Consider the following 56,858-nt stretch of genomic DNA (forward strand, 5'->3'; position numbering starts at 1 on the left):
TTCTTACTTGACCATATTACGAAATTAACAACCTCGCAGTTGTTCACTTTCCAAGTCAGTCTCAAGGGCTATCTTCTTTTTCAAGAAGAAGCATTGTTTTAAACCATGTAGAATGATGTGTAGCTGTAAAAATTTTTGAAATTACCGATTCGTTCGAGATATGATCGATCCTGAATCTCTTCTGTCGGATCGATTAACTCAATCAAAATTGTCTTTACTAATCTTTACATTTTGTGTTTCCAAGAGCACCTCTACTCTTGAAAACCTCTCTATCGCAGTATATATGTTGTAAAAGATCTATCGCGTTTCCCACACCCGATCCTCTTATCTGGTCTGCAATTACTCGCAAACGAAAAAAAGAAGCAAGTCAGTTGAGCGCTTGTTGCTGTCTCATTTCTGAAACAGCAGTATGGACCAAAGTATAAATCACTTCTACCTAGTCAAATAGAATTTATAAAAATTCTTCCGATTTCTAAAATTCTTCTTAAACATTTTTTCAATATTATGTCTCGTTCATTCAGGATTCAGCGTTTGGTTAAAAAAAGAAAATCAAAAGGTAGAAATTAATTTTTTGAGTGAACAGAACATTTGCAAAAAACAAATTGCGAACTCGAAAAGGAAATCTTCCGTATTGGACATAATCCTACTGAAAAGGTCTTTTGTGGACGGAGGACCGCCCTTCCCTCTCCAGAAAAAGGCCCCGTTGACGTTCATATCACTTTTCCACTCGGGCGCTCGGACCAGAAAGGCCGCGTAGTAGAAGAGAAGTGGACGGAACACCATCCCTCCCCCTTTCACTGAAGAATCAAAAACCAACAAGAGGAAAAATCCTTGTTTGCGAAAACGAGAGCTCCATCCTGTCAGAATCGATGCAACTCAAGAGATCCCTCAATCTATTTGATTCCATATCCCTTATGTTTAGTTCAATGGTTGGGCCCGGAATATTTATAACGACAGGATATATTCTTCATACGGTCCCGAACCCGAATCTCGTCCTCCTCGCTTGGATCTTAGGGGGATTTCTCGCGGTGGCCGGAGCGATGTCCTACGCAAAATCCGCCTCACTCTTTCCCTACGCAGGAGGAGACTACGTCTATCTCAAGGAAGCATATTCTCCGATCGTTGCCTTTGCAAGCGGATGGCTTTCTCTTTCGATCAATTTTTCAGCATCGATCTCGCTTTCTGCATTAGCATTCTCTAAATCGTTTTTTTCGCTCATCAATCCGTCCTGGGATATCTATTTTTTCGAAATTCCTTTTTTCGGACTTACCATTTCCATCGGGACGGCCCAGATGCTCGCTATGGGGGCAATCCTACTCTTTACCATTATTAATTTTTTCGGAATTTCAACGGCTTCGAGAATTCAAAATCTTTTCACCGGAGTAAAAATATTAGGACTGATCGCCTTTGTCATCTTAGGATTTACGATCGGAAACTATGAGGTTTCCCGCTTTCAATCCTTCGATTTTTTTCCTTCTAGCCTAAGCGGAATGGAACTCCTTCTCGCAGGAGTGATTCCCGTGACATATTCTTATCTTGGATGGAATATGATCACTTACGTTGCGGAAGAAGTAAAAGACCCGGATCGGAACATCTACAAAGCGGTTCTTTATTCCTGTGCGTTAGTCACCGTTCTCTACATTCTTATGAATTTTCTTTTCTTGAGTTCGGGATCCATCCATGAACTTTCGGGCGATAAAATCGGGATCACGGCTTCTTCCGCGCTTTTCGGGCCCAAGGCTACGATTTTTATCACGGCTTTTATCTGTTGGGCGTTCTTAGGATCCATCTCCGCTTACATCATCGGAGGCTCTAGAATTTATTTTGCGATGGCAAGAGACGGTTTCTTTTTTCCGAGCATGGCAAAACTCCATCCGAAACACAAAAGCCCTTATACCTCTTTAGCCTTTCAGTGCGCCTATGCTTGTTTGTTCTGTTTTGTAAAGGAGATCGAAAGTCTTCTTTATCTCATAACTTGCTCCACGCTTCTTCTTGCGACGATCACCGCATATACGCCGATCCTTTTTGAAAAAAGACATTATAAATTGAAGTTTAGAATTCCAGGATATCCTTATACGACCTATCTCTATATATTTTCGAATATCGTGATCATTGCAACTTTGGTATGGAACAAACCTACGGAAGCGTTCTGGGGAATCAGTTTTACTCTTCTTTCAGTGCCGATGTATTATTATTTTAAGCTGACGAAGAATTCCTCACTTCCAATTGCAGCTCCTCTCGATACAGATTCTCCGGAAATCCTGGCAACAAGTCTGCTTCCCGAAAACGAACCCGTTCCGGTTGCAAGCGGGGAACCGTAAAGAAACTTGTTTCGCCTCAAAGCAAAACAAAGGCTCAAGCTCCATTCTTATTTAGGAATCTCCTCGATTCTACTTTTGACATCCAGAATCATTCTTCCCGTTCTTTCTTTGCTCTTTTCGATCCCGGAAGAATTTCCTCTTTCCTTGGGAAGAATCGGAATTTTTCTCGGGGTCTTGGCTTTTTTTTCCGGATCCGGACTTGGAAATTATTCCTTTGTCCAGAATTCGAAATACGCCGAGTTGCACGTCATCCTCTTGCTCGCAGGATTAGCGCTCCAAGTTCCCGGAATCAGCCTAAGCCATTCGACCATCTTGGCGGCATTGGCATCTTGGGTCGGCCTTCCTCTGCTCATCGCGGGTTGGCTCTACGGAAGAAAAATTCGAACAAGAAGATAAATCCGCAACACCTTTCCAAAAATTCTAAATTTAGAAGGAATCGCTTTCACGACGTCCTTAACCCGGACTTTTAAATTCAACGTTAGGCGTCTTTTGAGTTTCTACAAAAGTAGACTCCAAAAAAACTTAGGTTTCTTTTTTCAAAATCTTTGGTTCATAAGAATTCTCTATTTTTTGAATATACTATTCTGTGGTTCCAAAAAAAGAGCTTGGATTTTTCTATCTCCGATTGAGCCCGCAAACACTTTCATCATATAGAACAAAGAGCTCTCTGAAATTACGAATCGATTTTCAATTCCAAAAGATTTCTCTCTAAAAACCCTTGGGAGGATTCCACTCTTAGATTTTTCTCTTCGCAAAAGGATTAAAATCCATTGCCAAAAAAGAAAGAAGAAGAATATTCGCATCAGCTTGAAGGAGGTTTTATGGACTTCAAACTTTCCGAAGATGAACAAATGTTCATCAATTTATTTTCCGATTTCTGTAAAAAAGAAATCGAACCCTATGCCGAAGAAGCGGATCAAAAAAAGGAAATTCCAAGATCCCATTTTCATAAACTTGCACAGATCGGCTATATCGGTTTACCGCACAAAGAAGAATACGGAGGTCAAAACGCCGGAACGTTTCGTTCTTTGCTCTCCATGCAAACCTTGGGCAAGGCCTGCGGCTCCACTTTCTTTTCAGTGGGTGCTTCCGGAGGACTTTTCGGATTGCCAATCCACCATTTTGGAAAGGAAGAACAAAAGAAAAAATATTTACCCGAGATCAATTCGGGAACCAAGATCGGATCTCTTGGTATCACGGAACCGGATTCCGGCTCAGACGTCTCTGCGATTAAGACGGTCGCGAAAGAAATTTCCAAAGGACTCTATCATCTTTCCGGTCAGAAGACTTATATCACGAATTCTCCGATCGCGGATGATTGTTTGGTTCTTTCAAGAGTTCAAGACCTTAACGGAAAAGAAAAAGGTCTGACTCATTTTTTTGTCGATCTCAACGCAAAAGGAGTTCAGAGATCGAAACCAATGGAAAAGCTCGGATTAAAAGCATCCCAAACGGGTGCGCTTTTTTTTGAAGATGTTGAAGTGTCTTCCGAAGACATCTTAGGAACTCTCGGAAAAGGGTTTCGACAAACAATGCAAACTTTCAACATGGAGCGTCTTTCACTCGCGGCATGGTCCATTGGACTCATGGAAGTTTGTTTGGAAGAATCGAAATCCTTTGCTTCCACAAGGAGAAGTTTCGGAAAAACGATCTCACAACACCAGTCGGTAGGAAATCTCCTCGCGGAAATTTACACAAAGTTGGAGGCGTCCCGTTGGTTTACTTACAACGTCGCCTGGGAAATGGAAGAAGCAGAAAAATCGGGAAAAGGAAATATGCATCTTTCCGGAAAATGCGCTTCTTGCAAATTGTTTGCGACAACCTCCGCAAGAGAAGTCACCAACCTCGCCGTTCAGATTCACGGGGGCGCAGGTTTTATGGAAGAATACAAAGTCGCAAGACTCTATCGAGACGTTCGCTTAGGAGAAATCGGCGGAGGGACGAGCGAAATCCAGAAATTGATCATTGCAGGAAGCATTCTGAAAGGCTAATATTTTGCTCTGCCGACTTGCATCTTCTTTTTGATTCAGCTCTTTTTGAACTTCAAAAGGAGCTCCTGCCTCGAGAACCAGAACGAGAACATGCATAAAGCATACTTTAAGAATATTCTAAAAATTGAATTTACCACGTCAACGAACCAATCGGAGCCCGTTCGAAAAAATCCAGATGGGCCCCTTGCGGACTTTCGTTTCCCGAAGGTTTTTCGCTGTTACGATTCTTTTTTCAGAAGATTCCAACGAATTGCGGCAAGAATCTGCGAAACAGATCAGAATCCCGTCCTCGTAAAAATTCTCCGCAATTCTAACGATGCGAAACTCGAAAAAAAAACTCGAATTCTAATTTGGATTCGTTTCAGGGGCTGAAATCATCTCTTTGAGATAGGAATGAATCTCAGGGTCGTTATCTTGTATGAGTTGCCAAAACGAAAACCCCCGAATTTCAAATTTTTTAAGAAGATTCATCTTTGTCTGGAAGGATCTTCGATTCATATAAAAAGCGACCCGATCACAACCGCCCAACGTGTACCAAAGCGATGGATCATCATAAACATGCCCTTCGTGTCGATAAAGATACGGCCTCAAATAAACCCAATCGCCGTGTTTTTTCGATTCTTTATAAATTTTCAAAACATCCGTGGGTTCTTCTTCTCGAGGATTCCAATTCTTTTTGATAAACTGAGCTCTCGAATAAAAGACGGCTTTGGAAGGGATGTCGCAATTCAAAGACCAATCGTATCCGTAAGTAGGAATGGCCATGTAGAGCTTTTCTTTAGGAATTCGTTTTGTAGAATATTCTAATATTCTTTCAATCCACCATGATGGAGCTTGTGGTCCAGGCCCAGGGAAAGCGTTTTTTCTCGGATGGAGTTCGTACGCCATGATCTTGACTTTATCAGCCACCTTTCCCAGAAATTCGTAATCGTGGGTCAACTGTCCCCGATAGGCCTCATAAAAGTCGACTGGGATCGGTTTTTTCACACCCTTACAGACGTATTCTGATTTTTCATCCGCAGATGTTTTTGGATGAATTGCGACGGATAAAAGTTTATTCTTCTTTTTTAATTCTCCGGAAAGTAAGGTTAAGAATGTTTCAAAACTTTCCTTTTTCTCACAAGTCATACCTTCGTAGTCGATATCGATTCCGTCGTAATCATAAGTTTCGATTTCTTTTAGAATTTGTTCGATATGATAATCTCGAATTTTTGAGTTCCCATTCAACCCGATCGCATCTGAAACTTTCTCAAAGTCATTTTCCCACCGAAAGATTGTGGGAATTATTTTTGTCCTTGGTGAAATCTTCTTGAGGGCCCAAATATAGAACTCCTGCGCCTTCGGATTCCAAACGGACTTGATATTTCCGGTATTGCTCCTTCCACCTTCCAGAGTATAAAGAAAAGGATGAATCTCGTCATACATACGAATATTTTCAGTCATCGCAATGATATCGGAAGACCAGGTGGATGCTATAAATTCTTTACCTCCTTTTTTCACTTCTTCCGAATCCCGGTTTAGCAAAAGTTGCAATCTCGGATGGAAATAAATTTCTTTCCAATTTTGCCAGACTACGACTGCGGAGATCAAAACGATCGAAAGTAGGATAAGAAGGACCGGTTTTGTTTTAGAGCGTTTTATTGAGTTCATTCGAAGTTTTTTTCTGTCATCAAATAAGATCACTTTCCTATGGGAAAGTGAAAGAATCCTTCCTCCGATCGATTTTGATTCTTTTCAACGCCAAGGCCGTTTTTTTCCTATTGACCTCATCTCCAATTTCGGCTTTCTTTGTGGGGAAAACAGATGCCATTTTCAATTCGCATTAATTTTTTGATTCTTCTTTTATTCTTTTCCTGTCTTTCCGATTGTAATATCTCCAAGACGGATGATGCCCCAAAAGCAAAGAACGGAATTTTAGATCTGACAAAATGGAATTGGGACGAGCGCCGGATCACAGAACTTTCCGGTGAATGGAAGTTTTATTGGAATCAAGTAATTCCTGAAAATCAGGATCACCCCGATTCGAAAACAAAAAGTCGATTTCTTCTCAACAAAGCGCCTTCGGTTTGGAATGGGATCGACTTCTTCGGCGAAACCGTCGAAAGTTACGGCTTTGCCACATACAAGTTGAGGATTTTGATTCCGAAAGGAGGCGCCAACTTCGCGCTATCCATTCCGGACGAAGGAACGGCTTACAATCTTTATGCGAACGGAGAACTGATCGCTCACGCTGGAAAGTTCGGCGTTACAAAAGAGACTGCTTCGGCAAAATACGATCCGCAAATCGCTCCCCTTCCGCACTCGGATACAATTGACTTAACGCTTCATATTTCGAATTTTCAAAATCGTTGGGGAGGTTATTGGTATCCCATCCGAATCGGAAAATTAGAGGAAGTATACAAGGAAAAACAGATCAAGAACGGGATCGAGTTTGCAGTTTGTATTTCGGCGGCGATCATGGCGGTCTACAATCTTTTATTTTATCTTTTTCGAAGAACGGATCCGACTCCCCTCCTTTTTGCGATTCATTGTACTCTGATTTTTATTCGAGCTCTGACAACCGGGGAGCGATTCGGACATCAAATGTTCCCTGAGCTCTCTTGGGAATTGTTAAACAGACTGGAATACATTTCGGTTTATTTATCTGCTCCCGTCTTATACTCATTTCTTTATCGCTTTTCACCGACTCAATTTTGGGAAAAATACGGTTCCTACCTTTGTTTTCCCCTCTATGCCGTATCAGCGGCGGCACTACTCCTTCCGAATCAAATCTACACCCTTACCTTGATCCCGACTCAGATATATTGTTTTTTAACCGTTATTCCCTGTTGGATGATTCTTCTCATCTACGGAATCGTAAAAAAATACGAGGGGGTATGGATTCTTTTTATAGGTTATATCGGAGTGATGTATTGTACTATAAATGATATCGTCGTTACGAACAGCTCCTTCAATTCGGTCTATCTAATTCCTTACGGTCAACTTTTTCTGATCGCCTCGCATTCTATTCTAATTTCGAGAAGATTCTCCACTTCGCTTAACAAATCGGAGAATCTTTCACACCAGATGAAAACCTTGGTTTCTTCCACGAGAGAAATCATGTCTTCTTCATCGTTCGCATCCGCGACCAAGACTGCTCTCGAAATTCTTTCCAAAAACGTTCGAAAAAATCAGAAACTTTTCATCTATCTTCCGGAGCAGAATTCCTCCAACTGGAAACAATATTCTATCGATACGGAAAACGATCTGCGAGTGAGCGAGGTCTCTGGGTTTCTCTCACACGATACTGCGGAAGTGAATTTATCCTCCTTATCCTTTCCTTCGTTGTTAAACGACAGGCTTCTGCTTCCCGTACAAAGCAATCGGACGAACTTTGTAATTTTAGATCTTCCGACTCAGGGATTTCTCAATTTAGATTCGGAAATGGATTGGGTTCAAGGAATCGCCTACGCTTTGGCTCTTTCGATTCAAAACTTATTACGACAGGACCGCGACAAATTGGCGGTGATCGGCGAACTTTCCGCCGAGATCGCACATGATATAGGTCATCACGTGATGCTGATTCAGAAAATTCTTAGAAATATGGATCGAAATACAAATGAAGCTCCGCATATTAGTATCGCTCAGGCCAAGAAAGAAACGGAGGCTCTCGCCAATTTATCTCTTGATATATTAGAATTTTCTAAAAAAAGAATCATATTAGATTTAAAAACGATAGACATCGAAGAATATTTCCACGGTGTCAAAGAAGATCTCGAACTTTTTTTCGGAGGCACAGGGATCGTTCTGACTTTCGAAATTCTTACAAGCGGAAAAGTAAAACTGGATCCCCTTCGTATTCGGAGGTTGGTTCTAAACATAGCAAAAAACGCGGCAGACGCCATCGGTGAAAAAGGAAATTTTTCGGTGAAAATCGAAAGAGAATCCGAAATGTTGTATATCGTTTTTAAGGACGACGGTCCCGGATTGAGCGAAGATCTCAAAAGGGCGTTTTATGGCTCGATGATAGAAACGAAAAAACCTCAGGGAACCGGCCTTGGACTTTCCATCGTTAGAAAAATCGCCATCGCTCACGGTGGCGAAGTTTTATTGGATTCGTCCCCCGGAAAAGGGAGTAGGTTTACTCTCCTACTCCCTTGCTGATAAAACCCGCTTCGCTTATCAATCCGCAAAAAGATAAGGAAAATTCATTACAAATTTATGAATTAGTCGCAGATAGTAACGGTTCCGATATTTTCAGCGGTTGTTGGATTTCCAAAACCGAAGTCAACCTTCGTCGCCCAACCTTTTGAATCGTAAGTATAGGTATTCGCTCCGTCTGCGGAAGTTGCCGGAATTGAACTTCCCGCTGAAAACGTATAAACCAAATTCTGACCGCTGGAATTCGATTTAGGAAATCCGTTTGCGTCGTAATTCGAATAGGTGACGGTCGGGGCTGTAACCGATGTTAGCTGATGCGAACTGTTGTAAGTAAATGTGTTCGTCGTCGCACCTTCGACTCTGCTTAGCAGACCTCTCTGAACGTGTTGATTTGAAAACGGAGGCGGGTCCACGACTCCGAGTTTAGCCGCAACGGCCGAAGAATAAGTCCTAACCACCGTGTTTCCTCCGCCGACCGGGACACAGGTGTAAACTTTACCCACGACAGCACAATTGTAAGTCGTAGTTTGCGCGCCGTTCCCGTCCTTTACGATTACCTGTTGAGGAAGGCTAAAACAATTTCCACCCGCGAGAGCGATTAAACCCGTCAAGAGCGCGGTATCGTCCGACTCCTCTTTTTTACAATCGCTTATAAAAAGTAGAAAAAGCGCCAAACTCATACTTATAAGAATTTTTTTCATCTTTGTGACTCCGAATACGTTTGAGAATCGAATGAAGATTCCGATTTCAACGATAACACTTGAGATGAATTTCCGAAACTTCGGAAACTACTTAGAAAAAAAGATTTTATCCGTAGTTATTGCTAAAACTAAAAAATAAATTAATAAAATGTAATGCCGATAAAGAGGGTCATATCGAGAATTAGGCGATTAAAACAAACCTGAAGACTTTAATTGGATGAGGATCCTTCCCAGTTCTATGATATTCTCCGTTTCAAGTTTTTTAAATATGGAAGCCCTATGTGTTTCCACCGTTCGAACACTTAATTCTAATTGATCCGCTATCTCACGATTTAACTTTCCATCCGCCAATAAATTCAAGATTTCCCTTTCGCGTTTGGTAAGTCGCTTAACAATACTGCCAAGTTCCTCCTTAACTTCCGATTCAGGTCTGAAATTTTTGACTTCCTCGGGAAAAACCTTACCTCCTGCAAGAACTGTTTTTAAGGCGTTGAGGATCGACGGTGTCGATTCGCTCTTTAGAAGATATCCGTCGGCGCCCAGGGCAAAAGCCTTTTGAAGATATGCCCAGTCCCGGTGCATCGTCAAAAAAACTATCTTAAGTTCTGGAAATTTCGATTTGATACTTTCGATTTCTTGAATTCCGTTTTCATCTTGTAGAGAAACGTCGCTTAACAAAAGATCGGTTCTAAAAAAGCCCATCTTACGAATCCCTTCTTTCAGAGAACTTGCCGATCCTGCGAACGTCAAATCGGGATCGGATTCGATCTCCGACTGCAATCCGGAACGAACTACAGGATGATCGTCCACAAGAAAGACTGAATATTTTTTCGTCGGCGTCATTCTAACAAATGTAATGTGGAGTATTTTCTATGTAAAATAATTTCTAACAAAATCTTTGTTAGGTTACTTGCTTAAAATTTCGGCGTCCGCTTTCAAGAGTGAAAAGGATCGTTTTTTCCGATTGATAAACTTTTAAAATCGATCGTCTTGTAAAAAATTTAACATTTTGCGACTCCCATTCTCAACCATTGAGATTCTATCGCCGTTCGGGTGCGGATTTTTTAGAAATCTTATCTTTCATTTGTCAAAACTCAAACAATACCGAAATTGTAGAAGAGGAGTATCCTTTTCTATAAAAGCACAAACAAAAGAGAATCATCATATATGGTTCGAAGCCCGGCAATTCCATTCTTCGATTTTGATCCTGATCGCAAAAAGGAGAACCATGATACGGAGAGAATAGCGGTTCGAAGGAAAGAATCGTAGATCAGATTCTTCTTATAAAAATAGATTTGAATTTCTTTAACATTGTTTCCAGAGGGAATACATTTTCTCCCTCTGGAAACGGAGGCGATCTTTCGGCCGTTCTTAAATTAAAAAGAATAGGAACCTGTCGATGAAAGGGAATTTTTTTTTTCGAAATGGTAACCCCTAAGGATTTTTATTCAATTCTTCTTTTAAAAATTCGGAAGCCGTTACTATCTTTGCAAAGAGATATCCGAGCGCGGATAAAAAAGCTTCGTGCACTTGCTGCGCCGGAATCGAATTCGATTCAAATTTTAAAGATCTGGTCGCAGAGGCGTCCGAAATCACCACGATGTCTTTGAATCCAAGATCATAAGCGGCGCGAACCGTAGAATCAACCACCATGTGAGTCATCATTCCAAAAACGACAAGGCGTGTTACATTTTTTGAATGTAATTCTTTGAGAAGATCCGTGTTATGAAACGGATTGACCGAATTTTTAACGATTTGAGTTTCACCGGCGACGGGCGTGTGACTGGAATGAAATTCGACTCCCGGAGTTCCCGGAAAAAAGAAGGTAGCTCCTTTCCTAGTGGAAATGTGTTGAATGTGAAAAACCGGGTATCTTTTCTCCCGAAAATATTCGAGTATGCTTCCCCCTTTTAAAGCAGCTTGGGTCGCTCCTTCTAATTCAAATTTTCCGCCCGGGAAAAAATCGTTTTGAACATCCAAGATAAGAAGCGCAGTCGTCCCCGAAGACGAAGGAATCTGCGTTCCTCCTTTCAGCTGCATGGAACAGTTCAAAACGCAAAGAACAAAGATGATAAAGAAATTCTTTTTGTATTTTTTCATAAAACCCTCTTAAAAATTCTTAGACAAACTTTGGAGGACGTTCAGATTATACACCGATATTTCAATTACCATAAATGATATTTTTAGATATTTAAAATCACTATTTATGATTGATAAAAATATTAGAATTCATCCTCGATTAAAATGACCGTTTTAGGAGATTAAAAAATGGATATTCCATCCTTAAAAATTTTTAGAGAAGTCGTGAGGGAGGGTAGTTTTACTCGCGCCGCAGAAAATTTGCATTTTGTTCAGTCCAATGTCACTGCGAGAATTCAAGTTTTAGAAAGAGAACTCAAAACAATTCTTTTTCAAAGATCCAAGAACGGAGTCTCCTTGACGGCAAAAGGAAAAATTCTCAACGATTATTGTGAAAGAATTTTAGACCTTACGGAAGAAGCGGAAAGAGCGATTTTCGAAAAGGGACTTCCAGAGGGACCGTTGGAGATCGGCTCCGGACAAACGACCGCTGCGGTAAGACTTCCCGCGATTCTTTCCAGGTATCATAATAAATTTCCCAAAGTGCGGCTTTCTTTAAAACAGGGAAACTCGGATGAGTTGGCAAGAGCCGTCTTAGAAAAAAAATTGGACGGAGCCTTTGTCTACGAAGGATTTTCCAATTCTCAGTTTATAGAGATACCCGCCTTTGCGGAAAATCTCGTTCTTATCGCGCCGAGTTCCGTGAAAAAAAACGAGATTCTTTCCTCTTGGAAACAATTATCGATTCTTACGTTCAAGGCAGGATGTGTTTTTCGGAACAGACTGGATCAATGGATTCAAGAACAATCTCTTCCGCCCGGGAAGAGGATGGAGTTCGAATCCTTAGATACGATTCTTTCTTGTGTAATTTCGGGAATGGGGATTTCACTTTTGCCGGAGTCTTATCTCAACGAAAAAAAACAAAAGAGATTTTTAACCATTCTTCCTTTAGCTTCTAAGTTAAGAAGAATCCGAACCGTTTTTATTCGAAATAGAGAGAGAAAGCCGGGAAATTCGTTAAACGAATTTGTGAAAATGTTTGAGAAATGAAAAGCGCGAGGTTTGTGTTAAACCGAAATCCCTTTTTTCTTTAAGATATCAAGAGCCGTCTGACGTAGGATTGGATGAATTTGAAATTCAGACGGATCGGGAAAGCTGGAAGAAGAATCTTCGGCTTGCAGGGGATCGACCGGTGTCGTTTTAAATTTGTCGGCTCCGATCCACTGGCTCAGCGCCCACATCATTCTTTGAAAAATCTCGTCGATTCGTTTTTGATAACCGGCTTTTTTATAATATCCGTACGCAAGAAGGGGCATTTTCTTTTCGTACATGAAATGATCGCCGAGGCGAATAAGACCGTCTTTGTATTCAGCTTTTATAAAAAGATCTCTCGCTTTCCGAATGTCACCTTCGTTAAAAGCTCGGTTTCCTTCTCGAATTGTCTCAGCCCTTTCTCTGGAATCCATATTCAAAGAATCGGGTAATTTTTTATTTTTCGCAAGTGAAAAACAAGAAATTTTAAATAGAACGAAGACCCGGCACCCCTTCCCGGATTGATATTTTACTCTAAAGAGTTTTTTTGAAACGTACTCACGCATTCGGTGGTAGCACGAAGCTTCTCAGTCGCGGTTTGACGAAGGGCGCATAAACACGCACACAGCGCTGGAAGCACGAAGCTCTCAGTCGCGGTTTGTCGAAGAGCGCATAAACACGCACGCAGCGGTGGTAGCACGAAGCTTCTCAGTCGCGGTTTGACGAAGGGCGCATAAACACGCACACAGCGCTGGAAGCATGAAGCTTCTCAGTCGCGGTTTGTCGAAGAGCGCATAAACACGCTGCCCAATTGAGAAAAGCCTCTCCCTGATTGATCCTTTCTTTTTTTCTTTCAACCCTTCTTTGGAGAAACTCAATGATCTCGCTCAAAACTCCTCATTCTATCAAATGAAAAGACCTTAACACTTTCAAAAGAAGCAACATTAGATTCGTCCCCAAAGAGAAGAGCAAACGGGAAAACCAAGACCCGGGTCGAAGTTCCGTCCACTTTTTGTTTCAGAAATGCATTCTTTTTTTTGAACTCCCGAAAAAGACTGACATCTAAAAGAAAAAGAATTTTTAAATCTTATCCAAAGAGGCATTCCATGACTAAACTCAAAGTAGGTTCCAAAGCCCCTAATTTTACGGGGTTCAACGAAAAAGGCGAAAAAGTAAAACTTCCCGATTTAACGGGACCGAAAGGAACGGTTTTCTATTTTTATCCCAAGGATCAGACGCCCGGTTGTACTACGGAAGCCTGCGATTTTCGAGATAATTTTTTGAGAATCCAAAAGACAGGATTTAACGTAGTCGGAGTTTCGAAAGATACCGTAAAATCACATCAGAAATTCATTGAAAAGCAGGAGCTAAACTTCACCCTGATCTCGGACGAGGATGGAAAGATCTGCGAAGCCTTTGATGTCTGGCATCTTAAAAAATTTATGGGAAGGGAATCGATGGGAATCGTTCGTACCACTTTCCTCATAGGGGCCGACGGAAAAATCCTAAAAATTTATCCGAAGGTCAGCGTAAAAGGACACGTAGATGAAATCCTCTCCGATATCAAAGCTCTGGAGAAAAAATGAAACTGGATAAGAATAAAATCCAAATCTCGATCGGAAAAAATCCTTCCAAATCTTTCTATAAATTACAGGTCCTCTTTAAGGATCATTTTCCCGAGAACCTAAAAACGAAGTTTTCCCTCCAGACGGCTTCAGGAATTTTTACGGGTGATTATGGACAAACATTCTCCGATGAAGCCGAAAAAATTCTCTACCTAGGACTCGGAGATTCTTCCAAAGTAAAAACAAGAAGTGTCGCACAACTTTTCTTTTCTTTCGGAGAAAAACTCAAAAAATGGGACGGGGTCGGACTGGAAATTCATCTCCCGAAAATTCTTACAACCGCGCTTCCGGCGGACAACCTCGTCTATCAAATCGTAAATTCTCTGGAACAGGGTGCTTTTGCTATTAACGTTCTTTCGAAGGAATTTCGTGAGAATTCAAAAAAGACCGGAAACGTTTCCTTTATCCTCCAAGACGCGGCAAAAGCGAAAGATGCCGAAAAAGGGCTGAAACGAGGAAAAGTAGTCAGTCGTTATATCAACGGAACCCGTCATATCGCTCACCTTCCTGCGAATCATTTTACTCCGGAGGAATTTGTCTCTCGTTCCAGGGAGATCGCAAAAGACAATGGGCTTAAGATCACGATCTTTGACGAACCTCAACTCAAAAAAGAAAAGATGGGAGGCATTCTCGCGGTTTGCGAAGGCTCGGATAAAAAAGCGAAGATGATCATTTTGGAATATACTCCTGCAAAACCGACCACTAAGAAAAAACTCGCGATCATTGGCAAAGGCCTCACATTCGATTCCGGCGGGATCAGCATAAAACCCGCGCAAGACATGCATGAAATGAAATACGATATGTGCGGAGCAGCAGCCGCCATTCATGCAATCGGAGCGATCGCAGAACTTGGATTAGGCGTTCCAGTCATCGCCGCAATCGGAGTCGCCGAGAACATGCCGGACGCGGCCGCTCTAAAACCGGGAGACGTTTATACGGCCTACAACGGAATCACCGTGGAAGTCCAAAACACGGACGCGGAAGGCCGTTTGGTTTTGGGAGACGTTCTTTCCTACGTTGGAAAAAAATTCAAACCGGACTACATGTTGGATTTAGCGACCCTAACCGGGGCGATCATCATTTCTCTCGGACACGAAGCCGCAGGGGTCATGAGTAATTCGGAACCGCTTACTGCACTTCTCAAAGAAGCCTCTCAAACCTCGGACGAAAGAATCTGGGAAATGCCTCTCTGGGAAGAATACGCCGAAGAACTCAAAAGCGACATCGCAGACATTCGAAACGTCGCAGGAAGAGCCGGAGGTTCTTTATCTGCCGCAAAATTTTTAGAGAGATTTGTGGAGTCCGGTATTGCTTGGGCTCATATCGACATTGCAGGAGCCGCTTGGAGAAAAAAAGGTTCGGGGACTCAGATCGGAAATGGGCCGACTGGCTTCGGAGTCCGATTGCTCGTCGACCTAGCCGAAAAGATAGGAAAGAAAAAATAGACAAAACGATTCGGGAAATCTCAGCGTTTCCCGAATCTCCTCAACAAATGGGCAACGTGATTGCGGCAAGAACAACCGTTTCCGGTTTGTTCGAAATTGTATGATCCGTAACGTTCTTAATACCGAAACTTCCTCCGTGTTTTCGCGCTACGATGTCCACAAGAGTCAAACCCAAACCTGAAAAAACCCCTTCCGTCTTCACGCTTTCATCCAAGAATTTTGCCAAACGATAAAACGGTTGTTTGACAAGATCTTCCTGATCGGCGGAGATTCCCGATAAGTATTTAGAATCGAAATTGTTTTTTACGTAAAGATTGAACAAACCCGACTTGGAAGAAAAATAAACGTCCACTTCGCCTCCCTTATCGGAATACTTCAAAGCGTTCACCAAAAGTTCGTAAAAAATCAAAAGAAAAGAATCCAGATCAACCATCGCCGAATCTTGATAGTGATGGTGATTTATCTTCGGCATTCGAAAGTTGAGTCCCTTCTTTTCCAGGTATTCTTTTTCATTCCAAGAGAATTTTTGAAATTCTTCCGTGAGTTTTTCTATCAGTTGGGAAACAGTAACCCTTTTAAGATGAGGAGCGACTTCCCTATGCAAGAGAGTCAGACTTTCCTCGAGTCGATTGATGTTCTTTTCGATAAAGTCGCTGTTTTCAGTCAACATATCGATAAGCTCTGAAGATATTACATAATTAGAATCTACTTTTTCGGCCGAAGTGCGAATCATCTTTACCAAACTGATGAGAGTTCCGATTCCACCTCCGCTCAGGAGGGCGTATTTGATATTGTTCAAAGTAGTTCTAGAAAGTTCGATCATAGAATCCAGATCGGCGACTCTCGAACGTTTGTAAGAAACCCATCCCAATTGTTCTTTCAAACGATTCGTCGACTCTTCCTCGAAAAGTTGAATCACTCTTCTCCTTTTTAGTTCATCGGAGACTTCCATGAGCAGATTTTTATAATGTCCGGCGTTGATCGGCTTAAGGATGTAATCAAAGACGCCCAAGTTCATAGTTTCTATGATCGTATGGGGTTCCGAATGTGCGGTCATAACGACAAATAAAGAATCGGGAGATTTCTCCTTCATCTTAGAAATAAATTCTTTTCCGTCCATCACAGGCATTTCCAAATCCACAAAAAAAACGTCCGGTTTAAACTCTTCCACTTTTGCAAGAGCTTGTTTTCCGTCCTTGGCTTCGCAGTATTCTAAGCCGATTTTTTTGGACATGTGAATCATCGTATCTCGAAGGAGATCGTCGTCTTCGAGAATCATAACCCGGGGATAAAAATCTACCGTTGCCTCTTTATTCAAACTCGAACTCCTTAGAAAATATAAAGTGATTCCATTTTAGGAATGTAGGAAATTTCCGACACAACTTGTTAATTAAGACGAATCGAATTAGTTAGAAGCCAACGAAAAAAAAGGAAATATCCTTTTATTTAGAACAATTCGTCATTTATGAGGAATGAACTTCATCGTTTTCGGTGGTTCTTTTTTAGAATAGAATCAAGAAGGAATCGAAAGCATTTGCAAAGAAATTGAAGAAAACGTGAGAACGTTGAGAAAGAGAAAATCGCAAAGAAAAAACCTCCTTCCGAGAAGAATTTTGACAAAGAGCGTAAGAATTCTCCCATTAGAGAAACGTTTTTCGGGAAACTTTACATTTTTCGCGTACGATAAGAATTCTATCGGTTGTCTTTTCTTTTTAGAACGAACCAAATCTGTAGGATTTGGAAAGGAGTTTTTCTAAATGATTTCTAAATTCTTCCCAAAACGGAATGAACAAAACGGATTCAAAGTTTCGAATTCGGAGTGAACAACGTCTCAAAAATAAAAATTTTCATTCTAAAATAATTCAAAATTATGAATAGAGCGTTCTTTTAAAGTTCCAATACACCTTTGATAAAAAAGATGTATTGGATAATTCTTATATACTCGCGAGGGCCCTGTTTGCGAGTTCATATCCACCCGTCTGCGCGGGATGAAAACCGGGTTTTAAATAGAGGAAGAATGCCTTCGCCGTTTCTATTCCTAAAATTCTTCCGAAAGGAAGAGAAGCGTTGAGATCCCGGAAGTATTTTTTAAATCCTATTTTCGGATCCGTGATGATAAACCAATGCTGAAAGAAAGCCACGTATCCCCAAAATATCCAAGTCGCCACAAAGAATCCGAAAATTCTTAAAAGATAACTTTTCGAGACCGTTTGAAGAACGTCATAGGCAACCGATTTATGTTCGATCTCCTCGCAAGCGTGCCAGAGAAGAAGCTCCCTCATCTCTCCATAGGCGTGTTCGTGAAACCCATGATGAAGAGTGATCTCCCCCATCGTCGCCGTGTAATGTTCCATTCCCGCAGTCACCGAAAGTTTTAATTTTTTTCCAAAGAAGAATTCAAAAAAAGGAAGCATCACCCGAAACGCACTCCACTCAAAAAAACGAACAAATCGACCGATTGGTTTTCCTTGTTTCGAAAGGACTTCCAATACTTTTTCGTGCTCCTTTCCATGTTGCACTTCTTGTCCGATAAAGGCCTTGATGGAAGTCTGCAATTGTGGATCGTTTACCTGATCTGAAAACGCTTTGACGCTTTTTATAAAAAATCGCTCCCCTTCCGGAAAAAGAATGTGATAGGAATTGATGATATGAGTGATAAAAGAGTTTCCCGCGAAATAATGATCCGGTAGATCTCCCATGTTTTCAAAGTCCATCTTCCGGACTGTGGGCTGATTTGCATCGATCGGTTTTAGATTCCTTTTTTTCAGTTTTGTTTCTGTGATCATTTTTTCATTCCTTCCTACATGCTTCTTCATTTGTAGCGATCACCATAAAGCATTCTAAGACGAAGGACGCGCCGATCTTGAAAAAGCTCCGGTCGATTTCGAAATCAGTTGAGAAAATTGGGATTCTTATCGTGATTTTGGACGGAACTCCACCCTCTTCGCTTTTGTTGGTCGACTTTTGATTTTCCAGGAAAATACGACTTTTCTTTCAAAAAGTAGGAACTCACACGTTTTCGGATCTTTTCAAAAAGTAGGAACTCACACGTTTTCGGATCTTTTCAAAAGTAGGAACTCACACTTTTAAGAATTCTTCTGCGAACCTAAGACCAACGCGGAAATACCGGATTCTAAAATTTGAAAAAAATCGATCTGAAAAACCGCAAAGTCCGGGGAAGAATTCAAAACCTTCGCAACGATCGGAGCCGGTTCTGCGTGATGCCAGAGGCCGACGATCAAAGCATGAAGATGCGTGAGAAACGTCAGAGCCTCTTCCTGTCTTTTCCATTTCAAAACCCGGCAGAGTTCAGGAACAATCTCAAGGACGTGTTTTCGAACCGAGGCCTTCAATTGAAGAGCGCTTTCAAAGGCGACGTTCTTTTCCAAAAGCGCCGAACCGATCGCCATCAAACGAACCACCCTCTGATTTTCCCTCAAGGATTCGGTGATCCAAGAAGAAAGAACGGCGGCGCTCATACCCGGTTTTTTGGAACGGAGAAACCTTTGAAAAGCTTCGAACCAGATCTCGTAATCCAGTCTATGAATTTCCAGAAAAAGTTCTTCCTTGGTTTTGAAATAGAGATACAAGGTTCCCTTGGCGACTCCCGCCCTTTTCGCAATCTGGTCCATGGAAATCTTTTCGAAAGAGGATTTGTTAAATAACGAAATCGCAGCCCGGATCAAAAGTTCTTTTTTGACTTTTTTGTCGTCGTCTTTTACTGCTCGGATTTTCATAAGTTTTCTTTTGACAAAAGAAGAATGTTTTGATTCTTCCGCTTCTTCTTATTCCAACAATCAATACGCCCCCACAAAAACAATCTCCTTTTCTTCTTCAAAGGCTACCTATTCTTAATTGACAATGACTTCAAGTCACTAAATTATGACTCAAAGTCATTTAAAAATGACCACAAGTCATCAAAAAGGATAAGTTAAGAATGAAAAGAAAAACCGTATTGATCACAGGAAGCTCTTCTGGAATCGGAAAGGCCGCGGCAAAACACTTTCAAACCAAAGGTTGGAACGTTATCGCTACGATGAGAAATCCCGAAAAGGAAATGGATCTCCAAAACCTTCCGAATCTCATTTGTCTTCCTCTGGATGTAACAAAACCGGAAACGATTCAAAAAACGATTCAGGAAGGAATCAAACACTTCGGCGAAATCGACGTCCTTGTAAATAACGCGGGTTACGGACTCGTGGGCCCTTTTGAAGGCGCAAGCAAAGAACAAATCCAGAGACAGTTTGATACGAACGTTTTCGGAGCGATGGATGTGGTTCGAAACATTCTCCCTCATTTTCGAAAGAATAAAAAGGGAAACATTATCAACGTAGCGTCGATGGGAGGAAGAATCACCTTCCCTCTTTACAGCCTCTATCATTCTACTAAATGGGCTCTGGAAGGTTTTACGGAATCCCTTCAATACGAATTGATCCCTTTTGGAATCCGGGTCAAACTCATAGAACCGGGGGCGATCGCGACGGATTTTATCGGTCGTTCTTCGGATTCGACAACGGAAAAAGCTCCCGCAGAATACAAACCGTTTGCGGAAACGGTTTTCGGAAATATGGAAAAAGCTATGATGACGAGTTCTTCGGAAGCGGTCGCAAAGGTGATCTACAAAGCCGCAAACGATTCTTCCAGACGTCTTCGTTACGTGGTGGGAATGGACGCGAAATTCCTTTTAGGATTGCGTAAATTTCTTTCCGATGGAGTTTTATTCGGAATTATGAAAACTGCTTTGTTGAGATCCACGCGGAAAGTAGCTTAATCGAATCTTAGGAGTTCTTATGTCCGGAAATCGAATTCAAAAAATATCTTTCGTTTCTTTGATTCTTCTTTTAGGATTCGCGTCTCTGGTTCTTTTGCAGACCGCCTGTCTGAGTTCTTTCGGAGGAAACCCCGAAGGAAAAAGAATGGAGAGAATAAAAACTTCCAAGATGTATAAGGAAGGTAAGTTTGAAAACGAGCCCTTCGTTCCGATGATCGTCTCGGGCTCTTATTCCAGTATGATCTGGAGACAACTCTTCGGAAGTGAACAAAGAACTCCTCCTTCTCCGATTCCGGTAGTTCATCCGAATCCGAAAAGTTTCTCGGAGATTCCGAAGACCGGACTCAGAGCGATTTGGTTTGGGCACGCGTCCGTTTTAATCGAGATCGACGGAATTCGAATTTTTACGGATCCGGTTTTTTCAGAAAAAGTTTCTCCATTTTCGAGCATTGGTCCGGAACGATTCTTCCCTCCTCCGATCGTTCTGGAGGAACTTCCCAAGATCGATGCGGTCGTCATTTCTCACGATCACTACGATCATCTGGATATGAATACCGCAAAGTTTCTCTCTTCGAAAGGGACGAAGTATTTTGTTCCCTTGGGAGTCGGGGCTCATTTGGAACGTTGGGGGATTCCGGAAAATCAAATCGTAGAATTGGATTGGTGGGAGAAAGATAAAATCGGCGAAGTTGAAATCGTCTGCACGCCCGCCGTTCACTATTCTGGAAGAGGAATCTTAAACGGTAAGTCCACTCTCTGGTCTTCTTGGAGTGTCATCGGTCCTAAGAATCGTTTTTTTCACAGCGGCGACACCGGATATTCTTCTCATTTTTTAGAAATTGGAAAACGACTCGGTCCATTTGATCTCAGTTCGATCAAGATCGGAGCTTACGACATCACTTGGGAAGGGATTCATATGAATCCGGAAAAGGCAGTGCAGGCAAATATGGATCTGAACTCAAAAAGGATGCTTCCGGTTCATTGGGGAACTTTTAATTTGGCGATTCACGATTGGGAGGAACCGATCCGGAGGACTCTGGAAGCCGCCCGATTCCTAAAGGTCGACCTCGTCACCCCGAAACCCGGAGAAATTGTGGACGGAAGAACGTCCTTTTCTTCGGATCCCTGGTGGGAAAGGGTAAGATAAAATTTCTTAGTTCCGAAAGTTTCTGGGTTCGATGCTCCGGGGGCACCACATTTTCGGATCTTTTTCAAAAGTAGGAACTCACACATTCTCGGATCTTTTTCAAAAGTAGGAACTCACACATTTTCCGATCTTTTTAAGATCGAATTCTGTCTCTCAAAACCATTTCCAAACCGCAAAGAATTCCTTGACCTCTGGTGCACTGCCAAAAAAATGGCCATAGATTGTGCAATGCACAAATTTGAATCTACGGAGGCATCCCATGAATTTTCGCAAGATGACCCGATTTCGTTTTCGATATCTCCTTTGGTTGCTCTTACCTTTGAGTTTCCAACTCGTTCTCGCGCCGCTCGCGGGAGCGCTGGGTCAAAAAAAGACCCTCCTCGATGAAGAAACCGTCGAGATCAAAGCCATTCAAGCGTACATCCTGGAGGTCCGACCTTCCCTTTCTCAGGAATCTCTTCAAAAACTCTCTCAGGTCATTCTTCAAGAATCCCGCCGGTTGGAACTGGAATCCTGCACCTTCCGTTGTTCTGACACGGACAAAGTGAGCCTTCTGATCGGACTCATTCATCTTGAATCCGAATTTAAGGCGACAGCTCGTTCCCCGAAAGGCGCCAGAGGTTTTATGCAAATCATGCCGACCACCGCAACCTGGCTTTCCAAGAAGGAAGGCTGGAAAACTTCTTCGGAAGACCTTCAGAAGCCCGAAGTGAACATTCACCTGGGAGTTTCCTACTTAAACGATCTTTTAGAACTCAGAAAAGGAGACACCGAAAAAGCGCTCCTCTCCTACAACGCAGGACCGGGAGCCGTCGATCGTTGGGGTGGAGTTCCGGAATACAACGAGATCATACTTTCCAACCAAGCTCGTTATTTAGAATTGAGAGAAGAGGTCGCAAACGCTCTTCGCTAAAACCAAAATCCTTGGGAGTTATTATAAGAATTCTCTCAAGGAACCCAATCTGATTTATTAAAATACTTATCTTCCAACTCGCGAAGAACCCCGGAGCGAGTGAGTTCCGAAATGAAAAAATCAAAATTACGAACAAAAACAGGATCGGCGATCGGAAAGGCGGCGCTGATATCTTCCCTCTGAACCTGCTCTAAAAGTGGGCGAAAATTGGAAGCGATCGATTTTTCTTTGAGAAGAATTCCCTTGATATAAAAAGAATCCGCCACAAGACAATTTGCGGTTCCGTTCTTCACGGCTTCCCAGGCGGAAGGAGTGTCTCCGTAGGTAAAGATACGGTTGTTCTTAAAATTCTTGAGAAGGTATTCGTGACGATTGGAAAAAGAACGTACTGCAAAAGTGATTCCGCTTAAGTCTTGTAAGTCGAGAATGTTTCGGAAACTCTGAGTCGTAATGATACTTCCCTCCGGTGGAGGAGGAAGCGCTGTCTTTCGAATCAAGGCCGCAGGTGTAGAAAACAGATAAGCGGAGCTAAATCGAACTTTTTGAGACCTTTCCAAATTGCTTGAGATTCCGGATAACGCGATGTCCGCATCTTTTTTTTTGATCGCTTCCGCGTATTCGGCGAACTCCGGATAAGAAATAAATTTGAATTTTACGCCGAGAAAATCCGCATACATTTTTCCCAATTCATAATCAAAACCGGGAAAACCCTCCTTTGCGTTGGGAACATAAAACGGTTCATCCGCCTGGTTTCCGGCGACTTTCAATTCTCCCTTTTCTAAAATTTCCTTCAACCTCGAAGAATTATAAAACTTGAATATATTTTCTTCCGCATGAATGGAATTCACCGGTATTCGATTCCAAAGAGAAAACGATCCCAGAAAAACCCAAAATAAGATGCGTTTTATTAGAATTTTCCGAAACATTTTAAACTCCTCCTCTTTCCAAAGAAATCCACCGCTCCATTGGAGTTTTCTTTACAGGAGTTCCTACAAAGAGGTTTACGATAGAAAACCATCTCCTCAAAACCCTATATGAAATTTTCCCGGTAAAAAATCCAAAATTTATTTTCCTCTTTATCCACAAAACATGGCGTTTTTTTAAAATCGTGCTCCATCTCAGTCTTGTTGGGATTTCTACCACGGTGTTTTTTCTATAAAATTTTTGATAAAGAGTTTCAAGTCTAAATCCGTTTTTTTATTTTCAGAAAATTCTTTTCGGATCACTCTTTACTCTTTCTAAGAAATATTTTTTTAGAATTTTCAGGTTGAATCGATCTCCGAAGTTTTCTTTTGATCTCGAGCTAACCTAATCCTCGTTCAATTCCTTTATATTTTTATAATATTCTAAACATTCAGGATTACTCAAGGCTTCTTTATTCGTAACGGGCTCGCCTTGTACAGTTCTTTTTACCGCGATCTCCACTTTCTTCATATTGATCGTATAGGGAATATCGGGAACCGGAACGATCTTCGAAGGAACGTGCCTCGGGGAAACCTTGTCTCGAATTTCTTTCCTTAGGGTTTGAACCAAAGAATCTTCCAAAGTTTTTCCGGACGCCATCTTGAGAAATAAAACGATTCTTACGTCTTCTTTCCAATCCTGACCGATGATCACCGAATCGGCGATTTCGGGAAAGGTCTCAATCAAACTGTAAAGATCCGCAGTTCCGATTCTTACACCGCCCGGATTGAGAGTCGCATCCGAACGTCCGTAGACGACAAGACCTCCGTTCTTTTTTAACTCTGCAAAATCTCCGTGACACCAAACGCCGGGGAAAGTTTCAAAATAGGCCGACTTATATTTTTTTCCCTCCGGGTCTTTCCAAAAAGTAAGAGGCATCGAAGGGAACGGTTGTTTACAGACAAGTTCTCCTTTTTCTTCGATCACCGACTTTCCGGATTCATCCCAGATTTCCACATCCATTCCAAGACCTCTGCACTGAATTTCACCCGCGCGAACAGGAAGAATCGGATTGCCTAACGCAAAACATCCGTTGAGATCGGTTCCCCCCGAGATGGAGGAAAGTTGAAGATCCGACTTCCAATTTTGATAGACGTATCGAAATCCGGAAGAAGTCAGAGGAGACCCCGTGGAAAGAACGGCCCTCATCGAAGAAAGATCCAAACCCTTCGGTTGAAATCCCGACTTCTCCAACGTAAGAATGTATTTCGCTCCGACTCCGAAGACGTTGACTTTTTCTTCGGCGGCGACCTGAAAGAGAATCTCCGGACTCGGATGAAACGGATTACCGTCGAACAAAACGACCGTAGCTCCGACCGATAAAGAACTCACGAGCCAGTTCCACATCATCCAACCGCAGGTCGTATAATAAAAGATCCTTTCTCCTTCTTTGAGATCGGTATGAAGAACGAGTTCCTTCCAGTGATTGAGAAGAACTCCCGCGCCTTGCACCATACATTTCGGAAGACCGGTCGTTCCGGAAGAATACATGATATAAACCGGATGATCCATTCCAACCTGAAAAAACTCCGGTTCCGCTCCGAAATTCTCCTGGAGAATACTTTCTAAAAATTGAATATTCTTCTTCGGATAATTTTCCGGCAGGTCGGTCCGAGTTTGATTCTTAAAATGAAGAAATCCGTTTTTATAATCGGAGACGATCACGGCTTCCAAGGAAGGAATCGAGGAAAGAATCTGGGTCAGATTCTCCGTAAGAGAAAGATCCTTTCCCTTAAAGGAATAACGGTCCGTCGTAAATAGGATCTTCGGTTCGATTTGTCCAAAACGATCGAGCACCCCTTTCGCTCCGAAATCGGGGGAACAAGAACTCCAAATTGCTCCGATCGAAGTGGCGGCGAGCATAGCAATCACGGTTTCGGGGACGTTCGGCATGAGCCCGACCACTCGATCTCCGGGATGAACTCCTCTTTTTTTTAGATCTTTGGCGAGAGCTCCCACATAACTCCGCAATTCCGCATAACTGAGTTCTCTTCTGGAACCGTCCTCTCCTCTGTAGATCAGAGCCGGAAAGGAATCCTTTCTTCGAAGAAGATTCTCCGCAAAGTTGAGTTTGGCTCCGGGAAAAAAAAGGGAATCGGTAAAATTCTCGCCTTTTTTGTAAGCGATCTCATAGGTTTTTGAATGAACGAAGCTGGAAAAGTTCCAGATACTTTCCCAAAAAGCTCCTACATCCTCCACGGACCAGGAACGGAGCTCTTCAAAGTTGGCAAACGAGAGCCCTTTTTTTTCTTTTAGAAATTTTTGATAACGGATTAAATTGGAGGATTCGATTTGTTGAGAGGAAGGCGCCCATAGCTCTTGATGCATGAAAAATCTCTATTTTTATTTTTTGGACTCTATTACATTTTTTTCGAAAGGCCGGGTCAACATGAATTTTGATTGAGGAACAAGGACGCTTCTGTAGGTTTAGAAAAAAATAAATCCGAGAAATAGTCCATTGAACTCATTCGAACATATACACACGGCCGAAATCATTCTCATTGCCTCCGGGATTCTTTACACACTTCACGGCCTGATTCACCAATTGATCGTGGGAGCCGCCGTCGGATTCTTCCAATTTCCGGATGAAAGACAGTCTCGTTTGATTCTCATGATGTGGATTACGACCGGGGCGTTTATGAGTTTTTTGGGATTTCTTCCTTCGATTTTAATCTTATTCTACGGTCCACAACCTGCGGTAGTCGCCACCTTGATTACGGAAAACATCGCGATCGGCTTTCTTACCCTGCACATCTTTTTATCTGGTTACAAGACTCACACACAACCGGTGAAGATCGGATTCTTCTTTAGCCTTGGTTTTACGGTCATCCTCGCAGGATATCTTTTCTCTTTGAGATTCTAAACCGGAGAATAGGATCTCTCGTCCAGGAAAGCCTCATTTTTTTTCGGAAAGGAGAAGAATCAAATTTCGTTCCGAGGAAATGCATCTTCGGGTGGAAGCCTCACACGCCCCTGCTTTCAATCGCAAAAAAAATCTGTCGTAAAAACGCCTCCCTAAAACTCGCTCGGGCGCGCCTCTCATCGCATAACCTGACCCACAAGGTGAAAGGAACTGTAACAAGAATCGACCAACAAAGAAAGGTTTTTGTAGGAGTTCCTAGCCGGGAATTTTTACTTGCAAAATTAGAATTTTGTGATAGAGGAAAATCTGCCGTGGTTTTTTCCACCACCCTCCCCTCCACCCGAAATTTGGGTGGGGCCCGCGACTTTCACGGAGGACGTCGGAGTTCCGACAGATTCTCCTTGAGGTTCCAAATTCGCGGGTAAGGATATGCTACGAATGATTTCCCAACTCCGTTGGGAACCAACGGCAACGCTCCGCTGCCTTTTGGCAACATCGTCCCTTACGGGGACGATGTTGGCTCAAAATAGGCTAGGTTTTCCGGGCCTTCGTGGATCACGATTCGATCGACTTTACCGCCCGCAGCATGAACGCTTTCCTTGAGATAGTGATAAAACCATCGGGCGATATTTTCGGAAGTCGGATTGATCTTTTTGAATTCTTCCAAATCGTTGATGAGAATATGATCGAGCTCTCCGACGAGCTCTTTGAGCTTCTGTTTCGAGGTAAGAAAATCAAAACTGATCCCGTCTTCGCCGATGTTCTTTTTTCCAGAGAGAAAGAGTTCCACCTTCCAGGAATGACCGTGGATCGGTTCGTCGGAACCGTCCGGGAAATACCGGTAAAGGTAATGAGAGGATTCAAATCTTTCCTCGATACGAATGTAAAATCTTCCGGTTTCTTCAAAAAACATAGCTCTTGACTTTCTTTCCCAGGTCTATATATTGGAAGCTACTGCACTGGAGAGATGGTTTCGTGAAAGAAACGGGATTTCCAGCCGGTGAATGCACCGTTTAGCAGGAGCAAAATGCTTCGCGAAAATAGTTTCCCTGCGAGTATTTTAGTGATAGGAGATATACAATGACAGAAGTGGTCAAGCCAAGATTTTATAAGGAAATGACAGTGGGTGAAGCCATGTCCGTACACCCGGAAGCGGGGCTCGTTTTTTCAAGCTATCATTTAGGGGGATGTTCCCACTGCTCCATCAACGAACTCGAAACCATCGAACAGGTTTGTATGGGATACGGTGTGGAAGTGGAAGTTCTTGTGGAAAGCCTGAACAACCTCCTCGAAGATTCGGAAGATTAAGATTTTTCCTCCCGGAGATTTTCTCCGGGAATTACTTCTCCTCGTTTTCCAAGTTTTCTTCTCCAGAATTTGTCTTTTTTTTCTCGTTCATTCTTCCCTTTTCCTCAATCCGTTCCACTTTGAATTTCTACGCTTCCGTTCTGGAAACGACTCTTTTCGGAAGGATCGATACCAACACTGATTCGTTCTCTTGAAATCGACGAGAAGTTGCACTTTTTATAATATTCTTTCCTTTCTATAGTTCGCGCTTCGGCTTTGAATTTTGATGAGTGACAGAAATCTATATTCCCGATAGATAAGAATTTAAGTTTTTGATTCTACCTTGAAATTCTATTTTCACTTCCTCCTATGATCACTCAAATTCACTTTTTCAAACGATGGTTCCAATTTCAAAGAATACTCTGGGTTCTCCTGTTTTCGATTTCTTTTTCCACAATCGAAGCTTTTACGATAGAAGTTTTTGTCCCTCTCTGCAACGGAACGCAACTCGCCTGCGGAAAAGGGAAGGCCGGCGATCCTCGTTCCTTGGAAGGAAATTTATATTGGGGAGGCGCTTTCGGAGCGGAAACTTTTTTAAAAAAGGCGTCCGGATTTCGAGTGTTGGAAAGAAAAGACGGAATTTCTTCTTCTCCGATCCTAAGAGATTTAGTGTTAGAAAGGACTCCGAAAAAAGGAGAAACGAAAGTGGTTCTTATCTTACACGCCTATGCGGGAGATAAAATCGACGACGCGTTAGTCGACTTCTTAAACGCTGCGGGCAACTCGAATTCAAATACGGATTTAGTTGTTTGGGCGGGGCACGATCGTCTGATGGATCGATTTCCGCCTGAAATCAAAAGGCTCAAAGCGGCTTCTTCCAAACCCGCCGTTGTGCTCGCCTGTGAAAGTGAAAAGTATTTCGGTCCGGTCCTTCGCTCTTTGTATGTTCCTCAGGTTGCGATGACAAGAACCTTTATGGCCCCGGAAGCTTATCTTTTAGAAGCGTTAGCCGGCACCGTTGCAAAGTCTGGTCTCAAAGATAAAAAGGCGATTCGATCCTCTCTTGTCGCGGCTTATGCGAAGTACCAGAGAATTTCCTCACGCGCCTCCGGAACCGTTTTCTCAAAGGTGGATTAGAGTGAGAATTTTTCGGATGGAATGTAGTAATAACGGGTTCCCGCTTTTCTAAAATAGTTTCGAATCCGACTCTCCTTTCCGAAGATATCCGAATTTTCCAGAGGTTTTAGTCCTTTTCGGAATGTTCCTTCGTTTAGCTGAACAATTTCGCCTAACGCATCAAATCGATAAAATTCCAGGCCGTCTTCCCGTTTGAGCGCGAGGAGGTTCATCGTCAAAAAACTTTCGGTTCGATATTCTTCATCCGAAAGTCCGTAAACGGAAGAGCTCGGAAAAATTCTATGGACAAAACCCTTGTATTCCACCGAATTTTTTCTTCGGTCCAGATCCTTGAGAATCGTATAAGAAGAATGATCCGTAATGAAGTAGATCGTCCCACAACGAAAGGTGATATATTGTTTTCCCTTTTGATTTGTGGAAGAAGGGAGAACAACCCCCGAAGAAATCATATCTCCGGGCGAATAATGATTTCCTGCGATTTTTTCGAGACGGTTCTTAAGTGTTTCGTCTAAGAACTCCACCGAATCCGACCGTTTCATCTTTCCGAGTTGATGAAAGATTCGATCGAATTCGTTTTTTTCGTAACCTTTGTTTTTTACAAAAGTATCCAATTGTTTTTTTAAGGATTTGAGTCGGATCTGAAAGTAAGGAGAATCGTTTTTTCCCGCGATTTGAAACATCTCGTCCCAAAGAGTTTCCAATTCCCGGATCTCGTCCTTTTGGTCGAAGGTCTTCTTTTCGACTTCTTCCAAAATAGTTTCGAACTTATGTTTTAGATCAAAGAAGAATCGAGAGTCTTTAACGGGATCCATAGGAGTATCTTTATTATCGGACGATTCACTGATTTTTCGAGACTTAGAAATTTTCAAAATTCTCGACTGAAGTTCGAGCCTGTCTTAAAATACTTCGTAAAGTTTCGATCGCAATTTCTTTATGAACCGGAACTATCGTAGTCAGGGTGCCAACTTCGGTAGCTTTTATGAATTTTATGTGACTTCCCTTTTGAGAGACTTCTCGAAATCCGGCGGCTTCTAATTTTTTTTTTGACTTCCCGAAATGAGAGCGATCTAAGCGACACTCACTTCGGCCTGAAATTTTTTGATTTCCGGAAGAATCGTAGCAATCGGTGATTTAAAATGTAATTCCATCGCTTCTTTCAAATTGACCGATGCTTCTTCCTCAGCTTCTCCTTGGCTTGCAATATCCACTTCGAGGCACTGAGCAACGAATAAACCTTCTTCTTGCCAAACGCTTGCTGTAAAGGATTGTTTCATATCACTAAAATAGAAACTGATTTGGGAAAATTGTCCAATCTTTTTCCCTTGCGATCCATATCTCCCGACGTGACAACGCAAGGGGACCCTCTCAATAGAGAAAAAATCAGTTTGCGTGTTTGCGACTTTTGATCGAAAGAATAATTCCCACCGCCGTCATGGACATGATTAAGTGTGATCCTCCGTAACTCATAAACGACAAAGGAATTCCGGTCACAGGCATAAGGCCGATCACGATTCCGATGTTGATCGCCATGTGATAGAAAAGAAGCGCAACGATCCCCGAGGCAAGCAAGGATCCGAAACGGTCCTTACTTTCGTAACTGATCTGAAGACCACGTAACGGAATCGAAAATAAAAAGAATAACAAGAATACGGACCCTAAAAATCCGGTCTGTTCCGCCCAAGAGGCAAAGATAAAATCGGTGCTCGCTTCCGGAACGTGCGGAATTCTTCCTTCCGTCATCTCGGCGTTCATCAATCCTTTTCCAAAAAATCTTCCGGAACCGACCGCGGGTTTGGACGCGCGCAGTTGATAACCGGCGCCTTGTTTGAATTCTTCAGGATTTAAGAATGCGGTCAATCGTACGACCTGGTTTTCCCGGAAAGGGACGGTCTTCATCACGACGACCGCAGAAATCAGACTGATCCCCAAGATCCCGAGTGGAATATAATATTGTCTTAATGTTCGACTTCCTCTCGCGATTCGGATTCCCACCATCACAAGACTCGCCAGTAGAAAGATTCCTCCAAAGGTTAATAGCAATTTCTGATTAGAAAAAATCTTAAAGAAAAATCCACCTTCCAACTCAACGACCTGATCCACCGCTTCCCGAAGCGCGTTTAACGTCTTCGGCGTGAGGTTCGCGGCTTTCAGATCTTTTCCGTCGAGCGCGAGCCAGATCTTTCCTCCGAGTCGGTTGACCACCGATAAAAGATCGGTCTTTCCCGTTCTCTGCAAGAAGTCGGTGATATCGTTGATAAGAGTCAGCCTGGAATATTCCACGAACATAGGAATCATCAGAGTGATTCCTCCTAACGTCAAAAGAGATCCTATGTGAAGGATGTCCGCTCCACCGAGAAAGAGCATCGTAAAAAGAATCGGCAAAAAGGAAACCGCGGTTCCAAAGTCAGGTTGCAGAAGAATGAAGATCATAGGAACGATTACGATCACGAACGGAATCGAAAGAACCGCAATATTCTTCATATCCTTTTCTTTCAGAACCATAAACTGTCCCAGAAGGATCACCGTGGATAACTTCGCGAACTCGGAAGCCTGGATCCCGATTGGACCTATTTTCAACCAAGAGCGCGCCCCCCTTCCCGAAGGCAAGTGACCGATCCCGGGAATCAAAGTGATCATCAAAAGAAAAACCGTAAACACATAGATCACAAGCGCATAGGCGCCTAACAATTGATAGTTGATCCGAGAGACGAAATACATGATCACGAGACCGATGATAAAATAAAAAAGCTGTCTATACCATTTCCCCGGTCCGTCTTCGAAGTTGACTTCTTGACTGTAAAGGGTCAACACGCTGCAAAGAACGACGATGACGACGGAGATTACTAAAAAGTAATCTATCTTTTCTATGGACTTATCTGGCTTCAAGAGGTCCCTCCTGTCCTGCCGTCGGCGAAGAAGGCGGAGCTACGTCCTGCGATTTTTTAAACGTTCCCGGAGGAAACGCCGCGTGAAACATTTCTCTCGCGACGGGCGCCGCACCTGCGGCTCCACCGACTCCGTATTCAACGAAAACTACGATTAACACTTGTTCGCTGGCGGGAGCGTTCGCGGGCGCGTAGCCCACAAACCAAGCGTGGTTGGATCCGGAAGCGCCTCTTCTTCTGGTCTGAGCCGTTCCGGTTTTTCCAGCGATGTCCGGGAGAAACGGTTTGTTCAAAACGTAAGCCGCCGTTCCGCTTTTTACGACGAGCTTCAATCCTTCCTTAATCGCTTCCACCGAAGACTGATTGATCGGAATGTCCTTTAAGATCTGAGGAGTTGTCCGATTGATGATGGAGTTGTCCACAGGATCTCGAACCTCGCTCACGACATAAGGTTGATAGATCTGTCCTCGATTGAGAAGACCCATGTAGAACATCGCCATTCCCATCGGAGTAGAAGAAATAAATCCTTGGCCGATCGACAAGTTGATCGTATCTCCGTCGAACCACTTCGTTCCGTATGTTCTTTTTTTCCACGCCGAGGAAGGAACGAAGCCCGTGATCTCCCCGGGAAGATCCACCTTTGACTTACTATCCAATCCGAAAAGTCGAGAGTAGTTCAGAATCGCATCCGACCCGAGTTTGTATCCGAGATTGTAAAAATAAACCGAACAGGATTTTTGAAGCGCGTGTGCGAGATCGTTTGTCCCGTGACCGCCCTTTTCCCAACACATAAAAACTTGATCGGGAACTCCGGCAAAGGTCGACTTCAAAACAAAACTTCCGTTACAAGAGTAGGAAGTCTCGGGAGTATATCCGATCTTGTGTTGGCTTTCCAAAGCCGCAAGAGCGACTAACGTCTTGTATGTGGACGCGGGAGGAAATTTAGATTGAATCGCTAGATTCAAAAAACCGCCGTTGTCTTTGACCCGTTTGAAATGACTGGTTCGATCCGCTTTATTTTTTCCGGAAAGTATGTTTGGATCGTAGCTAGGATTGGAAGCCATCGCGAGAATTTCACCGGTAGCAACCTTGATCGCGATCGCCGTTCCCCTGCTTCCTTTGAGAGCCTTGTGCGCGGCGATCTGAATATCCTTATCAATAGTAAGAACCAAATTGTTTCCGGGAGAAGAATGTTCTACGACTCTTTCTTCTTCGATATTACCTTCGGAACTTCTTTTCTGAATTCTAAAACCGTCCAGACCTCTGAGTTCGGAATCGTATTCCAATTCCAAGCCGTTCTTCCCGAGGAACTGATACGATTTGATTTCGCCGGTGACAAGATCGTCCCGAGTCGGTTTTCCGATATAACCCGTCACGTGTGCGAGAGCGGGCCCCATCTTGTAGATTCTTCTCGGAGACGGAAGAAGAATGATGTATTTGGATATATTATCGAATACTGATATTCTTTCCTGTTGAGCGGTTGTGATTCCTTCCAAAAGAACGATCGGTTTTTTCGACTTTAGGTTTCTGGAGAATCTGGGTTCTATGAGTTCGTCTTCGTAATAGGAAATGGGAATCGAAAGAGTTCTCGCGAATTCGTGGATAAACGCTTTAACAGTCGCAGGATCGTATTTGAAAAGAGAAGTGTTTAAGATCGCATCCAAGGAAGAATAATTGGAAACGAGCGCCATCGAAGTTTCCGGCGTGAGAAAGTTTCGATCAAACATCTGTCCCCTCGCGGCGGGCATAATCTCGCTCTTTCGAACGAACTTCTCCGCTTTGAGTGCGTTGTCCGTTCCGTTGAAGATTTGAAGATTGAAGAGTTGAAAGATAAACGCGGCTAACGTAAAAACGACGAGCCCCGAAAAGATATACAATCGAACGCGGAAATTTCTCTCTAGACGGTATTCCGTCGCGGACTGAGCTCCGCCTAACAACTTACGCGTCCCCCATGTGATCCAACTGGTAGATCCAAGTCAGAGCGTAGAAAAAAGCGGGCGCGATGAGCGCGTTGAAGATCGAAGTAAAGAATAAGGAATAGCTCATATTCTCATGAAAGAAAAGGGAGAATAGATAATACGTCGCAACTCTCGTGATAAACGTGATGAGCAAAGAATAGATCGTGATCGAAAGATAATTCTCGTGATACGCAGAACGTGCAAACTTTCCGACTAAATAACCGATCAGACAAAACGTCAAAGAATGAAGTCCGATCTTGTACGCGACCACGTTCCCGGAAGTGATTTCTCCTCCGAGTCCAGAGTCCGTCAAAAGTCCTCCGAAAAATCCGATCCAAAGACCGTAGAGAGGGCCCCTTCTCAATGCAAAAAATAAAACGAGAAGAATCATAAAGTCCGGTTTGATCGCGGATCCGATCTCGAAAAGATTCGATCCGTTTAAAAAGTGTGCGATCAGGATTCCGACCGCGATAACGAGTTTTTCTAAGATCATTGCAAATCGTCCTCGCTCGGAGGAAGAGCCGGATTTTTCGGAGCGTTCGTCTGCGGCTTATTTCCGTTAGGCGACAATGGGTTTTTGGAAGAATTCTCTTTGAGAATTTTTTCTTCTCCCGGATAATTGAGTTCTCCGAAGTACGGATTTTCGATCGTGATATTTTGTCCTTCCGGCCAAGTTTCGAGCCATTTTTCCGGAAGTTTCAAAAGGATCGTCACACTCTCAAGCATTTCAAAACGAACGAATGGTTTGAGATACGCGCTCTTAAAACTTCCGTTTCGTGGCCCTTCTTCCGTGATCACTCCTACCGGAATTCCCGCCGGAAAAACGCCGCCACCGCCGGAAGTATAAACCGGCTTTCCGATTTTACTCAAGGATTCCGTGTATTGAATCATCTCACTCGGTCCCATCGGATATTCTCCGAAGACTCTTGGATCGATGATGATTCCGCTATCGATATAATTCAAAAGAGCTTCCGTTCCTCTTCCGGAGTTTCCGGAAAGATTGGCCCAAAGATTTGTATCGGGCATCGCAACTCCCATATTGAAGTTGGAGTTGATCAGAGGTTGAACAACCGCGGATCCGCCGGTCACGGCGATTACCTTTCCGACTAACGCTTCTATGATGGCGCCCTTTTGATCGACGGCTCTTGCGGTCACGGGCATATACGGTTTGATTCCCGCGTCCGATCCTTTGTCGATGATGATGGTTCTATAAATGGAGTTCAGACGAACCGATAAAACTTCGGCTTTGAGACTGGAATATTTCTGACGACTCTGAAAGCGAAGTTCTTTGCGAAGGGAATCGTTCTCACGATTTGCTTTTTCCAAATCCTGAGGAAGAAGTTTGTAGTCTTCCATGACCGCGACGCAAGAATCTCTTTCCTTACGGACGGTTTCAAAAGATTCTAACTTATTGTATGCACCTTTGAAAAAGCCACCGAAGGAATCGATGGATCCGGAAACGATATCGCCCACTCTTTGGAAGCTTGCGATTCCTCGAACGATTACGTTACTTCTGAATGTTAGGGAAAGAATGGAGAATAAAACACAAAAGAGGAGTGAGACCGTCTCTTTGCTTCGGCTGAGTTGAAACCATAACATCGAATCTTCTTTTGCACTCCCGGCTTTCGTTCCGGAACAAAAAATCGTTCCGGATTTTTAGGCGCGTTCTTCTTGGAATTTCTTAGCGAATTCCCGGTTTGATGTATTTCAACTCGTCGAGATACTTTCCGGTTCCAAGAACCACACAGGTCAATGGGTTCTCTGCGCGGAAAACCGGAACTCCGGTTTCTTTGGAGAGATAGGTTTCCAGTCCTCGGAGGAGACAACCACCTCCGGTAAGAACGATTCCTCTTTCCACGATATCCGATGCGAGCTCGGGCGGAGTTCTTTCCAGAACTCGTTTGATTCCGTCTAAGATTTCGTCTGTCGGCTCTTTGAGGGCCTTTCTGATTTCGTTGGATTCCAATTCAAGAGTTCTTGGAAGTCCTGAAATCGCGTCGCGACCGCGAACTTCCATCGTCTCCGCTTTCTTTTCCGGATATGCGTTTCCAATCGTAAGTTTGATATCTTCCGCGGTTCTTTCTCCGACGACCAGATTGTATTGGTTTCTGAGATATTTGATGATGGCTTCGTCAAACTCGTCTCCACCCGTACGAATGGATTCTGCGATTACCATTCCCCCGAGAGAGATTACCGCGATTTCAGTGGTTCCCCCACCGATATCCACGATCATGTTTCCCGCAGGTTCGTTGATCGGGATGTTCGCTCCGATCGCCGCGGCCAACGCTTCTTCAATTAAGAATATTTCTCTCGCACCCGCTTGTTCCGCAGATTCACGGACGGCGCGTCTTTCCACCTCGGTGATTCCGGACGGAACTCCGATCACGATTCTCGGTTTTACAAAAGTGGTACGATTATGCACTTTCGCGATAAAATAACGGATCATCTTTTCCACGGTTTCAAAGTCGGCGATCACACCGTCTTTCATCGGACGGATCGCAACGATCTCACCCGGGGTTCTTCCCAACATCCGTTTTGCTTCCTGCCCTACTGCGAGCACCTTTCCGGTCGCCGCGTGAACCGCAACAACCGATGGCTCGGAAAGAACGATCCCTTGTCCTTTCACATGCACCAGTGTATTTGCCGTCCCCAGGTCAATTCCCATATCATTGGAAAACAGGGCATAGAGATTATCAAATATCATTTCGTGTACCTTTCAACCGCGGAGGTTATTTATCTTTATTATCTGTTAAAACCGGGAATTCCTGCAGAACTTTCCTATTTGAACGGTTTCAATAATTTCAACGGTTGGGTTCCCGGCAACTGCAAAACAAAAAAATGAGAAAACAAATTAAGCTGGATTCGATTTTAGCGGGAAAGCAATCTGTTCAACCATGGTTCAGGAAAAACCTCTCGCCGCCATCGATCTAGGCACCAATTCATTCCACATGATCATCGTTCGGGTTCGGGCGAACGGAACTTTTGAAGCCATAGCCCGAGAAAAAGAATCGGTGCGCTTGGGCAATCGTCTGCAAGAAGGCGGAGGCATAGACTCCGAGTCCTTTAAGCGTGGAATCGATTGTCTCAAACGTTTTAAGGTCCTCGCAGAAAACGCCGGAGCCGAGATCAGAGCGGTCGCAACGAGTGCGCTCCGAGAAGCTTCCAATCAGGAAGAATTCCTAGAAGCCGCCTATCAAGAAGCCGGTATATCCATCGATGTAGTGAGCGGTTACGAAGAAGCCCGTTTGATCTACTTCGGCATCCTCCAAGGCATCCCCGTCTTCGATCGTAAGATCATGATGATCGACATCGGCGGAGGAAGTACGGAAGTCCTCGTCGGACACAGAGGGAACATACTCTTTTCAAAAAGTTTTAAGTTGGGCGCGATCCGTCTGACCGAAAAATTCTTTAAAGAAGAAACGTTGTCCAACTCGGACATCCGAAAGTGCAGACTTCATATCGAGGAAATGCTCCTTCCGTTTCGAAAGATTCTCCGAGATTTAAAACCGGATCTTGTTGTGGGTTCTTCCGGGACGATCCAAGCGATCGCAGGAATGATTCTTGCATCGAGAGGGGAAACGGAAGAAATCTCTTTGAACAACTTCGAATTCTCCACATCGGAATTTAAGAAGATGAGAAACCTCATCTTAGAAGCGGACACTTCCAAAAAAAGGGCTAAGATTCCCGGTTTGGACGCGAAACGTTCGGACATCATCGTAGGCGGAACTCTGATCCTCGAAGAAATTTTCGACCTCGCAAACGTACAAAGTCTTACGGTTTCGGAATTCGCACTCAGAGAAGGAATCGTCTATGATACGATTCGAAAATGGGAACACTTTGAAAATACGGAACATTCCAAACACTTGGATGATATTCGTCAAACATCCGTTCACAACTTTATGCGCGCCTTTTCCAGGGACGAAGAATACTCAAGACACGTCGCAGAATTGAGCCTCCAGATTTTCGATCAGTTGAAAGGACTTCACAAACTCGGACAAGAACAGAGGGAACTTTTGGAAGCGGCTTCCTTGCTCCACGAAATCGGACAATCGATCTCTCATTCGGCGTATCACAAACACAGTTATTATATGATTCGAAATTCCGAGATGCTTTTGGGATTTACGTTTTTAGAAATCGAAATCATCGCACTCACGGCGCGTTATCACAGAAAGAATACACCTCGAATCAAACACAGGGAATACAACAGGCTTTCGGAAAAGAATCAAACCCTCGTAAGACAACTCTCCGCGATTTTAAGAATCAGCTCCGCGCTGAATCGAAACCGAGGCGGACTTGTTCCAAACGTTATCTGCAACATCGAAAAAAATCGGATTCGATTCTTATTAAAAACGAGCAAAGGATACGATCCTTCTTTGGAAATCTGGGCCGCCGAAGAACAGAAGTCCGCGTTCGAGGAAACCTACGGTTATTCGGTGGAATTTGCTTCGGCGCCGTAAGTTTGCTGAGTTTGAATTTTGGAAGAATCCTTTGCGAAGATAAAAACTTTCCTTAGAGAAAATAAGAATCCAGGATTGTTAGAATCAATATGATCCTCAAACGCGCATCCTTGTTTCTTCCACCTCTTTCCTTATTCTTGTCCTGTCTTCTGAGTCTCTTATTCATCGAATTGAGAGTATCCATTTCGGGAAAACAAAGTTACGTATTTCTAAAGTGGAATTTGGTCTTAGCGTTGATCCCGGTTTGTATCGCCTACTTTCTACTGTTCTATTATAAAATCCGCAAGAGATCGATCGATTTGATTTTCGTTCTTCTCGTTTTAATCTGGCTCGCTTTTTTTCCCAATTCTCCCTATATCGTTTCCGACTTTATTCATCTCAAACCCAAGCCTGGAATTCCACTTTGGTACGATATCTTGTTGATTTTTTCATTCGCCTGGAACGGACTTTTTTCAGGTTATTTATCGCTTAGAATCATCCACAACGTTTTTGACGATAAATTCAACGCGTTGTTCAATTGGATGTTCGTGCTTACGATCGCTCCCCTCACGGCTTTGGGAGTTTATATCGGAAGATTTTACAGATGGAATTCTTGGGATATCATCACAAACCCTCTGGCTCTTTACGAAGATATGATGGAGATCCTGGTCGGCATCCAAGAGAATCGAAGACTGTTAGGAATTCTGATCCTGATTTCGATCTCGATCTTTTTCGGTTATTTGATCGTCTATTCGTTGACCCGCTTTTCCTCTCATTTTAAGAAAAACGAAACTTAATAAAGAATTTCGATTTCCATTGGTAATAAGATTCTTCGCCGGAAAGGAGGATTCGATGCGAGAAAAAAGCTAAGGTTCTTTAACGAAACTGAGACGGAAACTTGCGGCTCGATCCTTTGATAAATTCAAATCTAGATCTGGAACGAGTCGTTAGAATGGTATGAAGATGATTTCAAATAAAATCGACGATATTGAAATTCTAAGCACCGAATCAGGACTCGTTCTGATTCATAAGAAATTTCGAATCACTTCGATTTTTTTGATCATAATTTTGATTCTTTTTCCGTTCTTCTTGGAAGATGGATTGAAGATGAACTCGCTCTTCGATACGATTCTTTCTTTAACCATTTTTGGGATTCTCGGATTCACAATATATCAAGTCCTTCGCCATTCATTCAGTTCTACGAAAGTAAAAATCGATTCCGAATTTGTCGAAATTCTTCAGAGTCCGTTTCCCAAAAGGCCGACGTTCAAAATTCCAAAACAAAGCATAACACAAGTAGAAATCAAAACGGATTACGAGTCCGAAAGTCCCGCCGAATTTTATTCCATTCTATTAAAGTTGACCGATTCTAAAAAAGTAATCGTGTTTGAAGATTTGAATTCCTGGGAGGAAACCCAGAATCTAAAAAATCGTATCGAAGAAACATTACGAAACATCGTATAAATTTCGAGTTACGAAAGATTGTATTCCTTGCGCTACGATTCTACTTTTTTTAGAAATCGAAACCGACTTCTCCACATCCGCGTCGGCGCGTTGGAATTTCAAAAAAAAGAATGAAGATCCAGAAAATGAGAGTGAACGGATGGAAAGAAATCTTGAATTCCCGCAGTCCAATCAGAAAAATCGTTGAGAACGGATTTCAAATCGTTCCTCAAAGAACATTCAAAATCATGAATTCACCGATCCCCAAAAAAATATCGATTCGAAAAAATAAAAATCGAACCGTTCTTTCTTACGATAAATACGATCATTCTTCCCTCGCATTCATACCGGTTTTGCTTTACGTAATGGGAAGTATCCTCGTGGGAATGATCGACTTCAATTCCTGGGAGGAATTTTTGACCGCAGTCCTCGTCCTTGCAATTCCGAGTTACGGATTATACGTGATCGCGGATCACTCTTTTAATTCCACAAATATCGCGATGGATCCGAATCGTTTTGTCATTTACGATTCTCCGATCCCGACGCATTGCCGGAGAATTTTTAAAAGAAAAGAGATCAGAGGAGTTTTCACCAAAACATACACGATCTCCTCCTCCGATTTTCCGTCTTACGATTATTACAGCGTTTCCTTGGTTCTTTCGGATTTGAAAGAAGTTACGATTCTTCAAAAAATAGCAAGTAAGGTTCACGCAAAAGCCATACAAAAAATTCTGGAAGAGGAATTAAAAATCTCAGAAAAATTCCTCTCCGATCCGGTTTAAAAAAAGCTTCATCCCGTCGGCTTTCCTTTTTTGTCTTCGCAAAACTTACGCCTTCTCTGCTTCGGTGTTTGTTTTTTTCTCCAATCTTCTCGGTTGAAATTTAAGTTGAAATTCGCTCCTAAGCCCGATAGGAGTGAGAGAACGAATTCTTTTTTGAAAGAAGAAAAAAAGATATCTCTTTCTATACTCGGATTTTAAACACCAATTTAAACTAACAAAGGATCAACCAGAGTGAATACGAACGATGTCATGAAAGAATTAGAATCGATGGGCTCCGAAGGAGTCAAAAAAATATTCATCAATCATGGGGCAAAAGAACCGCTTTTCGGAGTGAAAGTCGGCGACCTTAAAAAGCTTCAGAAAAAAATCAAAAAGAATCATTCTCTTTCATTAGAACTTTATAAAACGGGAAATGCCGACGCGATGTATCTCGCGGGATTGATCGCCGACGAAACAGTGATTCAAAAAAAGGACCTCCAGTTTTGGGTGAAAAATTCGAGTTCTCCGATGCTCAGCGAATGTACCGTCGCCTGGATCGCCGCCGAAAGCAAGTACGGATGGGAACTTGCCAAAGAATGGATCGAGTCTCCCAAAGAAAGTATCGCCTCATCCGGATGGAGCACATTGACAAGCCTTCTTTCGATCACGCCGGATGAACAAATCGATTCGAAGGAAATTCAAAAACTCTTAAAGAGAGTCGAATCGAACATTCACCAATCACAAAACAGAGTGAAGTATTGTATGAACGGCTTTGTAATCGCGGTCGGCGGATTTTATCCGAAACTTACCCAAGAGGCATTGAAAGTTTCGAAAAAGATCGGCAAAGTGAACGTTATGATGGGAAAAACCGCGTGTAAGGTGCCGGACGCGGAAGAAACCATTCTAAAAATGAAGAGGATGGGAAAATTGGGAGCAAAGAAAAAAGAAGCTCGTTGTTAAGCGAACCACGAAATGGTCTTCTTGATTCCGGGAATCGGACGAAAAGCCATACCTCGTTTCCATGTCGAAATCCATATTAAAAAACCCTTATCGAACCTTTGATTCCGATTCTTTTTTGGGGACAACCGATTCGATCATTCTGTTTTGTCTAAGACGAGATATTTGGAGATTTCATCGCTTAACAAAGGTGACAATTTTTTCATTCCGCAAGTATTGAGATGTGTGTAATCGCCGAAATCCCCTTCCTGAAATACAGAGCTACCTAATTTCCAAAATGGAATCTCCTCATCTATAAGAATCGATTCCCACTCTGCGGTCTGGGACAAACCTTTCAGACGCGAATCGAAGTCCGGTCGAAAGGGAAGGGAAATTGCCAGAACTGAAATTTCCCGGGACTTGAAATAACGGAACAATTCTTTCCATGCCTTTAAAGATGAGGATCTTGTCTTTTGCAATGCAAGTTCCGCATTTAAGGGCAACGGATGAGGCCGAGAATTGAGAACACAAACTCCGTCATAGGCTTCGTATCGCGCCCAGTCCATGTATCCCTTATTTTTAGAATATTCCAATTTTAGAAACTGATTTCGATCCCAATTTTTGGACCATTTTACGAAAGGATTTCCGGAAACCAAATTCTCCATTTTCCTTTCGGAATAACTGAACTCGTCACCTTCTCCCACAATTTTTACGGAGGTGGACATGGAGGCGTTTAAACGGAGAAATGAAAAAATTCTTCCCAAAAGATAAAATAAACCGGAGGAAAAATTTTTCAGATAAAAATTCTTAAACGTAGGTTCTAAAAAAATCTCAGGTTGAAAGGAGGAATAATTCAAAACAAGGCTTCGATGAGCACTCGCCACATCCATTTCGGATAACGAAAAGACGGAACCGTTCAAGATTACGAGAGCGGGTTTCACTCCGATTTTTTTTTCGAATTCCCGATATCGTAAGAGCATTCCTTCCGGTTGTTCGGAGGGACGAGGCAAAAACCAGATGGGGCGCTTCAACTCGGGAGAGAGTTCCGCTGGATTGATGCCGGAAAGAATCTGACTGTCTCCCAAAAAAACGATCGGAGCCTTCGTTTGCAAATGGGCCGCGCTCGTAAAAAGGGTTTCGTCCATTTGAGAAAGACGATCGTAGAGAAATGAATTTTTCTCCTGAAACGAAACCAAAAGCGGAAACAAACACGTCTGAAAAGCGATGAGAAAGGTTAGAAAAAGGACTCCGGGAAGTATTCTAATTTTATAATTCATAAAATTCAGGACAAAGAATGGCTCTTATCGATCCTTACGGCAGGGAAACTATCAGAATTGAATTTTTTTATTTTCCCGTCCTGCCTCAGCACTCTTCTGCTTCCGTTCTCAAGACTTTTTTGAGACGAATACTTTGTCGGAACAACTGAAAGAAGAGACTTGACAATGTGAGATCGCAGAGTTGTGAAAAATTTCGATCTTCGATTTTGCATCCGTAAAAACATCCTTTTTATGCCCATTCCAACTCAAAACTGAAAGTAAAAAAATTCTTTCTTTTCAAAAATTCCGAAAAGACAAAACAAAACTGCCACTCCCAAGGAAAGTGGGACCCATTGAAAAGGTTTGGTCGTTATTTTTTCCAAAAAGGAATCGGTTCCACCGGAAAAAATCATCCAAGGTTCCACGAGGATCAGGGGGAAAAGCAAAAACAAAAGTTTTCCCGCCAAAACCGGATTCCAATAAACTCCTCCGGCTGCATTCAAAACTAAACTCCAAAGTTCATCCGGAGAATGGACCTGAAACAAAAGTAACCCGAGTGCAAACATCCAAAACGTAAGAAAAACTCCGGATATTCTCAAAGCCCATTCTAAAATTTGAATATTCAAAGGAAGACATCTAAGAACGTATCTTTGAAATAAATTGTATCCTACCACTTGCAAACCGCAGTAACAACCCCAGACGAGATAACCGTAGGTGGCTCCGTGCCAGAGCCCACCGAGAATCCAGACGATCATCAAGTTTAAGTTCTGTCTAAAAACCGAAACTCGATTCCCGCCCAAAGGAATATAGAGATAGTCTCGAAGCCAAGTCGAAAGAGAAATATGCCAGCGTCTCCAAAATTCGGCGGGGCTGGAAGAGATAAATGGAAAATTGAAATTTAACGTTAGACGAAATCCTAGCATTTTTGCGAGTCCCCGAGCCGCGTCCGTATAACCGCTAAAGTCCGCGTAAACCTGAAACGCAAAACAAAAAGCGATCCAAAAAACCATCCCGGGTGCGAGTTCCATTCCTGACTCCATGGCCTTCCCAGTAAAAAGCAAGAGATGATCTCCGATAAAAACTTTCTTAAAAATTCCCCAGAAAAACAAAATAATTCCTGACAAAAATCCGTTTTGTGTGACGGTCCTTTCGTTCTCGATCTGCGGAAGCAGAGAATCCGGTCTTTCGATCGGGCCGGCGAGCAACAACGGAAAGAATAGATCGTAAACCCCGAAACGAATAAAATTGAAACAAGGAAGAATTTTTCCGGATCGAATATCAGAGAGATAACTTATATTGTGAAACGTATAAAAGGAAATTCCCACGGGAAGGAGGATCTCAGGTAGAACTACTCCAGTTTTCGGATATAGAGCGCCTAACGTGTCATTCCAGATGCTCAATAAAAAAAGAATATACTTAAAGAAGATTAAAATTCCGAGATTGAGAGAGATGAGAAGGATAAAAATTTTTCTTTGATTTTCGCCTTTTTCCTTTCCAAGACGGATTCCGCCGGCAAAGTTAAAAGCGATGCAGAACAAAAGGAGAAGGACCATTTCCGGTTTCCAAAAACCGTAAAAGAAAAGTCCCCCGAAAAATAAGAGTCGGTTTTGTCCGAGTTTACCGAAACGAAAGTAGAGAAGAATAAAACAAACAAAGAAGGTGAGAAAATTCAGAGAATTGAATAACATTCTCTCTCATCAGGATTCTTCGAGCAATTCGAGAATTCTTTCCTTTTCCTTCGTATCCGCCGGATAACAAAGAGTATGTTGAATCACGGAAGTTTGAAAGTCTTTCGATCTTCGATCAGCTTCGTTGAGTTTGTTTTTGATCTTTCGGATGAGGATTTGTGTTTCTTCCCTGTCTTTTCCGTCCAAAATGACCGCGTATTTTCCCTGCCCGATTCGATATTGAAAATCGGATTCGGAAAGATTTTCCTGAATCGCTTTCCTGAGTTCTTCGCTGTAAGAGGCGAAAAAACCGGAACCCTTTAGTTTCACCATTCTTGATACATTCTGAACTTTGAATATAGTAAGACTAAAAGAACTTCCGAGCCGAGCCGCCTTTAAGATCATATCCTCGACTTTTTCTTCGACGGGACTAAACGGATCCTTAAAAACCGAATCCCTTTCCTGCACGAGAAGAAGGTTGGAAAAAACGGGGGCCAAAACTTCTGATATTCCAACAGCCGTTTCCCGGTCGCTATCCGTCCAAGGAACTTCGGTTTCGTGTATGATCAACATTCCCACCAACCAGTGAAGATTGATAAACGGAATCACTATAAAATCGGACATGAGCCCTAGTTCATCGTTGGAAAGTTTTTGCATGAGCTCGGGGTGTTTTCTGAAATTTTCGATTCTAAAAACACCGGGGATGTTCGACACGATTCCGACGATAGAACTTTCCAAAGGAAGGGTAAAAGTTCCTACGTGTTCTGGTGTCATTAGATTGGACGCAAAAACGCGGAACTCGTTCTTTGTATGTCCGTCCAAAATCATAAACGTAGCTCTTCTTACTTTCAATTCCTCTTTAAAGGAGGAGATCAATTTGTCGTAGGCTTCGTCAAGTGTGCGGATCGAACCGAAGTCACGTGCGAGCGAGATGATCAATTCATTGGCTCGAATCACCTCTTTGAGATTTTGATTTTCCTGCTGGAGTTGTTCCGTATCGTAAATTCTGTGATACACAGAACCCGCGATTTCTCCGATGATCTTTAAAAATTCCAGATCCTCGATCGTATAGTCTTCGCCGCTGATCGTTTTACTGAGGACGATGATCCCGAAAAAATCGTCCATATATCGAATTGCTACGAGCAGTTCAGCGGAGGACTGTTTTAAAATTTCCCGTTCTTTCGCGGGAAGTGCGGGTTTTAAAAGTTCTTTCGCGTATAACACGGAACCCGCGTTATGCACTGCATGATAGATTTCATCCTCGGAAGAGATTGTCCATTCCTGATTAAAACCTTCTCCTTGATATTCTTCCAAACGGAAGAATTCTTTGTCACCGTTCTTGGAAGAAAAAATTCCGATGGATTCGGCGCCGATCTGGCCCATGATCGAAAAAAGAAGATTTTCAAAGAAGTTTGCGAAATCGGTAGAGACGCCGATCTCTTTACTGATTTCAAAAACCGACATATAGTTTTCTAATTTTTTTCTGGAAGCGATCTGTAGATCGATCGGAGAAGTCGAAAAGTTGGAATCGTCGTCAAAAAGAAAATCCCCTTTTTCCACTGCGGCGGCCTTCGAATCGACTTTAGTCGGCGTACGATTCGCTTCTTGTTCGGCTTCTTTGACCCAGTCGCTAAAAGGATCCTCTTCCAAAACCTCTGGCAATTCCTGTTCTTTCGTTTCCTCTTTTACATTCGAAACCGGGGTCTCCGATAAAACGGGGAATTCTTCCGGAGATTCTTCTCCAAAAAGTTCATCCAAAGAAAAATCGTCTTCCGATTCATTTTCCGTGGAAACCGCGGGTGAAGTAAACGGATTTTCGTCTAACTCGTGTTTAACGGTCCCTTCCGGTTCGACGAGATCCTCGGGAAGATCGAACGACTCGCCTCCGTCGAAAGAATTTTCATTGGTTTCAAACGTAGAATCCGGAAATTCCGCCTGCAAATCCTCCGCTTCGAAAGTGGGAGAATCTCCGTCTAGTTCGGGAAGAGAAAAATCCTCTTCAAAGGAGGAATCCGATTCGAACTCCTCCGCGTGTTCGGCGAGTTCAGGAATCGTGTGTGAATCCAAGATCGGTTCGGAAGAAATCTCGTTCGGCGGATGTTCGCTCCGCATTCCGAGCGCCCGTTGAAAAAAACTTTTTTTACTTTTGAGGGCTTCCGATTTTTTGAGTAACGATTTTTTTTCTTCTGTGGAAGTCCGGGAAGAAGGCGTGCCTGTGGAATCGGATCTTACTAACTTGCTGACCCTCTCCAATAAACCCATTGGTCAAACACCAATTTGTTTCATTAGTTTTTTATAAAGTTCGAAATAATCGGACTGAGAGAATTCACGAATGAGATCGTCCGGAAGATTTCCAAGGAGTTCGTCCAAATACGTCATGATCCGCTTCATCTCTTCTTTCGAAGGAGTGGTTTCTACGCCTTCAGCCGCCGCCGGTTGTGTTACGGTTTGATCCGGAGTCTTACGCAATTCCTCCATCGGAGAAAGCTCTTCTTCGTCCGCATACTCGTCTAAGACGATAATCATTCCGTCGTCTTGAACGGTTTCCGCGGTTGGAACGATCGGAGAGGAAGAATCCGGTTGTGCTAGGGAAACGTCCTCGTCTAACGACCCGAAGGCGTCGAGATCGGATGAAGCGGGAAGTTCTCCCAAGATCTCGTTTAAATCCTCGCCTTCTTCCGTAACTTCCACATCGGAAAGCAGGTTGCCGAGTTCGTCTTCGGACAACGCGATCGGACCTTCGTCTTCTTCCAAAGAGATTTCTGAGGTTTTATCCGTAAGAATATGATCCAGCTCATCGGTGGAAAGTGCGATCGGCTCCTCGTCTTCCAAAGGAACCTCACCGGGTTCCGAAAGAGGTGCGTCCCAATCGATCTCGGAATTTGCTCCTGGAAATTCTCCTTCATTTGCTTCCGCTTTGTCCGTAAGAATATGATCCAGCTCATCGGTGGAAAGAGCGATCGGCTCTTCGTCTTCCAAGGGCACCTCACCAGGCTCGGAAAGAGGTGCGTCCCAATCGATCTCGGAATCCGCACCGGGAAATTCACCTTCCGCACTCGCTTCGGCGTTATCGGTCAGAAGATGATCGAGTTCATCGGTGGAAAGTGCGATCGGTTCGTCCGCGTCTTCTCCGTCCAGGATCGAAGATTCTTTCGGCTCAAAGTCAAAGGAAGAAGAATCCTCCGATTCCGGAGATTCAGTCGATAAAAGATTTCCAAGTTCGTCGTCGGAAAGTGCGATCGGACCTTCGTCCTCATTCTCATCCAAAACCGAAGTTTCGCTCGGCTCAAAATCAAAAGCGGAAGAATCTTCCGATTCGGCGGATTCAGTCGATAAAAGATTTCCAAGTTCTTCGTCAGAGAGTGCGATCGGACCTTCGTCCTCATTTTCATCCAAAACCGAAGTTTCGCTCGGCTCAAAATCAAAAGCGGAAGAATCTTCCGATTCGGCGGATTCAGTCGATAAAAGATTTCCAAGTTCGTCGTCGGAAAGTGCGATCGGACCTTCGTCTTCCAAGGAAGGAACATTCGGAGATTCCAAGGCCGCGTCCAGATCATTCGTAGGCAATTCGAAATCGTCGAGTGAGAATCCGTCATCTTCAACGGAAGCGGTTTCCGACAATTCGCCCAACTCGTCCAGTTCGTTTACGGGTAAAGAAATCAGATCGTCTTCTTCGGAAGTCGGTTCGTCAAACAAGGAATCGGTCTTTTCCTCTTTCAAATCGTTGGAGAGAAGATTTCCCAATTCTTCCTGTGAGAGTGCGATCGGCTCTCCGTCTTCGGCGTCGTCCGATTCCGATACCGAATCGCTCGGCTCAAATGCGAAATCGGAATGATCCGGTAAGGATTCCTCATCCAGTCCGAATTCGTCAGGTCCACCTAAGTCTTGTTCTACGGGGAGGGTAAAAGAATCGTCTCCCCCGAACATGGAACCGGTGTCTTCCGGTAACGTATCGTCGTGCAGAAGATCCGAAAATCCGTCCCCGCTTTCCAGATCTTCCGAACCGGAATCATCCGAGAGAAGATTTCCGAGCTCTTCTTCGGAAAGTGCGATCGGTTCGTTGTCCTCCGATTCCAAAACGGATTCTTCCGGAGGAAGATCAAAACCTCCGTCTTCGAGTGAAACGGATGCAATTTCGTCTGACGCGTCTGCATCCGTTTGTATATGATCCAGTTCGTCGAGAGAAAGGGAAATCGGCTCCTCGTCTTCGGAGTCGAGCGTAAAGTCCGGCATGGAAGAAGCAGATTCCTCTCCACCGATGTTCAACTCGGGAAAAGAATCCAGAGGTTCGTTGGTATCTTCTCCCGAGTTGTCGGCGAGAAGATTTCCCAACTCGTCTTCGGAAAGCGCGATCGGACCTTCGTCATCCGTTTCTGGCTCGTCGTGATGTGTGATAAAATCGGGAAGTTCGTCTTCTTCGTTTGCGCTCGCGGTCGGTTGAATTGAAGGTTCACCCGAAGAACCGAGAATGTCGTCCAGCTCGTTTCCGCTCAAGGAAATCGGTCCGTCTTCGTCAAGATCGTCTAACGTATCCAGGGAAGTGGAACCCCAATCGGTCTTATCGTCGGTTTCTAAAATTCCGTCGAGTTCCGATCCGGAAAGTGCGATTGATTCTTCTTCCCCCGCGTCGGGATGAGAAAAATCCGCGAGAGGAGCTTCCGTCGCTCCGATGGCTCCGAGTTCGTCTTCCGAAAGTGAAATCGGGCCTTCTTCTTCGTTTAAAAAATCGTCTTCGTCAAAAGAAAGATCTCCGTGATCAAGTTCTTCCTGTTGTTCCTCTTCCGTATGGAAGTCTTGTAAGGAGAAGTCGGGCTTGACTCCTTGTAGATCGTCTTCATGAAGAGAGATCGGACCTTCGTCGTCTAAATCCGTTAAACCGAAATCGTCGAGATCGTCCAATTCTTCTCCGAAGCTGATTGCGTCCGGCTCTTCCGTGAGATAGCTATCGAGTTCGGAAAAATCCTGATCGGATGTTTCGTTTTCGTCCGCGGGTATAAAAAAGGAATCGTCGGATTCTAATTGCGAAAGGCTGGATTTGTTCGGTTTTGAGATTTCGCTAATATCTAATAATTTGTCTATTTCCGCATCTATGAGTGGATCGGTTAGTTCCAGATCCAGGGAATCGTCTCCGATGGTTTCGTCAGAAGAATTTTCTTCAGGGTGAAAGGAGAAGTCGTTTTCAAAGCTGCTGGGATATTCTTCTCCGGAACTTGCGACGAGGCTTTCCAACGGATCCACTTCCATCGATAGGTCGTCTAATCCGCTCGTGGAAGCGGAATCCGGTTCACCGGAAGCGAGCATGGAATCGATATCATCGAATTGTAATTCGTCCATACCTGAATCCTGGTCTCCTCCACCGGGGGAGTTATCGTCCTTTATCATTTCGTAGTCTTCCGCCATCTTCCTAATAACTTCATTCTTTCAGTTCAATGACCTGTCCGTCCAGGATTTCCCGGCTCAGGTCTTGCTTTGTCTGCGAAGGTTTTTTATATCCGCCCGCGATCTGAAGCAAGTCCTCCAAGGTATCTCCTTGTTTGAGTCGATAGATTCCCGGATTTCGGACGTTGCCGCGGATCGCCGCGGATATGTCTTCCGGTTCAAAAATACTCCGAACCCAATCCTGGTTTCTTCGCAAGAGATAACCTACGCTTATAAATAACACCAATAAGCCGATGATACGGATCGTTGTTTTCATAAAGCTACCGATCCCTATTCTCCATTGTATTCGGAGAAAAGGGAATCTCTGCTACTATTTTCGGATCGGAGGACCCCTAAAAGTTAGCGCGATGCGACTAAAATTCGGGTTTTTGCTTTTTGGAGGAGAAGATTTTTAGAATCGGAAGGGGGAAGTTTTTCAACCTCTGCGAGATTTTTTTGCTCTGCCTGAAGATCGATGTCTTCCTTCAAAGCGCCGTGATCGGTAAGAATGCTGATAGAATTGTCTTTTACTTCGATAAATCCGCCTTCTACGGAGAGAATTTTCAGTTTCTCTCCTTTGCGAATTTCGAGGACTCCGATCCCAAGAACTGCGACCAGAGGCGCGTGATTGGGAAGGATCCCGAAGAATCCCTCGTTACCCGGAACAACCAATGAGTCGACCTCTCCCTTATAGAGAATCTTTTCGGGAGAGATTACGGATACGTTCAGTTTATTCGCGGACATTTCCGATTATCCTTTGTATCCTTTCGCTTTTTCGATCGCGTCGTCGATGGATCCAACCATGTAGAACGCTTGCTCAGGAAGGTGATCGTAGTTACCGGAAATCACTTCTTTGAAAGAGCGAACGGTATCGGCGAGTTTTACATATTTTCCGGGAGCTCCGGTAAATACTTCCGCAACGTGGAAAGGTTGAGATAAGAATTTTTCGATCTTTCTCGCTCTCGCAACGAGAACCTTGTCGTCTTCGGAAAGCTCGTCCATACCTAAGATCGCGATGATGTCTTGCAAATCCTTGTATCTCTGAAGAATTCTTTGAACTTCACGGGCAACCGCGTAGTGCTCTTCTCCAAGAACCTGTGCGTTCATCACGCGAGAAGTGGAATCCAAAGGATCCACCGCAGGATAAATCCCTTTGTCGGAGATCGCACGAGAAAGAACCGTAGTGGCGTCCAAGTGGGCAAACGCGTTTGCAGGAGCCGGGTCGGTCAAGTCGTCCGCAGGAACGTAAATTGCCTGAACGGAAGTGATCGAACCTTTTTTAGTGGAAGTAATCCTTTCTTGAAGCGCACCCATTTCCGTGGAAAGAGTCGGCTGATAACCAACGGCGGACGGCATTCTTCCGAGAAGTGCGGATACTTCGGATCCCGCTTGAGAGAAACGGAAGATATTATCCACGAAAAGAAGAACGTCGGTTCCGATGGAATCACGGAAGTGTTCCGCCATGGTAAGAGCGGATAACGCGACACGAAGACGAGCGCCCGGAGGCTCGTTCATCTGACCGTAACAAAGAACGGTCTTGTCGATAACGCCGGATTCTTTCATCTCTCTCCAAAGGTCGTTTCCTTCCCGAGTTCTTTCCCCTACTCCGGCGAACACGGAGAAACCACCATGTTGTTTTGCGATGTTGTTGATGAGCTCTTGGATGAGGACCGTTTTACCAACCCCGGCGCCGCCGAAGAGTCCGGTCTTTCCACCCTTGATATAAGGAGCGAGAAGATCGATGACCTTGATTCCTGTTTCGAAAACTTCCGTTTTGGAAGTGAGTTCGTCGAAAGCAGGAGCCGGTCTGTGAATCGGGCGAGTTTCTTTTACTGTGATCGCAGGACCTTCGTCGATGGTTTTCCCAAGGACGTTAAAAATTCTTCCCAGAGTCACTTCGCCCACGGGAACGCTGATCGGTTTTCCCGTATTGGTGACTTCTTGTCCTCGGATCAAACCATCCGTGGAAGAAAGTGCGATCGCACGAACTGCTCTCCCCCCGATATGAGTTTGCACTTCCGCGATGATGGTTTCTTTTTTTCCGGAAACCGTTCCTTCGATTTCAAGTGCGTTATAAATTTCAGGAAGTTGTCCGCCTTCGAACTCGATGTCCAAAACGGATCCGATGATCTGCTTGATTTTACCTTTATTCATCCAAGTCGCTCCAATACGATGTGATTAGTTCAGTGAGTCCGCTCCGGCAACAATCTCAGAAATTTCCTGAGTAATTTTTGCCTGTCTTACGCGGTTGTATCCGCGAGTGAGCAGTTTTATCATTTCGGAAGCCGCGTCCGTCGCGGACTTCATCGCAATTCTTCTTGCAATCTGTTCGGAGCAATTCGCTTCGAGGATCGCTTTTAAGAATGCGGTCTTAACTACAAGAGGAAGCAAAGATTCAAGCACAAGCGCCGGGCTCGGCTCGTATGCTATCATGTCGTTTACATTTCCGTCCTTCGATACTTCAAAAGGAAGCACTTTGGTTACTTCCGGTTTTTGTGACGCGGAAGAATAATAAACCGTGGAAGCGATTTCCACCGCGTCCACTTCTTCCTTAGCGAATAATTCCAGAAAGAGATTCGCGAATTCTTCGGCTTCCTTGTATCCGGCCTTGTCGTCGATATGAGTGAAAGTCTTTTCGGCTTTTTCACCCGCAAATCGAAAAAAGGAAATCCCCTTCTTCCCAACGATAAAGAGTCTTACACCAACCCCTTCCTTCTTCCATTCTGCGACCTTCGCTTTCGCAAGTCTGTTTACGTTGGAATTGTATCCTCCGCAGAGACCTCGATTCGCGGTGATCACGAGAAGAGCTACGTTCTTGATCTTGTCCGGTCTTCTTAAGTAAGGGCTGTGAACGACTCCGCTCAGAGACGCGAGAGAAGACACAAGTTCCTTGATCTTATTGGAAAAAGGATGAGAAGCGTTCACCCGGTCGCTGATCTTCTTGGACTTGGCCGTCGAGACCATTTCCATCGTTCGGGTGATCTTTCTCGTGTTCTTGACCGAGGTGATTCTTTTCTTTATTTCCCTTGGAGTTGCCAAAGCGAACCTCTATCTCAGTGCTTTCTTAAAAATTCTTCAGCGATTGCGCTCAGAACTTCACCGAGTTTTTCTTCGTCGGAGATTTTCTTTTCTTTGCGGATCGCGTCCAAAACTTCTGTATATTTTTCTTTAATCGTGGTTAAGAGATACTTTCCATATTCCTGAACTTTCGCCACAGGGATCTTATCCATAAAACCACGAGTCACAGCGAAGATTTCCACAACTTGTTCTTCCACCGGGAACGGAGAAGACACCGGTTGTTTGAGCATCTGAACGATCCGATTCCCGCGATCCAACTGTGCTTGTGTAGCAGGATCGAGTTCGGTTCCGAGCTGAGCGAATGCTTCCAAGTCGCGGAACTGTGCTAGTTCGAGTTTCATCTTTCCTGCGACTTGTTTCATCGCTTTGATCTGCGCCGCAGAACCGACCCGAGAAACCGAAATTCCTACGTCTACCGCAGGACGGTTACCGGATGCGAACAAGTTGGACTGAAGATAAATCTGTCCGTCCGTAATTGAAATTACGTTTGTAGGAATGTAAGCGGAAACCTCACCTTCCTGAGTCTCGATGATCGGAAGCGCCGTCAAAGAACCCGCGCCGTATTTGTCGTCGAGTTTCGCCGCTCTTTCGAGAAGTCTGGAGTGAAGATAGAATACGTCTCCTGGATACGCTTCCCGACCCGGAGGGCGACGAAGAAGAAGAGACATCTGACGATAAGCAACCGCTTGTTTCGAAAGGTCATCGTAAACTACGAGAGTCGCTTTCTTTTCGTTATACATAAAGTATTCCGCCATACTACATCCTGAATAAGGAGCGATGTATTGAAGCGGAGCTGGCTCTGCTGCTGTCGCAGAAACTACGATCGTATATTCGAGAGCGCCTTTGTTGCGGAGCATTTCCACGGTAGAAGCCACAGTGGAAGCTTTCTGACCGATCGCCACGTAAACGCAGACAACACCGGTTCCTTTTTGATTGATGATTGTATCGAGCGCGATGGAAGTCTTGCCCGTTCCACGGTCACCGATGATCAACTCTCTCTGACCGCGACCCACTGGAATCATCGCGTCGATCGCTTTGATACCGGTTTGCATCGGTTCAGCAACGGGTTGTCTCATCGCGATCCCGGGAGCTGAAGATTCTACCGGTCTTGTGAGTTTTGCGTTGATCGGACCTTTTCCGTCAAGAGGTTCGCCCAAAGGGTTTACGACTCTTCCGAGAAGTTCAGGACCTACGGGAACTTCGAGAATCCGGTTGGTTCTTTTTACGGTGAATCCCTCTTGGATTTCAAGGTAGTTTCCGTAAACTACCACACCCACTGAATTTTCTTCGAGGTTGAAGGCCTGTCCGAAAACACCGTTTTGAAATTCAACCATCTCTCCGGACATCACATTCTTGAGTCCGTATACTCTGGCGATTCCGTCTCCGATTTCTAAAACCGTACCGACTTCTTCGACACTGAGATCTTTCTTATAATTTAAAATTTCCTGTTTGAGAACGGACGTGATTTCGTCTGTTTTAATTTTCATAGATGGCTCCAACCGGTAATTTCTTTTCCAGCATGGCTTTCTTGATTTCCCCCAGCTGAGAAGCGATTGACTTTTCGATTCTTAAGTCATTGAATTGTACGACAAATCCACCCAGAAGAGATTTATCTTCTGTAACTTCCAGAATGAATTCTGATTTGAATCTTTCCGAAAGAATGGACCCGAGTTTGGTAAGTTGAGAAGGTTCTAAAGAAGGATAACTTCTTACTTGCGCGCGAACTCTTCCTTTCTTCTTATCCAGCTCTTCTGTGAATTGTTTTTGGATCTCGGGAAGACTGATAAATCTTCCTTTGTTTAAAAGCACTCCGAGAAAATTCAGGGTTACTTCCGATACTTTCCCCCGGAGATTTTTGACAAGAATCGTTTCTTTTTCTTCGGTCGATACCGTCGGAGAAAGAAAAAAAATCCTGATCTTATCCTCTTGAAAAAGGAGCTGAACTAAATCCGCGAGTTCCTGTTCCACTTCTTCAGGAGCGGTTGTTGCTCCCAAAAGGGCGGACGCGTATATTTTCGAGACACCGGAGTCGTTCATTGTTTATGCGCTCAATTTTTTGAGTTGTTCTAGTTCTTTTTCAACAAAAGCTTTGTAGTCTTCGCTTTTGAGTTGTTTTTCAAGAACCTTACTTGCAACGGAGATACTCATTTCGACTATCTGCGATTGCAATTGTTCCAAAGCCTTTCCCTTCGCGAGTTCGATCTCTTTCACTGCCTGATCTTTCTGAGCTTTCACTTCCGAATTCGTTTCTTCGAGAAGTTTGTTCTTCAGTTTCAGAGCATCGGATTTGGCTTCCGCGATCAACGCGTTCGCCTCATCTTTCGCAGAGTTCAACCTAGCTTCGTAATCCTTTAGGAGAGCTTCCGCTTCCGAACGGAGTTCTGAGGCCTTTTTGATATCATTCTGAACGGTTTCGGCTCTTTCATCGAGCGCTTTCAGAATCACATCCCAGGCAAACTTTTTCAGAACTAAGACTACGACTAGAAAGGTAACCAGAGTCCAGACTACCAGACCCGGGTTTACATCTAGGAGGCTTAATCCCTTAGCAGCTAAGAGTACCAAGTTTTACTTTCCTTTTTCTTCAGTAGCAGGTGCGGAAGCTTTTGTTTGGAATTCAACAGTAGCTTTCAAACCTTCGTTCAGAGTTCCCGCCGCTTGGAAAGCGATCACGAGAGCGAACAGAGCGGCACCTTCGATCAAGGCTGCAGCGATAATCATTGCAGTTTGAATCTTACCACCAGCTTCTGGTTGTCTTGAAATTCCTTCAGTAGCAGAGCCACCGATTCTTCCGATTCCGAGCGCTGCTCCGAGAATTGCGACTCCTGCTGCGATTCCTACACCAATATATCCTAATCCAAATTCCATATTGCCCATTGCCTCCTGTGTTTATTGCAATATTCTACAATCAATGCCTATGCATGCTCAATCCGACGAATAAGGAAGTAAGCAGTACGAAAATGTATGCTTGGAGAAAAGCCACAAAGATCTCCAGAACATAGATCAAACCGGAACCGATCACCGAAACGGGAACGATTCCCCAAGATTGAAACTGAAAGATAAAACCCATCAGAGCGAGAATGATAACGTGTCCCGCAGTCATGTTTGCCAAAAGACGCACGGTGAGCGCGAATGTTTTTGCCATCGGAGAAACGATAAACTCCAGAGGCCACATGATCAAGTAAAGAGGAAGAGGAACTCCGTTTGGAACGGAATGCCAGATAAACTTCGGTCCTTGGTAGATAAATCCGGCGCTGTAGATCAAAAACATCGTAAGAAGCGCAAGAGTCATCGTTACCGAGATATCACCGGTAACCGTAATTCCACTCCAGAGTTTCGCTACGAGAGGCATATTGTGGTGATCTACGTGGATAATTCCCGCAGATTCTCCCGCTACAGCGAGAAGCTCTCCAACCGGAGGAACCAGTCCCATCAAATTACAAAAGAGAATAAAGAAGAATAACGTGAAGATATAGTGATAATACCCGTGACCGTGTCCGTGCATACTCTCATCTACGATGTCTTTTTTGAGAAAGTTGACGAAGACTTCCACCGTGTTCGCAAAACGAGACTGAACTTTCAGAGGATTCCTCGCGATGATTCGTGCAGCGGGAATAAAGATCAGAAAAAGAAGAAGGGCTACAATCCACATCATCGTGACACGCTTTGTGATGTGCATATCGAAACCGCCGACGTAGTGAAACCGTTTGCCGGTTCCGTGGTCGGTAAAGATCGAAGCGTTCTTTGGATCAAAACCCGATTCTCCTTCGAAGACCTGGACGCCGCCCAGGTTAAATGGGAACTCGGGGTTGTCCATCAAGTGATGGACGATGACTTCGTTAAGATCGAAGGCCTTTTCTTTATGAGAAGATTCCTCGGACGCAAGGATTGGGAATTGAAGTAATACAACTAAGAACGCAAAGAAGATTAACTTTTTTGTCATAAAAGAAGTCTGGTTTAGATTCATTTTTCGAGTCAATAGTGGAACGTTGTTACGAAAACCACCGGCACAGAATTGGCGACATTCCGGTTTTCTTTTTATTACAACGGCACCGGAAGATTCAGCTCGCGAATACAACTATTAGAAAGTGGCTGAAATGGGCAATCAAAAAACCAATTATAAAATCAGAACCATCGTTCTGTGAAACTCCGATCCAAAGGCCGATTCCGTTGCAAAGGAAAGAGACCGCCATTATACCCATTTGAATATTTACGCCGTTTTTGGGATATTTGAGGATCGCAAAGATCTTAAGGAGATAAAATGGGAAGAGTAAGAATAACGCGAGAATGCTTCCGGAAAGAAATTTCCGCTCCGGATAATAGACTTCGAAGACGATGACCAGGACAAGAGTTTGGACTCCAAGTCCGATGAGATATTTCTTCCAATTCATCACTGTTGTTTCCTTTGGTAAGGAGCTGGTTTTGTAAGAAAGGATTTTCCTTGAATCTCGTATATTAGATTTTATTTCGAAGAAGAGAATCCCCACTTGTTTGCTAACGACTTTTGTGAGAGTTCCTACGTTTTGAGATTTTTGTGAGAGTTCCTACGTTTTGAGATTTTTGTGAGAGTTCCTACGTTTTGAGATTTTTGTGAGAGTTCCTACGTTT

The 56,858-nt window shown here is 43.6% G+C and carries 50 protein-coding genes and 1 pseudogene; 18 read left to right on the forward strand and 33 right to left on the reverse strand.

What is annotated here, in order from left to right; genetic code table 11:
* The first annotated feature begins 914 nt into the window (after positions 1-914).
* The 3 genes from JWG45_RS04515 to JWG45_RS04525 all read left to right on the forward strand — a co-directional run bounded on the left by JWG45_RS04515 (position 915) and on the right by JWG45_RS04525 (position 4,312).
* Positions 915-2,321: an APC family permease gene (locus tag JWG45_RS04515; RefSeq protein WP_232380525.1), complete on the forward strand. Its 1,407-nt coding sequence runs from the start codon at positions 915-917 to the stop codon at positions 2,319-2,321.
* Positions 2,322-2,327: 6 nt separating this feature from the next.
* Positions 2,328-2,717 (forward strand): hypothetical protein, encoded by a 390-nt coding sequence (locus JWG45_RS04520; protein WP_205278597.1) that lies wholly within the window; start codon positions 2,328-2,330, stop codon positions 2,715-2,717.
* 425 nt (positions 2,718-3,142) lie between these two features.
* Entirely contained in the window at positions 3,143-4,312 is a 1,170-nt protein-coding gene (locus tag JWG45_RS04525; protein ID WP_205278639.1) for an acyl-CoA dehydrogenase family protein, read from the forward strand.
* 345 nt (positions 4,313-4,657) lie between these two features.
* On the opposite strand, the gene JWG45_RS04530 is transcribed toward JWG45_RS04525, so the two are convergent.
* Complete coding sequence (locus JWG45_RS04530; RefSeq protein WP_205278598.1) at positions 4,658-5,962, reverse strand: glycosyl hydrolase family 18 protein; 1,305 nt, start codon at positions 5,960-5,962, stop codon at positions 4,658-4,660.
* A 153-nt stretch (positions 5,963-6,115) separates the two neighbouring features.
* Here JWG45_RS04530 and JWG45_RS04535 point away from each other — a divergent pair, with 153 nt between their 5' ends.
* Entirely contained in the window at positions 6,116-8,455 is a 2,340-nt protein-coding gene (locus JWG45_RS04535) for a sensor histidine kinase (protein WP_205278599.1), read from the forward strand.
* A 62-nt stretch (positions 8,456-8,517) separates the two neighbouring features.
* On the opposite strand, the gene JWG45_RS04540 is transcribed toward JWG45_RS04535, so the two are convergent.
* The 3 genes from JWG45_RS04540 to JWG45_RS04550 all read right to left on the reverse strand — a co-directional run bounded on the left by JWG45_RS04540 (position 8,518) and on the right by JWG45_RS04550 (position 11,253).
* Entirely contained in the window at positions 8,518-9,153 is a 636-nt protein-coding gene (locus tag JWG45_RS04540; protein ID WP_205278600.1) for a hypothetical protein, read from the reverse strand.
* 189 nt (positions 9,154-9,342) lie between these two features.
* Positions 9,343-9,996: a response regulator gene (locus JWG45_RS04545; RefSeq protein WP_205278601.1), complete on the reverse strand. Its 654-nt coding sequence runs from the start codon at positions 9,994-9,996 to the stop codon at positions 9,343-9,345.
* Positions 9,997-10,587: 591 nt separating this feature from the next.
* A complete protein-coding gene (locus JWG45_RS04550) occupies positions 10,588-11,253 on the reverse strand; it encodes a cysteine hydrolase family protein (RefSeq protein ID WP_205278602.1) in 666 nt (221 codons plus the stop codon).
* Positions 11,254-11,421: 168 nt separating this feature from the next.
* Between JWG45_RS04550 and JWG45_RS04555 the strand changes: the two genes are divergently transcribed.
* On the forward strand, positions 11,422-12,282 hold the full coding sequence (locus tag JWG45_RS04555) for a LysR family transcriptional regulator (protein ID WP_205278603.1): 861 nt from the start codon (positions 11,422-11,424) through the stop codon (positions 12,280-12,282).
* 17 nt (positions 12,283-12,299) lie between these two features.
* Here the strand turns inward: JWG45_RS04555 and JWG45_RS04560 are convergent, their stop codons facing one another.
* Positions 12,300-12,698, reverse strand: coding sequence for a hypothetical protein (locus JWG45_RS04560; protein WP_205278604.1), 399 nt, complete (start codon positions 12,696-12,698; stop codon positions 12,300-12,302).
* A gap of 672 nt (positions 12,699-13,370) precedes the next feature.
* Here JWG45_RS04560 and bcp point away from each other — a divergent pair.
* Together bcp and JWG45_RS04570 are read left to right on the forward strand one after the other, a co-directional pair.
* Complete coding sequence (bcp, locus tag JWG45_RS04565; RefSeq protein ID WP_205278605.1) at positions 13,371-13,850, forward strand: thioredoxin-dependent thiol peroxidase; 480 nt, start codon at positions 13,371-13,373, stop codon at positions 13,848-13,850.
* Positions 13,847-15,334, forward strand: a complete 1,488-nt coding sequence (locus JWG45_RS04570; protein WP_205278606.1) for a leucyl aminopeptidase — start codon at positions 13,847-13,849, stop codon at positions 15,332-15,334. The genes bcp and JWG45_RS04570 overlap by 4 nt, the downstream gene beginning before the upstream one ends.
* 40 nt (positions 15,335-15,374) lie before the next feature.
* Here the strand turns inward: JWG45_RS04570 and JWG45_RS04575 are convergent, their stop codons facing one another.
* The 3 genes from JWG45_RS04575 to JWG45_RS04585 all read right to left on the reverse strand — a co-directional run bounded on the left by JWG45_RS04575 (position 15,375) and on the right by JWG45_RS04585 (position 19,071).
* Entirely contained in the window at positions 15,375-16,652 is a 1,278-nt protein-coding gene (locus JWG45_RS04575; protein WP_205278607.1) for a response regulator, read from the reverse strand.
* A gap of 616 nt (positions 16,653-17,268) precedes the next feature.
* Entirely contained in the window at positions 17,269-18,120 is an 852-nt protein-coding gene (locus tag JWG45_RS04580) for a metal-dependent hydrolase (RefSeq protein ID WP_205278608.1), read from the reverse strand.
* A gap of 300 nt (positions 18,121-18,420) precedes the next feature.
* Entirely contained in the window at positions 18,421-19,071 is a 651-nt protein-coding gene (locus JWG45_RS04585; RefSeq protein WP_205278609.1) for a TetR family transcriptional regulator, read from the reverse strand.
* 200 nt (positions 19,072-19,271) lie between these two features.
* On the opposite strand from JWG45_RS04585, the gene JWG45_RS04590 reads away from it, so the two are divergent.
* The 3 genes from JWG45_RS04590 (at position 19,272) to JWG45_RS04600 (ending at position 22,165) form a co-directional block, all read left to right on the forward strand.
* Complete coding sequence (locus tag JWG45_RS04590; RefSeq protein ID WP_205278610.1) at positions 19,272-20,105, forward strand: SDR family oxidoreductase; 834 nt, start codon at positions 19,272-19,274, stop codon at positions 20,103-20,105.
* A 19-nt stretch (positions 20,106-20,124) separates the two neighbouring features.
* Positions 20,125-21,252 carry an MBL fold metallo-hydrolase gene (locus tag JWG45_RS04595; protein WP_205278611.1) on the forward strand — a complete coding sequence of 376 codons (1,128 nt, stop codon included), beginning with the start codon at positions 20,125-20,127 and terminating at the stop codon, positions 21,250-21,252.
* Between the two features lie 259 nt (positions 21,253-21,511).
* A complete protein-coding gene (locus JWG45_RS04600) occupies positions 21,512-22,165 on the forward strand; it encodes a lytic transglycosylase domain-containing protein (RefSeq protein ID WP_205278612.1) in 654 nt (217 codons plus the stop codon).
* A 35-nt stretch (positions 22,166-22,200) separates the two neighbouring features.
* On the opposite strand, the gene JWG45_RS04605 is transcribed toward JWG45_RS04600, so the two are convergent.
* Both JWG45_RS04605 and JWG45_RS04610 read right to left on the reverse strand, forming a co-directional pair.
* A complete protein-coding gene (locus JWG45_RS04605; protein ID WP_205278613.1) occupies positions 22,201-23,091 on the reverse strand; it encodes a substrate-binding periplasmic protein in 891 nt (296 codons plus the stop codon).
* A gap of 382 nt (positions 23,092-23,473) precedes the next feature.
* The gene (locus JWG45_RS04610; RefSeq protein ID WP_205278614.1) at positions 23,474-25,456 is read right to left on the reverse strand and encodes an acetoacetate--CoA ligase; all 1,983 of its coding nucleotides are present in this window, start codon (positions 25,454-25,456) and stop codon (positions 23,474-23,476) included.
* Positions 25,457-25,586: 130 nt separating this feature from the next.
* On the opposite strand from JWG45_RS04610, the gene JWG45_RS04615 reads away from it, so the two are divergent.
* Positions 25,587-25,991, forward strand: coding sequence for a hypothetical protein (locus JWG45_RS04615; RefSeq protein ID WP_205278615.1), 405 nt, complete (start codon positions 25,587-25,589; stop codon positions 25,989-25,991).
* Between the two features lie 502 nt (positions 25,992-26,493).
* On the opposite strand, the gene JWG45_RS04620 is transcribed toward JWG45_RS04615, so the two are convergent.
* Positions 26,494-26,904: a 6-carboxytetrahydropterin synthase gene (locus JWG45_RS04620; protein WP_205278616.1), complete on the reverse strand. Its 411-nt coding sequence runs from the start codon at positions 26,902-26,904 to the stop codon at positions 26,494-26,496.
* A gap of 167 nt (positions 26,905-27,071) precedes the next feature.
* On the opposite strand from JWG45_RS04620, the gene JWG45_RS04625 reads away from it, so the two are divergent.
* Together JWG45_RS04625 and JWG45_RS04630 are read left to right on the forward strand one after the other, a co-directional pair.
* Entirely contained in the window at positions 27,072-27,299 is a 228-nt protein-coding gene (locus JWG45_RS04625; RefSeq protein ID WP_069607990.1) for a DUF1858 domain-containing protein, read from the forward strand.
* Positions 27,300-27,647: 348 nt separating this feature from the next.
* Positions 27,648-28,415: a hypothetical protein gene (locus JWG45_RS04630; RefSeq protein ID WP_205278617.1), complete on the forward strand. Its 768-nt coding sequence runs from the start codon at positions 27,648-27,650 to the stop codon at positions 28,413-28,415.
* Here the strand turns inward: JWG45_RS04630 and JWG45_RS04635 are convergent.
* From JWG45_RS04635 to JWG45_RS04670, 8 genes and pseudogenes are all read right to left on the reverse strand, one after another.
* Positions 28,412-29,227 (reverse strand): hypothetical protein, encoded by an 816-nt coding sequence (locus JWG45_RS04635; protein ID WP_205278618.1) that lies wholly within the window; start codon positions 29,225-29,227, stop codon positions 28,412-28,414. The two genes, JWG45_RS04630 and JWG45_RS04635, sit on opposite strands and share 4 nt — an antisense overlap.
* A 43-nt stretch (positions 29,228-29,270) precedes the next feature.
* A pseudogene (locus JWG45_RS22475) lies at positions 29,271-29,493 on the reverse strand (type II toxin-antitoxin system HicA family toxin).
* Positions 29,483-29,623: an antitoxin HicB gene (locus JWG45_RS04645; protein ID WP_456298541.1), complete on the reverse strand. Its 141-nt coding sequence runs from the start codon at positions 29,621-29,623 to the stop codon at positions 29,483-29,485. The pseudogene JWG45_RS22475 and the gene JWG45_RS04645 overlap by 11 nt, the downstream one beginning before the upstream one ends.
* 172 nt (positions 29,624-29,795) lie before the next feature.
* Positions 29,796-31,301 carry a rod shape-determining protein RodA gene (gene rodA / locus JWG45_RS04650; protein WP_205278620.1) on the reverse strand — a complete coding sequence of 502 codons (1,506 nt, stop codon included), beginning with the start codon at positions 31,299-31,301 and terminating at the stop codon, positions 29,796-29,798.
* A complete protein-coding gene (gene mrdA, locus JWG45_RS04655; protein ID WP_205278621.1) occupies positions 31,288-33,237 on the reverse strand; it encodes a penicillin-binding protein 2 in 1,950 nt (649 codons plus the stop codon). Before mrdA ends, rodA begins: the two co-directional genes overlap by 14 nt.
* 1 nt (position 33,238) lies before the next feature.
* Entirely contained in the window at positions 33,239-33,751 is a 513-nt protein-coding gene (gene mreD / locus JWG45_RS04660) for a rod shape-determining protein MreD (RefSeq protein ID WP_118970288.1), read from the reverse strand.
* Positions 33,748-34,857 (reverse strand): rod shape-determining protein MreC, encoded by a 1,110-nt coding sequence (mreC, locus tag JWG45_RS04665; RefSeq protein WP_205278622.1) that lies wholly within the window; start codon positions 34,855-34,857, stop codon positions 33,748-33,750. The genes mreD and mreC overlap by 4 nt, the downstream gene beginning before the upstream one ends.
* Before the next feature lie 82 nt (positions 34,858-34,939).
* Positions 34,940-35,962 (reverse strand): rod shape-determining protein, encoded by a 1,023-nt coding sequence (locus JWG45_RS04670; protein ID WP_010574148.1) that lies wholly within the window; start codon positions 35,960-35,962, stop codon positions 34,940-34,942.
* A gap of 190 nt (positions 35,963-36,152) precedes the next feature.
* On the opposite strand from JWG45_RS04670, the gene JWG45_RS04675 reads away from it, so the two are divergent.
* The 5 genes from JWG45_RS04675 (at position 36,153) to JWG45_RS04695 (ending at position 40,858) form a co-directional block, all read left to right on the forward strand.
* Entirely contained in the window at positions 36,153-37,715 is a 1,563-nt protein-coding gene (locus tag JWG45_RS04675; RefSeq protein ID WP_205278623.1) for a Ppx/GppA phosphatase family protein, read from the forward strand.
* Positions 37,716-37,804: 89 nt separating this feature from the next.
* Positions 37,805-38,491, forward strand: coding sequence for a DUF1361 domain-containing protein (locus JWG45_RS04680; protein ID WP_205278624.1), 687 nt, complete (start codon positions 37,805-37,807; stop codon positions 38,489-38,491).
* A 166-nt stretch (positions 38,492-38,657) separates the two neighbouring features.
* Complete coding sequence (locus JWG45_RS04685; protein WP_205278625.1) at positions 38,658-39,158, forward strand: hypothetical protein; 501 nt, start codon at positions 38,658-38,660, stop codon at positions 39,156-39,158.
* Positions 39,159-39,385: 227 nt separating this feature from the next.
* The gene (locus JWG45_RS04690) at positions 39,386-39,919 is read left to right on the forward strand and encodes a hypothetical protein (RefSeq protein ID WP_205278626.1); all 534 of its coding nucleotides are present in this window, start codon (positions 39,386-39,388) and stop codon (positions 39,917-39,919) included.
* Positions 39,920-40,168: 249 nt separating this feature from the next.
* Complete coding sequence (locus JWG45_RS04695) at positions 40,169-40,858, forward strand: DNA alkylation repair protein (RefSeq protein WP_205278640.1); 690 nt, start codon at positions 40,169-40,171, stop codon at positions 40,856-40,858.
* A 134-nt stretch (positions 40,859-40,992) separates the two neighbouring features.
* On the opposite strand, the gene JWG45_RS04700 is transcribed toward JWG45_RS04695, so the two are convergent.
* The 14 genes from JWG45_RS04700 to JWG45_RS04765 all read right to left on the reverse strand — a co-directional run bounded on the left by JWG45_RS04700 (position 40,993) and on the right by JWG45_RS04765 (position 56,641).
* Positions 40,993-42,111, reverse strand: a complete 1,119-nt coding sequence (locus JWG45_RS04700; RefSeq protein ID WP_205278627.1) for a hypothetical protein — start codon at positions 42,109-42,111, stop codon at positions 40,993-40,995.
* Between the two features lie 245 nt (positions 42,112-42,356).
* On the reverse strand, positions 42,357-43,778 hold the full coding sequence (locus JWG45_RS04705; RefSeq protein ID WP_205278628.1) for an MBOAT family O-acyltransferase: 1,422 nt from the start codon (positions 43,776-43,778) through the stop codon (positions 42,357-42,359).
* Between the two features lie 9 nt (positions 43,779-43,787).
* A complete protein-coding gene (locus tag JWG45_RS04710) occupies positions 43,788-46,019 on the reverse strand; it encodes a GAF domain-containing protein (RefSeq protein ID WP_205278629.1) in 2,232 nt (743 codons plus the stop codon).
* Positions 46,020-46,022: 3 nt separating this feature from the next.
* Complete coding sequence (locus JWG45_RS04715) at positions 46,023-49,157, reverse strand: midas domain-containing protein (protein WP_205278630.1); 3,135 nt, start codon at positions 49,155-49,157, stop codon at positions 46,023-46,025.
* A 13-nt stretch (positions 49,158-49,170) separates the two neighbouring features.
* Entirely contained in the window at positions 49,171-49,452 is a 282-nt protein-coding gene (locus JWG45_RS04720) for an SLBB domain-containing protein (RefSeq protein WP_205278631.1), read from the reverse strand.
* Between the two features lie 83 nt (positions 49,453-49,535).
* Positions 49,536-49,919, reverse strand: coding sequence for an ATP synthase F1 subunit epsilon (atpC, locus tag JWG45_RS04725; protein ID WP_069608004.1), 384 nt, complete (start codon positions 49,917-49,919; stop codon positions 49,536-49,538).
* Positions 49,920-49,925: 6 nt separating this feature from the next.
* Positions 49,926-51,329: a F0F1 ATP synthase subunit beta gene (atpD, locus tag JWG45_RS04730; RefSeq protein ID WP_205278632.1), complete on the reverse strand. Its 1,404-nt coding sequence runs from the start codon at positions 51,327-51,329 to the stop codon at positions 49,926-49,928.
* Positions 51,330-51,353: 24 nt separating this feature from the next.
* Positions 51,354-52,214, reverse strand: coding sequence for an ATP synthase F1 subunit gamma (atpG, locus tag JWG45_RS04735; RefSeq protein WP_205278633.1), 861 nt, complete (start codon positions 52,212-52,214; stop codon positions 51,354-51,356).
* A 14-nt stretch (positions 52,215-52,228) separates the two neighbouring features.
* Complete coding sequence (gene atpA / locus JWG45_RS04740) at positions 52,229-53,740, reverse strand: F0F1 ATP synthase subunit alpha (RefSeq protein ID WP_205278634.1); 1,512 nt, start codon at positions 53,738-53,740, stop codon at positions 52,229-52,231.
* Positions 53,730-54,290 (reverse strand): ATP synthase F1 subunit delta, encoded by a 561-nt coding sequence (gene atpH / locus JWG45_RS04745; protein WP_205278635.1) that lies wholly within the window; start codon positions 54,288-54,290, stop codon positions 53,730-53,732. The genes atpA and atpH overlap by 11 nt, the downstream gene beginning before the upstream one ends.
* A gap of 3 nt (positions 54,291-54,293) precedes the next feature.
* Positions 54,294-54,815 carry a F0F1 ATP synthase subunit B gene (locus tag JWG45_RS04750; protein ID WP_205278636.1) on the reverse strand — a complete coding sequence of 174 codons (522 nt, stop codon included), beginning with the start codon at positions 54,813-54,815 and terminating at the stop codon, positions 54,294-54,296.
* 3 nt (positions 54,816-54,818) lie between these two features.
* Entirely contained in the window at positions 54,819-55,118 is a 300-nt protein-coding gene (locus tag JWG45_RS04755) for an ATP synthase F0 subunit C (RefSeq protein WP_069608010.1), read from the reverse strand.
* Between the two features lie 40 nt (positions 55,119-55,158).
* Entirely contained in the window at positions 55,159-56,217 is a 1,059-nt protein-coding gene (atpB, locus tag JWG45_RS04760; protein WP_205278637.1) for a F0F1 ATP synthase subunit A, read from the reverse strand.
* Between the two features lie 94 nt (positions 56,218-56,311).
* Positions 56,312-56,641, reverse strand: coding sequence for a hypothetical protein (locus JWG45_RS04765; protein WP_205278638.1), 330 nt, complete (start codon positions 56,639-56,641; stop codon positions 56,312-56,314).
* Between the last annotated feature and the right edge of the window lie 217 nt (positions 56,642-56,858).

It is taken from the genome of Leptospira ainlahdjerensis (assembly GCF_016919175.1).
Taxonomy (GTDB): Bacteria; Spirochaetota; Leptospiria; order Leptospirales; family Leptospiraceae; genus Leptospira; species Leptospira ainlahdjerensis.

Excerpts from the sequence above, each read along its gene's own strand:
- JWG45_RS04635 (WP_205278618.1), bottom strand. The coding sequence starts at position 29,227 with ATGGATCCCGTTAAAGACTCTCGATTCTTCTTTGATCTAAAACATAAG.
- JWG45_RS04755 (WP_069608010.1), bottom strand. The coding sequence starts at position 55,118 with ATGGAATTTGGATTAGGATATATTGGTGTAGGAATCGCAGCAGGAGTC.
- JWG45_RS04700 (WP_205278627.1), bottom strand. The coding sequence starts at position 42,111 with ATGAATTATAAAATTAGAATACTTCCCGGAGTCCTTTTTCTAACCTTT.
- JWG45_RS04620 (WP_205278616.1), bottom strand. The coding sequence starts at position 26,904 with ATGTTTTTTGAAGAAACCGGAAGATTTTACATTCGTATCGAGGAAAGA.
- bcp (WP_205278605.1), top strand. The coding sequence starts at position 13,371 with ATGACTAAACTCAAAGTAGGTTCCAAAGCCCCTAATTTTACGGGGTTC.
- JWG45_RS04680 (WP_205278624.1), top strand. The coding sequence starts at position 37,805 with ATGATCCTCAAACGCGCATCCTTGTTTCTTCCACCTCTTTCCTTATTC.
- atpH (WP_205278635.1), bottom strand. The coding sequence starts at position 54,290 with ATGAACGACTCCGGTGTCTCGAAAATATACGCGTCCGCCCTTTTGGGA.
- JWG45_RS04570 (WP_205278606.1), top strand. The coding sequence starts at position 13,847 with ATGAAACTGGATAAGAATAAAATCCAAATCTCGATCGGAAAAAATCCT.
- atpA (WP_205278634.1), bottom strand. The coding sequence starts at position 53,740 with ATGAAAATTAAAACAGACGAAATCACGTCCGTTCTCAAACAGGAAATT.
- mreD (WP_118970288.1), bottom strand. The coding sequence starts at position 33,751 with ATGATCTTAGAAAAACTCGTTATCGCGGTCGGAATCCTGATCGCACAC.
- JWG45_RS04530 (WP_205278598.1), bottom strand. The coding sequence starts at position 5,962 with ATGAACTCAATAAAACGCTCTAAAACAAAACCGGTCCTTCTTATCCTA.
- JWG45_RS04610 (WP_205278614.1), bottom strand. The coding sequence starts at position 25,456 with ATGCATCAAGAGCTATGGGCGCCTTCCTCTCAACAAATCGAATCCTCC.
- atpC (WP_069608004.1), bottom strand. The coding sequence starts at position 49,919 with ATGTCCGCGAATAAACTGAACGTATCCGTAATCTCTCCCGAAAAGATT.
- JWG45_RS04605 (WP_205278613.1), bottom strand. The coding sequence starts at position 23,091 with ATGTTTCGGAAAATTCTAATAAAACGCATCTTATTTTGGGTTTTTCTG.
- JWG45_RS04525 (WP_205278639.1), top strand. The coding sequence starts at position 3,143 with ATGGACTTCAAACTTTCCGAAGATGAACAAATGTTCATCAATTTATTT.
- JWG45_RS04585 (WP_205278609.1), bottom strand. The coding sequence starts at position 19,071 with ATGAAAATCCGAGCAGTAAAAGACGACGACAAAAAAGTCAAAAAAGAA.
- JWG45_RS04695 (WP_205278640.1), top strand. The coding sequence starts at position 40,169 with ATGAAAGAATTAGAATCGATGGGCTCCGAAGGAGTCAAAAAAATATTC.
- JWG45_RS04580 (WP_205278608.1), bottom strand. The coding sequence starts at position 18,120 with ATGATCACAGAAACAAAACTGAAAAAAAGGAATCTAAAACCGATCGAT.
- JWG45_RS04515 (WP_232380525.1), top strand. The coding sequence starts at position 915 with ATGTTTAGTTCAATGGTTGGGCCCGGAATATTTATAACGACAGGATAT.
- atpD (WP_205278632.1), bottom strand. The coding sequence starts at position 51,329 with ATGAATAAAGGTAAAATCAAGCAGATCATCGGATCCGTTTTGGACATC.
- JWG45_RS04705 (WP_205278628.1), bottom strand. The coding sequence starts at position 43,778 with ATGTTATTCAATTCTCTGAATTTTCTCACCTTCTTTGTTTGTTTTATT.
- JWG45_RS04685 (WP_205278625.1), top strand. The coding sequence starts at position 38,658 with ATGATTTCAAATAAAATCGACGATATTGAAATTCTAAGCACCGAATCA.
- JWG45_RS04710 (WP_205278629.1), bottom strand. The coding sequence starts at position 46,019 with ATGGGTTTATTGGAGAGGGTCAGCAAGTTAGTAAGATCCGATTCCACA.
- JWG45_RS04715 (WP_205278630.1), bottom strand. The coding sequence starts at position 49,157 with ATGGCGGAAGACTACGAAATGATAAAGGACGATAACTCCCCCGGTGGA.
- JWG45_RS04630 (WP_205278617.1), top strand. The coding sequence starts at position 27,648 with ATGATCACTCAAATTCACTTTTTCAAACGATGGTTCCAATTTCAAAGA.
- JWG45_RS04560 (WP_205278604.1), bottom strand. The coding sequence starts at position 12,698 with ATGGATTCCAGAGAAAGGGCTGAGACAATTCGAGAAGGAAACCGAGCT.
- JWG45_RS04690 (WP_205278626.1), top strand. The coding sequence starts at position 39,386 with ATGAATTCACCGATCCCCAAAAAAATATCGATTCGAAAAAATAAAAAT.
- atpB (WP_205278637.1), bottom strand. The coding sequence starts at position 56,217 with ATGAATCTAAACCAGACTTCTTTTATGACAAAAAAGTTAATCTTCTTT.
- JWG45_RS04590 (WP_205278610.1), top strand. The coding sequence starts at position 19,272 with ATGAAAAGAAAAACCGTATTGATCACAGGAAGCTCTTCTGGAATCGGA.
- JWG45_RS04720 (WP_205278631.1), bottom strand. The coding sequence starts at position 49,452 with ATGAAAACAACGATCCGTATCATCGGCTTATTGGTGTTATTTATAAGC.
- JWG45_RS04550 (WP_205278602.1), bottom strand. The coding sequence starts at position 11,253 with ATGAAAAAATACAAAAAGAATTTCTTTATCATCTTTGTTCTTTGCGTT.
- JWG45_RS04625 (WP_069607990.1), top strand. The coding sequence starts at position 27,072 with ATGACAGAAGTGGTCAAGCCAAGATTTTATAAGGAAATGACAGTGGGT.
- JWG45_RS04540 (WP_205278600.1), bottom strand. The coding sequence starts at position 9,153 with ATGAAAAAAATTCTTATAAGTATGAGTTTGGCGCTTTTTCTACTTTTT.
- JWG45_RS04675 (WP_205278623.1), top strand. The coding sequence starts at position 36,153 with ATGGTTCAGGAAAAACCTCTCGCCGCCATCGATCTAGGCACCAATTCA.
- JWG45_RS04555 (WP_205278603.1), top strand. The coding sequence starts at position 11,422 with ATGGATATTCCATCCTTAAAAATTTTTAGAGAAGTCGTGAGGGAGGGT.
- mreC (WP_205278622.1), bottom strand. The coding sequence starts at position 34,857 with ATGTTATGGTTTCAACTCAGCCGAAGCAAAGAGACGGTCTCACTCCTC.
- JWG45_RS04535 (WP_205278599.1), top strand. The coding sequence starts at position 6,116 with ATGCCATTTTCAATTCGCATTAATTTTTTGATTCTTCTTTTATTCTTT.
- JWG45_RS04600 (WP_205278612.1), top strand. The coding sequence starts at position 21,512 with ATGAATTTTCGCAAGATGACCCGATTTCGTTTTCGATATCTCCTTTGG.
- JWG45_RS04595 (WP_205278611.1), top strand. The coding sequence starts at position 20,125 with ATGTCCGGAAATCGAATTCAAAAAATATCTTTCGTTTCTTTGATTCTT.
- JWG45_RS04670 (WP_010574148.1), bottom strand. The coding sequence starts at position 35,962 with ATGATATTTGATAATCTCTATGCCCTGTTTTCCAATGATATGGGAATT.
- JWG45_RS04545 (WP_205278601.1), bottom strand. The coding sequence starts at position 9,996 with ATGACGCCGACGAAAAAATATTCAGTCTTTCTTGTGGACGATCATCCT.
- JWG45_RS04765 (WP_205278638.1), bottom strand. The coding sequence starts at position 56,641 with ATGAATTGGAAGAAATATCTCATCGGACTTGGAGTCCAAACTCTTGTC.